This is a genomic window from Thalassobaculum sp., assembly GCF_040219215.1.
In the GTDB taxonomy this organism is placed as follows: domain Bacteria; phylum Pseudomonadota; class Alphaproteobacteria; order Thalassobaculales; family Thalassobaculaceae; genus Thalassobaculum_A.
In genome coordinates this window covers 168,042-222,955 of the sequence record NZ_JAVJSX010000001.1, presented here as the reverse complement: position 1 = coordinate 222,955, position 54,914 = coordinate 168,042, and the positions used below count along the sequence as shown (strand labels likewise).

At 65.4% G+C, this 54,914-nt stretch carries 59 protein-coding genes (2 of these 59 cut by a window edge); 26 read left to right on the top strand and 33 right to left on the bottom strand.

Annotated features, from left to right (window positions below):
• The 9 genes from metZ to RIC54_RS01130 form a co-directional block, all read right to left on the bottom strand.
• Positions 1-1,059, bottom strand: the 5' portion of a protein-coding gene (gene metZ / locus RIC54_RS01170) for an O-succinylhomoserine sulfhydrylase (protein ID WP_350150418.1). 135 nt of this gene lie to the left of the window's left edge; only the first 1,059 of its 1,194 coding nucleotides appear in the window; its start codon is at positions 1,057-1,059; its stop codon lies beyond the left edge, outside the window.
• The gene (locus tag RIC54_RS01165; protein ID WP_350097612.1) at positions 1,056-1,259 is read right to left on the bottom strand and encodes a DUF1737 domain-containing protein; all 204 of its coding nucleotides are present in this window, start codon (positions 1,257-1,259) and stop codon (positions 1,056-1,058) included. Before RIC54_RS01165 ends, metZ begins: the two co-directional genes overlap by 4 nt.
• Before the next feature lie 109 nt (positions 1,260-1,368).
• Complete coding sequence (locus RIC54_RS01160) at positions 1,369-3,072, bottom strand: thiamine pyrophosphate-binding protein (RefSeq protein WP_350097614.1); 1,704 nt, start codon at positions 3,070-3,072, stop codon at positions 1,369-1,371.
• Complete coding sequence (locus RIC54_RS01155; RefSeq protein WP_350097616.1) at positions 3,047-3,712, bottom strand: hypothetical protein; 666 nt, start codon at positions 3,710-3,712, stop codon at positions 3,047-3,049. The genes RIC54_RS01160 and RIC54_RS01155 overlap by 26 nt, the downstream gene beginning before the upstream one ends.
• Positions 3,713-3,766: 54 nt before the next feature.
• Entirely contained in the window at positions 3,767-4,429 is a 663-nt protein-coding gene (locus RIC54_RS01150; RefSeq protein ID WP_350097618.1) for an ABC transporter ATP-binding protein, read from the bottom strand.
• Positions 4,416-5,222, bottom strand: coding sequence for an ABC transporter ATP-binding protein (locus tag RIC54_RS01145; RefSeq protein WP_350097620.1), 807 nt, complete (start codon positions 5,220-5,222; stop codon positions 4,416-4,418). Before RIC54_RS01145 ends, RIC54_RS01150 begins: the two co-directional genes overlap by 14 nt.
• Positions 5,222-6,181 (bottom strand): branched-chain amino acid ABC transporter permease, encoded by a 960-nt coding sequence (locus RIC54_RS01140; protein WP_350097622.1) that lies wholly within the window; start codon positions 6,179-6,181, stop codon positions 5,222-5,224. The genes RIC54_RS01145 and RIC54_RS01140 overlap by 1 nt, the downstream gene beginning before the upstream one ends.
• A gap of 9 nt (positions 6,182-6,190) precedes the next feature.
• Positions 6,191-7,087, bottom strand: coding sequence for a branched-chain amino acid ABC transporter permease (locus RIC54_RS01135; RefSeq protein WP_350097624.1), 897 nt, complete (start codon positions 7,085-7,087; stop codon positions 6,191-6,193).
• Positions 7,088-7,168: 81 nt separating this feature from the next.
• A complete protein-coding gene (locus RIC54_RS01130; RefSeq protein ID WP_350097626.1) occupies positions 7,169-8,470 on the bottom strand; it encodes an ABC transporter substrate-binding protein in 1,302 nt (433 codons plus the stop codon).
• 214 nt (positions 8,471-8,684) lie between these two features.
• Here RIC54_RS01130 and RIC54_RS01125 point away from each other — a divergent pair, with 214 nt between their 5' ends.
• Positions 8,685-10,121 (top strand): aldehyde dehydrogenase family protein, encoded by a 1,437-nt coding sequence (locus tag RIC54_RS01125; protein WP_350097628.1) that lies wholly within the window; start codon positions 8,685-8,687, stop codon positions 10,119-10,121.
• 12 nt (positions 10,122-10,133) lie between these two features.
• Here RIC54_RS01125 and RIC54_RS01120 read toward each other — a convergent pair whose 3' ends face one another.
• Positions 10,134-11,417 carry a pentapeptide repeat-containing protein gene (locus tag RIC54_RS01120; protein WP_350097630.1) on the bottom strand — a complete coding sequence of 428 codons (1,284 nt, stop codon included), beginning with the start codon at positions 11,415-11,417 and terminating at the stop codon, positions 10,134-10,136.
• 62 nt (positions 11,418-11,479) lie between these two features.
• On the bottom strand, positions 11,480-12,247 hold the full coding sequence (gene phnF / locus RIC54_RS01115) for a phosphonate metabolism transcriptional regulator PhnF (protein WP_350097632.1): 768 nt from the start codon (positions 12,245-12,247) through the stop codon (positions 11,480-11,482).
• Between the two features lie 111 nt (positions 12,248-12,358).
• Here phnF and phnG point away from each other — a divergent pair, with 111 nt between their 5' ends.
• The 14 genes from phnG (at position 12,359) to RIC54_RS01045 (ending at position 24,195) form a co-directional block, all read left to right on the top strand.
• Entirely contained in the window at positions 12,359-12,841 is a 483-nt protein-coding gene (gene phnG, locus RIC54_RS01110; RefSeq protein ID WP_350097635.1) for a phosphonate C-P lyase system protein PhnG, read from the top strand.
• A gap of 3 nt (positions 12,842-12,844) precedes the next feature.
• Positions 12,845-13,441 carry a phosphonate C-P lyase system protein PhnH gene (gene phnH / locus RIC54_RS01105; protein WP_350097637.1) on the top strand — a complete coding sequence of 199 codons (597 nt, stop codon included), beginning with the start codon at positions 12,845-12,847 and terminating at the stop codon, positions 13,439-13,441.
• Between the two features lie 3 nt (positions 13,442-13,444).
• Positions 13,445-14,542, top strand: coding sequence for a carbon-phosphorus lyase complex subunit (locus RIC54_RS01100; RefSeq protein ID WP_350097639.1), 1,098 nt, complete (start codon positions 13,445-13,447; stop codon positions 14,540-14,542).
• Between the two features lie 8 nt (positions 14,543-14,550).
• Positions 14,551-15,465: an alpha-D-ribose 1-methylphosphonate 5-phosphate C-P-lyase PhnJ gene (locus RIC54_RS01095; protein ID WP_350097641.1), complete on the top strand. Its 915-nt coding sequence runs from the start codon at positions 14,551-14,553 to the stop codon at positions 15,463-15,465.
• On the top strand, positions 15,462-16,247 hold the full coding sequence (gene phnK / locus RIC54_RS01090) for a phosphonate C-P lyase system protein PhnK (protein ID WP_350097643.1): 786 nt from the start codon (positions 15,462-15,464) through the stop codon (positions 16,245-16,247). The genes RIC54_RS01095 and phnK overlap by 4 nt, the downstream gene beginning before the upstream one ends.
• Positions 16,248-16,251: 4 nt before the next feature.
• Positions 16,252-16,968 carry a phosphonate C-P lyase system protein PhnL gene (gene phnL / locus RIC54_RS01085; protein ID WP_350097645.1) on the top strand — a complete coding sequence of 239 codons (717 nt, stop codon included), beginning with the start codon at positions 16,252-16,254 and terminating at the stop codon, positions 16,966-16,968.
• Entirely contained in the window at positions 16,965-18,110 is a 1,146-nt protein-coding gene (locus RIC54_RS01080) for an alpha-D-ribose 1-methylphosphonate 5-triphosphate diphosphatase (RefSeq protein WP_350097647.1), read from the top strand. Before phnL ends, RIC54_RS01080 begins: the two co-directional genes overlap by 4 nt.
• The gene (locus RIC54_RS01075) at positions 18,110-18,727 is read left to right on the top strand and encodes a DapH/DapD/GlmU-related protein (RefSeq protein ID WP_350097649.1); all 618 of its coding nucleotides are present in this window, start codon (positions 18,110-18,112) and stop codon (positions 18,725-18,727) included. Before RIC54_RS01080 ends, RIC54_RS01075 begins: the two co-directional genes overlap by 1 nt.
• Complete coding sequence (phnN, locus tag RIC54_RS01070; protein WP_350097651.1) at positions 18,720-19,334, top strand: phosphonate metabolism protein/1,5-bisphosphokinase (PRPP-forming) PhnN; 615 nt, start codon at positions 18,720-18,722, stop codon at positions 19,332-19,334. The genes RIC54_RS01075 and phnN overlap by 8 nt, the downstream gene beginning before the upstream one ends.
• 120 nt (positions 19,335-19,454) lie before the next feature.
• A complete protein-coding gene (gene phnC / locus RIC54_RS01065) occupies positions 19,455-20,279 on the top strand; it encodes a phosphonate ABC transporter ATP-binding protein (protein WP_350097653.1) in 825 nt (274 codons plus the stop codon).
• A 45-nt stretch (positions 20,280-20,324) separates the two neighbouring features.
• On the top strand, positions 20,325-21,263 hold the full coding sequence (gene phnD / locus RIC54_RS01060; protein ID WP_350097655.1) for a phosphonate ABC transporter substrate-binding protein: 939 nt from the start codon (positions 20,325-20,327) through the stop codon (positions 21,261-21,263).
• A gap of 70 nt (positions 21,264-21,333) precedes the next feature.
• Positions 21,334-22,251: a phosphonate ABC transporter, permease protein PhnE gene (gene phnE / locus RIC54_RS01055; protein ID WP_350150414.1), complete on the top strand. Its 918-nt coding sequence runs from the start codon at positions 21,334-21,336 to the stop codon at positions 22,249-22,251.
• Positions 22,248-23,111, top strand: a complete 864-nt coding sequence (phnE, locus tag RIC54_RS01050; protein ID WP_350097660.1) for a phosphonate ABC transporter, permease protein PhnE — start codon at positions 22,248-22,250, stop codon at positions 23,109-23,111. The genes phnE (RIC54_RS01055) and phnE (RIC54_RS01050) overlap by 4 nt, the downstream gene beginning before the upstream one ends.
• 55 nt (positions 23,112-23,166) lie before the next feature.
• Positions 23,167-24,195: an MBL fold metallo-hydrolase gene (locus RIC54_RS01045; RefSeq protein WP_350097662.1), complete on the top strand. Its 1,029-nt coding sequence runs from the start codon at positions 23,167-23,169 to the stop codon at positions 24,193-24,195.
• Positions 24,196-24,199: 4 nt separating this feature from the next.
• On the opposite strand, the gene RIC54_RS01040 is transcribed toward RIC54_RS01045, so the two are convergent.
• Complete coding sequence (locus RIC54_RS01040) at positions 24,200-25,234, bottom strand: 5-oxoprolinase subunit C family protein (RefSeq protein ID WP_350097664.1); 1,035 nt, start codon at positions 25,232-25,234, stop codon at positions 24,200-24,202.
• Positions 25,231-25,986, bottom strand: coding sequence for a 5-oxoprolinase subunit PxpB (gene pxpB / locus RIC54_RS01035; RefSeq protein ID WP_350097666.1), 756 nt, complete (start codon positions 25,984-25,986; stop codon positions 25,231-25,233). The genes RIC54_RS01040 and pxpB overlap by 4 nt, the downstream gene beginning before the upstream one ends.
• An 80-nt stretch (positions 25,987-26,066) precedes the next feature.
• Between pxpB and RIC54_RS01030 the strand changes: the two genes are divergently transcribed.
• The 5 genes from RIC54_RS01030 (at position 26,067) to RIC54_RS01010 (ending at position 32,386) form a co-directional block, all read left to right on the top strand.
• Positions 26,067-26,843, top strand: coding sequence for a LamB/YcsF family protein (locus RIC54_RS01030; protein ID WP_350097668.1), 777 nt, complete (start codon positions 26,067-26,069; stop codon positions 26,841-26,843).
• Positions 26,844-26,850: 7 nt separating this feature from the next.
• The gene (locus RIC54_RS01025; protein ID WP_350097670.1) at positions 26,851-28,026 is read left to right on the top strand and encodes a M24 family metallopeptidase; all 1,176 of its coding nucleotides are present in this window, start codon (positions 26,851-26,853) and stop codon (positions 28,024-28,026) included.
• A 29-nt stretch (positions 28,027-28,055) separates the two neighbouring features.
• On the top strand, positions 28,056-29,168 hold the full coding sequence (locus RIC54_RS01020; protein ID WP_350097672.1) for a class I SAM-dependent methyltransferase: 1,113 nt from the start codon (positions 28,056-28,058) through the stop codon (positions 29,166-29,168).
• Positions 29,169-29,261: 93 nt separating this feature from the next.
• Positions 29,262-31,091, top strand: a complete 1,830-nt coding sequence (gene typA / locus RIC54_RS01015; protein ID WP_350097674.1) for a translational GTPase TypA — start codon at positions 29,262-29,264, stop codon at positions 31,089-31,091.
• A 101-nt stretch (positions 31,092-31,192) separates the two neighbouring features.
• Complete coding sequence (locus RIC54_RS01010; protein ID WP_350097676.1) at positions 31,193-32,386, top strand: aromatic ring-hydroxylating oxygenase subunit alpha; 1,194 nt, start codon at positions 31,193-31,195, stop codon at positions 32,384-32,386.
• On the opposite strand, the gene RIC54_RS01005 is transcribed toward RIC54_RS01010, so the two are convergent.
• Both RIC54_RS01005 and RIC54_RS01000 read right to left on the bottom strand, forming a co-directional pair.
• Positions 32,383-32,805, bottom strand: a complete 423-nt coding sequence (locus tag RIC54_RS01005) for a GNAT family N-acetyltransferase (protein ID WP_350097678.1) — start codon at positions 32,803-32,805, stop codon at positions 32,383-32,385. The two genes, RIC54_RS01010 and RIC54_RS01005, sit on opposite strands and share 4 nt — an antisense overlap.
• A gap of 17 nt (positions 32,806-32,822) precedes the next feature.
• Entirely contained in the window at positions 32,823-33,836 is a 1,014-nt protein-coding gene (locus RIC54_RS01000; protein WP_350097680.1) for an aldo/keto reductase, read from the bottom strand.
• A gap of 146 nt (positions 33,837-33,982) precedes the next feature.
• On the opposite strand from RIC54_RS01000, the gene RIC54_RS00995 reads away from it, so the two are divergent.
• The gene (locus RIC54_RS00995) at positions 33,983-34,711 is read left to right on the top strand and encodes a ribonuclease activity regulator RraA (RefSeq protein ID WP_350097682.1); all 729 of its coding nucleotides are present in this window, start codon (positions 33,983-33,985) and stop codon (positions 34,709-34,711) included.
• 15 nt (positions 34,712-34,726) lie between these two features.
• Here the strand turns inward: RIC54_RS00995 and RIC54_RS00990 are convergent, their stop codons facing one another.
• Positions 34,727-35,281 carry a PAS domain-containing protein gene (locus RIC54_RS00990; RefSeq protein WP_350097684.1) on the bottom strand — a complete coding sequence of 185 codons (555 nt, stop codon included), beginning with the start codon at positions 35,279-35,281 and terminating at the stop codon, positions 34,727-34,729.
• Between the two features lie 77 nt (positions 35,282-35,358).
• Here RIC54_RS00990 and RIC54_RS00985 point away from each other — a divergent pair, with 77 nt between their 5' ends.
• Genes RIC54_RS00985 through paaI form a run of 3 tightly spaced genes read left to right on the top strand, consistent with a single transcriptional unit; the run spans position 35,359 to position 37,213 of the window.
• Entirely contained in the window at positions 35,359-35,997 is a 639-nt protein-coding gene (locus RIC54_RS00985) for a class I SAM-dependent methyltransferase (protein WP_350097686.1), read from the top strand.
• Entirely contained in the window at positions 35,994-36,791 is a 798-nt protein-coding gene (locus tag RIC54_RS00980) for an enoyl-CoA hydratase-related protein (protein WP_350097688.1), read from the top strand. The genes RIC54_RS00985 and RIC54_RS00980 overlap by 4 nt, the downstream gene beginning before the upstream one ends.
• Positions 36,788-37,213, top strand: a complete 426-nt coding sequence (gene paaI / locus RIC54_RS00975) for a hydroxyphenylacetyl-CoA thioesterase PaaI (RefSeq protein WP_350097690.1) — start codon at positions 36,788-36,790, stop codon at positions 37,211-37,213. Before RIC54_RS00980 ends, paaI begins: the two co-directional genes overlap by 4 nt.
• Here the strand turns inward: paaI and RIC54_RS00970 are convergent.
• Entirely contained in the window at positions 37,210-37,776 is a 567-nt protein-coding gene (locus tag RIC54_RS00970) for a GNAT family N-acetyltransferase (RefSeq protein WP_350097692.1), read from the bottom strand. The two genes, paaI and RIC54_RS00970, sit on opposite strands and share 4 nt — an antisense overlap.
• 69 nt (positions 37,777-37,845) lie before the next feature.
• On the opposite strand from RIC54_RS00970, the gene arsC reads away from it, so the two are divergent.
• Positions 37,846-38,193, top strand: coding sequence for an arsenate reductase (glutaredoxin) (arsC, locus tag RIC54_RS00965; protein ID WP_350097694.1), 348 nt, complete (start codon positions 37,846-37,848; stop codon positions 38,191-38,193).
• A 17-nt stretch (positions 38,194-38,210) separates the two neighbouring features.
• Here the strand turns inward: arsC and RIC54_RS00960 are convergent, their stop codons facing one another.
• From RIC54_RS00960 to RIC54_RS00905, 12 genes are all read right to left on the bottom strand, one after another.
• Positions 38,211-39,572, bottom strand: coding sequence for an NAD(P)H-dependent oxidoreductase (locus RIC54_RS00960; RefSeq protein ID WP_350097696.1), 1,362 nt, complete (start codon positions 39,570-39,572; stop codon positions 38,211-38,213).
• A 37-nt stretch (positions 39,573-39,609) separates the two neighbouring features.
• Entirely contained in the window at positions 39,610-40,407 is a 798-nt protein-coding gene (locus RIC54_RS00955) for a phytanoyl-CoA dioxygenase family protein (protein WP_350097698.1), read from the bottom strand.
• 35 nt (positions 40,408-40,442) lie between these two features.
• Positions 40,443-41,135, bottom strand: coding sequence for a GntR family transcriptional regulator (locus tag RIC54_RS00950; protein ID WP_350097700.1), 693 nt, complete (start codon positions 41,133-41,135; stop codon positions 40,443-40,445).
• A gap of 136 nt (positions 41,136-41,271) precedes the next feature.
• Positions 41,272-43,473 (bottom strand): catalase/peroxidase HPI, encoded by a 2,202-nt coding sequence (gene katG, locus RIC54_RS00945; protein WP_350150412.1) that lies wholly within the window; start codon positions 43,471-43,473, stop codon positions 41,272-41,274.
• A gap of 426 nt (positions 43,474-43,899) precedes the next feature.
• Positions 43,900-44,619 (bottom strand): SDR family oxidoreductase, encoded by a 720-nt coding sequence (locus RIC54_RS00940; protein ID WP_350097704.1) that lies wholly within the window; start codon positions 44,617-44,619, stop codon positions 43,900-43,902.
• Positions 44,620-44,662: 43 nt separating this feature from the next.
• The gene (locus RIC54_RS00935; RefSeq protein WP_350097706.1) at positions 44,663-45,619 is read right to left on the bottom strand and encodes a D-2-hydroxyacid dehydrogenase family protein; all 957 of its coding nucleotides are present in this window, start codon (positions 45,617-45,619) and stop codon (positions 44,663-44,665) included.
• 43 nt (positions 45,620-45,662) lie between these two features.
• A complete protein-coding gene (locus tag RIC54_RS00930; RefSeq protein ID WP_350097708.1) occupies positions 45,663-46,880 on the bottom strand; it encodes a CaiB/BaiF CoA transferase family protein in 1,218 nt (405 codons plus the stop codon).
• Between the two features lie 76 nt (positions 46,881-46,956).
• On the bottom strand, positions 46,957-47,697 hold the full coding sequence (locus tag RIC54_RS00925) for a CoA-transferase (RefSeq protein ID WP_350097710.1): 741 nt from the start codon (positions 47,695-47,697) through the stop codon (positions 46,957-46,959).
• Positions 47,694-48,515 carry a CoA transferase subunit A gene (locus RIC54_RS00920; protein ID WP_350097712.1) on the bottom strand — a complete coding sequence of 274 codons (822 nt, stop codon included), beginning with the start codon at positions 48,513-48,515 and terminating at the stop codon, positions 47,694-47,696. Before RIC54_RS00920 ends, RIC54_RS00925 begins: the two co-directional genes overlap by 4 nt.
• A 99-nt stretch (positions 48,516-48,614) precedes the next feature.
• The gene (locus RIC54_RS00915; protein WP_350097714.1) at positions 48,615-49,409 is read right to left on the bottom strand and encodes an SDR family NAD(P)-dependent oxidoreductase; all 795 of its coding nucleotides are present in this window, start codon (positions 49,407-49,409) and stop codon (positions 48,615-48,617) included.
• A 108-nt stretch (positions 49,410-49,517) separates the two neighbouring features.
• A complete protein-coding gene (locus tag RIC54_RS00910) occupies positions 49,518-50,687 on the bottom strand; it encodes a CaiB/BaiF CoA transferase family protein (RefSeq protein ID WP_350097716.1) in 1,170 nt (389 codons plus the stop codon).
• Positions 50,688-50,703: 16 nt separating this feature from the next.
• A complete protein-coding gene (locus RIC54_RS00905; RefSeq protein WP_350097718.1) occupies positions 50,704-51,864 on the bottom strand; it encodes an acyl-CoA dehydrogenase family protein in 1,161 nt (386 codons plus the stop codon).
• 128 nt (positions 51,865-51,992) lie between these two features.
• Between RIC54_RS00905 and RIC54_RS00900 the strand changes: the two genes are divergently transcribed.
• The gene (locus RIC54_RS00900) at positions 51,993-52,784 is read left to right on the top strand and encodes a helix-turn-helix domain-containing protein (RefSeq protein ID WP_350097720.1); all 792 of its coding nucleotides are present in this window, start codon (positions 51,993-51,995) and stop codon (positions 52,782-52,784) included.
• A gap of 14 nt (positions 52,785-52,798) precedes the next feature.
• Here the strand turns inward: RIC54_RS00900 and RIC54_RS00895 are convergent, their stop codons facing one another.
• The 4 genes from RIC54_RS00895 to RIC54_RS00880 all read right to left on the bottom strand — a co-directional run.
• Positions 52,799-53,446: a nitroreductase gene (locus RIC54_RS00895; protein WP_350097722.1), complete on the bottom strand. Its 648-nt coding sequence runs from the start codon at positions 53,444-53,446 to the stop codon at positions 52,799-52,801.
• Between the two features lie 130 nt (positions 53,447-53,576).
• Positions 53,577-54,335: a sulfite exporter TauE/SafE family protein gene (locus RIC54_RS00890; protein WP_350097724.1), complete on the bottom strand. Its 759-nt coding sequence runs from the start codon at positions 54,333-54,335 to the stop codon at positions 53,577-53,579.
• A 63-nt stretch (positions 54,336-54,398) separates the two neighbouring features.
• Positions 54,399-54,869 (bottom strand): GNAT family N-acetyltransferase, encoded by a 471-nt coding sequence (locus tag RIC54_RS00885; protein ID WP_350097726.1) that lies wholly within the window; start codon positions 54,867-54,869, stop codon positions 54,399-54,401.
• Positions 54,866-54,914, bottom strand: the 3' end of a protein-coding gene (locus RIC54_RS00880) for a divergent polysaccharide deacetylase family protein (RefSeq protein ID WP_350097728.1). It continues 770 nt past the right edge of the window; only the last 49 of its 819 coding nucleotides appear in the window; the start codon falls outside the window, past its right edge; the stop codon is at positions 54,866-54,868. Before RIC54_RS00880 ends, RIC54_RS00885 begins: the two co-directional genes overlap by 4 nt.

Genomic DNA, 54,914 nt, shown 5'->3' with positions numbered 1-54,914 from the left:
ATGAGTCGTGGTCGACGGATGGCAGACCAGCGACTTGGCGTCGCCGAGGTTGTTCGAGATGTCGATCAACGACAGGGCATCGAGAAACTTGAACGCCGCCGCCTTGCCACCCGGCAGTTCAATCGTCACCAGGCTGCCGAACCCGGACATCTGCCGCTTGGCCAGTTCGTGCTGTGGATGGCTTGCCATTCCGGGGTATCGCACCTGCTTGATGTCGGAACGCGCCTCGAACCAGCCGGCGATCCGTGCCGCGTTCGTGGTCTGCCTCTCGACCCGCAGATCCAGGGTCTCCAGGGCCTTAGCCATGACCCAAGCGTTGAACGGGCTCATCGACGGGCCGGTGTTCCGATAGAACGGCTGGAACACGTCGTCGATGAAGTCCTTGGCGCCCAGCACGGCACCGCCCAGGCAACGCCCCTGCCCGTCGATGTGCTTGGTCGCGGAATAGACGACGACGTCGGCGCCGAGTTCCAACGGGCGCTGGAACAGCGGAGTAGCGAACACATTGTCGATCACCAGCCGGGCACCGGCCCGGTGCGACAACTCGGTGACCGCTGCGATGTCGACGATGTCGAGCATCGGGTTGGACGGACTCTCCAGGAAGGTGACGGTGGTCGGCCGCGACAATGCCTTCTCCCAGGCGTCGAGATCGGTGCCCTTGACGAACTCGACCTCCACGCCCCAGCGCGGCAGCAGCTTGGCTATAATGTAATGGCACGACCCGAACAGTTCTCGCGCCGCCACCACCCGATCGCCCGCCTTGACCTGACACAACAGGGCAGCGAACACCGCCGCCATGCCCGTTGCGGTCGCCCGGCAGGCCGCCGCGCCTTCCAGCGCCGCCAGCCGATCCTCGAACGTTGCGACCGTCGGGTTGCCGTTGCGGGAGTCGATGAAGACGTCGACGTCGCCGTTGAACGCCGCCTCGGCCTGGGCCGCATCGTCGTAGACGAAGCCGGAGTTCAGGAACAGCGCTTCACTGGTCTCGCGAAACTGCGAACGGCGCAGGCCGCCGCGCACCAGCTTGGTCGCGGGACGCCAGTCGGATTGATCGGTCATCGGGATTCCGCCTTCGGAGCTTCGAGGTAATCGGGCAACACCACCGCCTGACCGACGACCATGCCGTCGGGGCCGAGCGTCATCACCGGACCGCCCCACAGCCGATAGCCCTCCTGCAGCGCACCGCTGACCCGCAGGCAGAACTCCGCGGTGTCGGGGCCGGTGAGCAGCCGGTAGGCTTTGCGAGGCGTGTCAGTCATCGGCAGGGTCCGTTGGATGTCGCCGCAGTGGAGCTGCACGGCAGGCGACATCCATTAAAACAGATCCCGTCCGCTATAAAGAACTTTCGACAGGACCCGCCGGAGCCCTTCAGAGGCCGCTGGCGATCGCCGCTTCACGGATCTGGGTCAGGGACCGAACCGGGGTAAGGGCTTCCGGATCGACCCTGATCTCGATCAGCGCCGGCCGGCCGGATGCCTTTGCGCGCTCGAACGCACCGGCGAAGTCCTCCGTGCGGGTCACCACCTCTCCATGGGCCCCGTAAGCCACGGCCAGGGCCGCAAAGTCCGGGTTGCGCAGCTCGGTGGCACTGATGCGGTTCGGATACTCCCGCTCCTGGTGCATACGAATCGTGCCGAACATGCCGTTGTTCACCACGAGAAAAATGGTGTTGACCCCGTACTGGACCGCAGTCGCCAGTTCCTGGCCGTGCATCATGTAGCAGCCGTCGCCGGACACGGAGACGACCGTGCGATCCGGATGCACAAGCTTGGCCGCCACTCCAGCCGGCACGCCATACCCCATCGACCCGCAGGTCGGCGCCAGGCACGTCCGAAATCCTTTGTAGCGGTAGTAGCGATGGACCCAGGTCGCGTAATTGCCGGCACCGTTGGCCACGATCGCATCGTCCGGCAACTGTCGGTCGAGCCAGCCGACCACGTCGGCCATCTGCACCGATCCGGGTGTCGGCAGCGGCTTCAGCAGCGCCTCGTAATCTGCCCGCGCCACCGGCGTCTCCGACGCCCAGGCCGATGAGTCCACCGGTTGCATCTCCGCCACCGCCGCCAGGAAGGCGCGCTGGCTGGCGTGGATCGGCAGGTCGGTCTGGTAGACCCGTCCCAACTCGTCCGCACCGGCGTGGACATGCACCAGCCCCTGGCGTGGGCGCGGGATCTCCAGCAACGAGTAGCCACTGGTGGTCATCTCGCCAAGCCGGGCACCCACGACGATCAGCAGGTCGCTGTCGCGCACCCGGGCGCCGAGCTTGGGGTCGATGCCGATCCCGACATGGCCGACATAATTCGGATGCCGGTTGTCGAGATAATCCTGGCAGCGGAACGACGCTCCGACCGACAGCTTGTTGGCCTCGGCAAAACGGGCCAGGGACGCCGATGTGTCTGCATCCCAGCCTCCGCCGCCGACAATCACCAGCGGCTTCTTAGCAGCAGCAAGCATCTCTCGGAACCGGGCCAGATCGGCCGGACCCGGGTGCGGTTCGCTGCGCTTGTAGGGATCGAAATCCGATACCGGTGCCCGCTCGACGAGCATGTCCTCCGGCAGCGCTAGCACGACTGGTCCGGGCCGGCCGGACACGGCGGTGTGGAACGCCCGGCTGATGTATTCCGGGATGCGTGCCGGATCGTCGATCTGCGCCACCCACTTGGCCATCTGGCCGAACATCCGGCGGTAGTCGATCTCCTGAAACGCCTCGCGGTCCACCATCTCGCGGCCGACCTGGCCGACCAGCAGGATCATCGGCGTGGAATCCTGGAACGCGATGTGCACGCCGGCGCTCGCGTTGGTGGCGCCGGGACCGCGGGTCACCATGCAGATCCCGGGCTTGCCGGTCAGCTTGCCGTACGCCTCCGCCATCATCGCGGCGCCGCCTTCCTGGCGGCACACCACGGTGCGGATTTCCGGCGCGTCTACCAGCCCGTCCAGCACGGCGAGGTAGCTTTCGCCCGGAACGGCGAACGCCAGATCGACGCCATGCGCCCTCAGGCAGTCCACCAGAATATGGCCGCCGATGCGGCCGGTGTTGGTTCGGTCAGTGCTCGATGGGTTCGTCGACATAGCCTGTATACCGTTGGGATTTGGGCTTCTCGTGATCGTCGGGATTGACGTACTGGATGGAGGATTTGCCGCGGAGTTCGGCGGGAAGGACCATTACACGGACGAATTTGGTGCACTCAAGCTCGCTGGCTTGGGCGAAGACGGGATCGGGACCTGGCTCGAACCAAGCCTGACCAGGCAGATAATGGGTCGACCCAGCGGGCGTGTCGATGCGGATCTGCCCCTGGCGCAGGCACCGGATGCCCGGCCCCTGGTGAGTGTGTGTGAGTGCAGCGCCTCCGATCGGGAATTTGACACTGTCGCAGCGCATGATCCACTCCGCAGCCGGATCGGGACCATCAAGCGGCGCCGTCAAATTCTCGGTCGAAGTCACTCCCTCCCCGCTTGCCAGAACCGGTTCTGAATCTTCCGGTGCCAGTTCCCACCGCCACACCACCGCGCCATCCGGTCCGGCGGCAATGGCGACGGCATCCGAGCCATACCATGCGCTGTCTTCGGCGAATGCCACACCGTCGCCGGTCTCGAAACTGCCGCGGTGACAGAACAGCACCCGGTTCAGAGCGGGCAGCGGCTCAGCAAAGCGTGCCCCCGGCTCCAGGCGATCTACCATCTGCCGAAGCAGATAACCGGTAGCGGACATATCAACACCTCCCGTTTCTTCTTTCTCGCTTATGCGATCAGGCTCTGTGGCCTGTCAGGTAACGGCCGCCTCCTCGCGGCGCAGGACGCTGCCGCGCTCGATCACATAGGTCTGGTCAAGCAGGCCGTGCAAATGGGTGTCGTTGGATTCGGCGATCAGAACCGACATCCCCTGGCCCTTTAGGTTCGAGAGGACATCGACGATCCGCCGAGCCAGGATCGGGGCAATCCCCTCGGTCGGTTCGTCCAGCAGGAGCAAGCGTCGACCGACCATCAGCGCCCGGGCCAAGGCCACCAGTTTCTGCTGTCCACCGGACAGGCTCATCGACGGCCGGCTGCGGAACTCCTCGACTTCAGGCATCAGATCGTAGATCCACCGGAGCCTGTCCTGCGGCTGTTCGATCCCGGTCGACCATACCGGCAGCATCACGTTCTCTTCGACGGTCAGCGCCGGAACCAGCTTGCGATCTTCCGGCATGTAGCCGATCCCGATCCTGGCCCGCTCGAAACCATTCATCGCCAGGAGATCGTCGTCGTCGAACCGGATGACCCCGGCATGGGCCTTCAACAGTCCCATCACGCCGCGCATCAGGGTGGTCTTGCCTGCGCCGTTCCGGCCAATCAGCCCGCACATCGCGCCGCTCGGTACCGCCAACTCGACCCCGCGCAGGATCGGGACCGGCCCGATCGAAACCTCAAGTCCTTCAACCGCGAGCATCGGGCGCCTCCTGCAGTGCACCGCCCTTGAGGAGCGTTTGATTGTGCAGATCCTCGCCGATCACGAATTCCTTCACCTTGGGATCGGCCAGAGCGACCAACGGCGGTGCGTCACAGATGATCTCACCCTGATAGAACGCCACGACCCGGCTGACGTATCGGCTGACGATCTCCATGTCGTGCTCGACGAACAGGACCGTGACACCGTCCTCCTTCAGCGCGCTCATCACGACGTCCATGAGCACGAACTTCTCATCGCTGGAGATCCCGCTGGTCGGTTCGTCCAGCAACAGGACCTTTGGCGCCGCCACCATCGCCATCGCGATGTCCAGCAGCTTGCGAACGCCCTGTGGCAGGGTTCCGGCGCTCTGATTGCGATAATCGGCGATCCCGTAGCGGGCCAGCAGCGCGTCGGCCTTGTCCGCCAGGTCCGGGCGGCGCAGTAACCGCAGGGCGGCCAGCCCCTTCGCCTCGGCGATGCCGAGGGCGATCATGAGATTGTCAAACACGCTGGCCGACCCGAATATCTGGGCGACCTGGAATGAGCGACAGATGCCGAGGCGGGTGATTTCGCGCGGTGTCCGGCCGACGATGTCGTGGCCCTCATAGAGGATCCGCCCGGACGTCGGCTTCAGCCACCCGGTGACCATGTTCACGAACGTGGTCTTTCCGGCACCGTTGGCCCCAATGATTCCAACGATCTCGTGCGGAGAAACGGCAATGTCGACGTCACGTGCCGCCGTCACCGCGCCGAAGCTCTTGTTCAGCCCGCGAGCTTCCAGAAGTGCCGACATCACTCGACCTCCCGGCGGCGCAACCGCGCCAACAGCGACCACACTCCGCCCGGCAGGAAGAAGATGATGCTCAGCAACGTTACCCCGACAATCAGCTGCCAGGCGTGCGGCAGCCATTCAAAGGCGTATGTCCGGATCAACTCGTAGATCATCGAGCCTATGAACGGGGCCGCGACGCTGCCCGGGCCCGACAGGATGGTGACGAACACCAACTCGCCGGACACCGTCCAGTTCACCATGGAATCCGGATCAACCTGACCGAGGGCGATGGCCAGCATCCCGCCGCCAAGTCCGGCCAACGCCGCCGACATCACGTACTTGCCGTGGATCGCCTGGGCGACAGAGTATCCGAGGTATTCAACCCGGATTTCGTTGTCGCGGATTGCGGTGGTCAATCGGCCCAGCGTTGACTGCAGGTAGCGATGAACCAGCACAGCCACGGCCCAGCACAGCCCGCACAACACCACGAAGATCGTCCGCAACGTGGTGCCGGCATCATCCGGTGCAAAGCCCAGAAACGTCGGGGTCCGCACGTTGAAGCCATCGGTTGATCCCAGGGCCTCGGTCTTCACCAGAATGCCGTAGAGCACCATGGAGAACGCCAGGCTCAACATCGCGAAAAAGATCTCGCGATACCGCCGTACGATGAAGCCCAGCATCAGCCCGACTGCCGCCGCCACCAGCGTGGCGGCCGGCAGGGTGATCAGCACCTCGGAAATCCCGTCGTCCTTGCCAAGCAGCGCGACGGTGTAGGCACCCAGTCCGAAGTACAGGGCATGCCCGAACGACACGAGGCCGGTCCGCCAGAGCACCATCAACCCGACGACCGCCAGGGCGCGGGCGAACGCAATAACGGTCAGGTTCATCAACCAGTCCGGCAGCAGCCAGAGACCCAGAACCGCGACCGCTGCGAAGCCGATCGTGACACCCGGGATTGTCCAGTCGCGCGTGGTCTCCATCCCGCTCCCTCAGATCTTGCGCGCGCTGGCCGGCGCGAACAGGCCTTCCGGCCGAAACACCAGAACCACGGCCATTACGCCGTAGACGACGAACAACTCGACTTCCGGCAGCTTGTGGACCGCAATCGCCCGGGCGATTCCGACAACGAGAGCACCGATCGCGGCGCCCGGGATGCTGCCCATGCCGCCGATCACGACGACCGCGAACGACAGAACGATCACCTCGACCCCGAAGCCCGGCGCCACCGACACCATCGGCGCCACGTAGGCCCCGCCGAGCGCGCCCAACACGGCCCCCAGCATGAAGGTGAGAACGTAGACTTTGGTGACGTCGATACCCATCGCGATCGACAGCTCGCGATCGTGGATCACCGCCGCCAGCAGTTTGCCCCAACGGGTCCGGGTGAGCCCGATCCACAGTACGATGCCGACCACCGCCGCCAGACCGATCAGGGTGAGCGAGTACACGTCGCGCAGGATGCCGCCGAGTTCGGCCGAACCGAGATAGGCCATCGGCTGGTAGGCGAAGTACGGGTCGACGCCAAACACCAGGAGGATCACGTCCTCCAGGATCAGGAAGGTCGCGAAGGTTGCCAGCACGACGATGACTTCATCGCGCGCATACATGAACTGGATCAGGCCACGTTCAAGCACGAATCCCAGAATGCAGCCAACCACCAGGGCCGCAGCCGCGATCATCAGGAAGGTGCCGGCATCGCCGAACCCGGCTTCCGACCAAACCCCGATCAGGTAGGCCGACGTGTAGGCCCCCCACGCGTACAGGCTGCCGTGGGCCACGTTCAGGATCTTCATAACCCCGAAGATGATCGTCAGCCCGACCGAGACCAGGAACAGGTAAGAGGAGAACACCAGCCCGTCCAATAGGATGGTGACGGCCGTTTCCATGGACAACGCTCCTGGAGGGTCGAACCGAGGATGCAGAGTGACCGGCGGGCGTCGGAACCGGCCGACGCCCGCCGTGCCCGATCAGCACTTGGCGCCGGGCATGCCCTTCTCGATCCACTCGACGCTGGTCACGCCGTCAGGCGGCATGATGCATTCGGCGGGGTAGAACTTGACGTCCGTCACACCCGGCTCGGCCGCATCGGCATTCCACTTGGTGATGCCGTAGACGTTCTCGGTCAAGGCCTGATGGCCGCCGGCGAGCGCCATCTTGACGTTCGTCGAGAAGCTCTCGAACTCGAGGCCCTTGAACGAAGCGATCACCTGCTCCTTGCTCGGGAAGCCACCCGCCGCCGCCGCTGCCTTGTCGTAGGCGATCTTGGTCGCCAGGACCGCCTGGCCATACTGGTAGGCGGGGCCGGACGGGTAGGTGCCGTAGCGGTCGAAGTAGGTCTTGATGAACCAGTCGTTCAACGCCGTCTTCCGGTCGCGCACCAGAATCCCGTACGGTCCACGGGCGCCGAGGATCAGACCGTCGGGCATCTTCTTGCCGAGGCGATAGGCCGCCGTGCCGCCAACCGTGAAGATGACCTTCTTCTTTTCGAACAGACCGCGCGGTGCGGCCTGGAAGATGAAGCCTTCGAGGTCACCGTCCCAGAACGACGAATGGACCAGTTCGGCATCGTCAAGCGACAGCGCCGAGATCTCGGATCCGTACTGGCCGGCGAAGATCTTCGGGAACTGCACCTTGTCGGACTGCTTTGCCGCCGGCATCAGGACCTTCATCGCCAGTTCGAAGTCGCGCCAACTGTCCTGCCCCCAGGCGTAGTTCTGATTGATACCGGTGTAGGTCTTGACGCCCGGGAACATGTCCTTGACGTAGTGCGCCGCGGCGACGTTATCGGCGGTCGCGTGGCTCATGGTACGGAAGATGTACTCGCGAGCACCGTCCTCGAACACCCGTGGTGTACCGCAGACGGCGAACACGGTCAGGGTCTTCAGTTCCTCGACCACTGGCGCAAGTGCGGCACAAGACCCCGACGAGATGTAACCGATGACGGCGTCCACCTCGCGTTTCTGCACCAGGTTCCGATACTCGGCGACCTGCTTGGTGTTGCCGCCGCTCTCGTCGATGTAATCGGCCACCACCGAGGCACCGGCGAAGCCCTTGCTGTCGTAGGGTGCCGGGAGCTTTCCCGCGTTGATCGCGTCGATCACCATCTCGGCGCCGTTGCGCGCCGGAACGCCGAACGGTCCCGCTGCCGGACCGGACAAGAATGCCGGGACGGCAATCGTCACAGAGTCCTTCGCGACCGCAGGCACGGTCATGATCAATGAGGCCGCGACCGAAACGCCGATCGCCCCCATCAATGAATTGGTTGTCATCTCCATCCCCTTTTTCGCCGGTGCTCCAGCCACGCAATCCCAGTCCCTGTTCGCGCGGACAGTTTCGCCCGTCCGTCATGCCCGCTTGGTCGCGGGGAGCGAAATGGAACCATGTGCGCCGCCAACATGCAACGCGGGGGACCGCTTGCCAGCGCCGCGGGCGGGGGTTACTCAGTTTCCAAACTCACATGAATTAACACCAGGGAGACGCCTCATGGGTGTGCAGCAGAATTTCATCGGCGGCGAGTGGGTCGATGGCGCGACCGCGCGCGACAACATCAACCCGTCCGACCTCTCCGATATCGTCGGCACCTACGCCCAGGCCGACGCCGCCGGCGTGACCCGTGCCGTCGACGCGGCGAAGTCGGCCGCCCATGGCTGGAACCGGTCGACCCCGCAGCAGCGCTATGACGTGCTGGAGTTCGTGGGCAACGAGATCATGGCACGCCGCGACGAACTCGGCCGCCTGCTGGCCCGCGAAGAGGGCAAGACCCTGCCGGAAGGGATCGGCGAAGCGACCCGGGCCGCCCAGATTTTCAAGTTCTTTGCCGGAGAGGCGCTCCGCATCCAAGGCGAGAAAGTCCAGAGCGTGCGGCCGGGGGTCGATGTCGAGATCACCCGTGAGCCCGTCGGCATTGTCGGCATCATCACGCCGTGGAATTTTCCGATCGCCATTCCTGCGTGGAAGATTGCGCCAGCGCTTGCCTACGGCAACTGCGTCGTTTTCAAGCCGGCCGACCTGGTGCCGGGTTGCGCCTGGGCCATCGCCGAGATCCTGTCACGTTCCGGCCTGCCCAAGGGTGCATTCAACCTGGTGATGGGGCGCGGCTCCGTGGTTGGCGAAGCGATCCTCAACAACGACGCCATCGGTGCAGTGTCCTTCACGGGGTCGGTGGATACCGGAAAGCATGTCGCCGCCACCTGCACCGCCCGTTTTGCCAAGGTTCAGCTGGAAATGGGCGGCAAGAACCCGATGGTGGTTCTGGACGATGCCGACCTGGACACCGCCGTCGGTGCCGTGGTCAACGGCGCGTTCTTCTCGACCGGCCAGCGCTGCACGGCATCGTCCCGCCTGGTGGTGACCGAAGGCATCCACGACCGGTTCGTCAACGCGGTCGTGGAGAAGATCAAGACGCTGAAGGTCGACGACGCCTTAACCGCCGGCACCGACATCGGCCCGGTCGTCGACGAGTCCCAGTTGTCCCAGGACATGAAGTACCTGGAGATCGGCCAGGGCGAAGGCGCCAAGCTGGCGTTTGGCGGCGAGCGTCTCAACCGTTCGAAGGAAGGCTTCTACCTGCAGCCGGCGCTGTTCACCGAGACCACCAACGCCATGCGGATCAACCGTGAGGAGATCTTCGGTCCGGTCGCGTCGGTCATTCGCGTGAAGGACTACGACGAGGCCCTGGCGGTCGCCAACGACACCCAGTTTGGCCTGTCAGCCGGCATCTGCACCACGTCGCTGAAGCACGCAAGCCACTTCAAGCGGAACTCCGAGGCCGGAATGGTGATGGTCAACTTGCCGACCGCGGGCGTCGACTACCATGTGCCGTTTGGAGGCCGTAAGGGTTCAAGCTACGGCCCGCGCGAACAGGGCCGTTACGCCGCCGAGTTCTACACCACGGTGAAGACCGCCTACACCCTGCCCTGAGACCAGGACCGACTAGGCCGCCTCCCCGTTGTTCGACAGACCTTCGGGGAGGCGGGCATTGTCCATCTTTGCACCGGTGAAGCTCGCCCGTGCGATCGCGCAGCCAACCAGTTGGGCATAGCTCAGGTCGGCTCCGTCGAACACCGCGTCTGTCAGGTTCGCTCCGGACATGTCGACCCGGCTGAAACTAGCGCCCTCAGCGTGAACGCCCGACAGATCCGTTGGCCACTCACCCTTCTTTTCACCACTGCGCGGGTCGACCAGCGGCATCGCCACGAGCGAACTGCTCTGCAGATCGGCGTTGTCCAGGATCGCTCCCCTGAAACTCACGCCGCGAAGGTCGGAGCGGTTCAACTGGACCGACGTCAGGTTGGCGCCGCCAAACTTGGCGAACCGGAACGAACACCGCTTCAGGTTGGCGCCGGACAGGTTGGCACCCGAGAAGTCCGCCGCCGACAGATCCGCTCCCGACAGATTGACGCCGCTCAGGTCGCGCTCCGCGAAGCTGGCCGGGTTTCCCTTGCGGCCGCCGGAACTGATCCAGGCGAAGTGCTCGATGACCAGCGCCCTGACGTCGTCGTCAAGTTCGTCCATGCCCGATGCGATGACGCAGTCAGTCAGGTCGGCGCCCGACATATCGGCACCGTCAAGATGGCAGGAACGAAGGTCAGCGCCGGTCAGGTCGGTGTTGGACAGCGTCGCGTCGGCAAAGTTCACCTCCTGGAGATTGGCGCCGCGCAGGCTGGAACTGACAAACGTCGCGTGCTGAAGGTTGGCGCCCTTGAAGTTCGCCCGATCCAGCGACGCCCCGTCGAAATGCGCTCCGCGTGCCGTGGCGCCCATCAGGCTCGCCCGGGTCAGGTTGGTGCGCACTGCCTTGACGTGATCCAGATCGGCGCCGTCGAGCTTGGTCGCGATGTCGCTGCCGGCCGGAGCGCCGATCGTGGTGGCCCTGAAGTCAGCGTCGGTGATGTCAGACGATGTCAGCTTGGCCTGTTCCAGGTCGGCACCACGGAAATCAGTCTTCACCAGCTTGGCACCGCTCAGATCCGCGACCCTGAGTTGGGATCCGGCCAGAGTCGCCTCGGAGAGGTTGGCGCCGACGAACTGTGCACCACGGAAATCCGCCGCCGACATCATGGCCCGCCGCAGATCCACGCCGTTCAGTTGTGCTCCGTTGTGCCGGCCGCCGCGCATGTCGGCACGCTGACCGCCCGGGTAGTTGTTCAGGAAGTGCCCATGCTTGCGAATCAGCTCGGCCGTTTTCCAGTCAACATTGTTCGGGTCGAAACTCACTTCACCAGTCCTTCCCGGTCGATTTTCACAACCGACGATTACCTAGCATACCATACCAGATTTCAGTGCTCTTCCTCAAAGGCCGCGCCGGTAACCGACCGTGTCTCGAATACCATCTGGAATCGATCCGCCGCATATCGGACATGAGACGCCTGAACCGGCTGGCCATCGACCGTCACGTTCAACGACTCGACATAGAGAATCGGGCGCGTGCGCGGCTGCTTCAGCAGGTCCGCCTCGGCAGCGTCCGGCATCCGTGCCGTCACCTTGGTTACTGCTCGTTCGTAGTCGCCGAAGCCATGCTCTTCCATCACCTGGGTGATCGAGCCGGATCCGGTTGCGCGATAGGTTTCCTCGAATCGTGGGAACAGCTTGGCGGCGAACCAGTGCGATCCGTACGAGACCGGCCGGCCATCGACCTCGCCGACGGTCTCGAGGTGAACGACTTGCGCTCCGGCACGGATTCCCAGAACGCCTGCAATCTCGCGGTCGACCCGTTGGCGACTCAGAGAGATTGCATGACCGCCGGGTGAGCGGTTGACGCGTTTCACGTTCTCCGTGAATCGGGTCCGCCGCCCAATCAGGTACTCCAGCACGTTCTCGCGCACGAAGATCCCGCGCCCCTGCTCGACCCGGACCAGCCCGCGATCGGCCAACCCGCCGACGGCGCGGCGCACGGTGTGGCGGTTCACCCGAAACCGCTCCGACAACTCGCCCTCGGTCGGCAGCCGCGAGCCCTCGCCCCACTGCCCGGCACGAATCTCCTCGGACAGGGTCTGCTCGATCTGGCGCCAGACAGAGACGCCGGAGTCCCGATCGATCACCGTCACGGCTTGTTCCCCGTCATCAAAACTTCATTCGGACGCGCTTTACAGCGCTGGTCTTCGGCAGCATAGTGTCGAAAATTCATATGGATGTCTAGACAACATTGGAAGTCGTCCATGCCGACAAGACACACGTCTACCGCAACTCCGGAACAATCCGCCGAACGCCGGGCCCGCCAACGCTGGATGTCGATCTTGGCGAAGGCGGAGTTCGGCGATCTCGACACTCTCTGGAACAACCTGCCGTCCAAGCCGGCCTGGACCGTCGTGCGCCCATCTGAAATCGGGATGGTCATGGCCCGTGGCCGGGCCGGTGGAACCGGCCAGCGCTTCAATCTCGGCGAAGTCGCGGTCACGCGCTGCGCGGTCCAGCTGGAGTACGGCGCGGTCGGCTTCGGCTACGTGATGGGCCGAAACCGGCGCCACGCCGAGTTGGCCGCTGCGGTCGACGCCATGCTGCAGACCCCGTCCCGACGCGACGCCCTCGAGCGGGCGATCATCGCCCCGCTGACCTTGCGGCTGGACGAGAAGCGCCTGAACCGCAGCCGCAAGGCCGCTGCCACCAAGGTCGAGTTCTTCACGATGGTTCGGGGAAGCTGAGTCATGGCCGATACGATCGATCTTCGCCCCGGCTTTGCCGACCCGGTCATTGATGCACAGCACGTGTTCCGGCTGGCGCTGGATTCGATGGCGCGCCCCGGGCGCATTGCAGCGATCCCCGAAGGCCTGAACCCGCCGGCTCCGTTGAGCGTCGGCGCCGCTGCAATCTGCCTGGCCCTGGCCGATCACGACACGCCGATCTGGCTGGCTCCCGAAATCAGGACACCCGCGGCGATCGCGTTCCTGAAGTTCCACTGCGGCTGTCCGGTCGTCGACACGCCGGCCAATGCCGCGTTCGCCGTTGCTGATGGCGCCACCGTGCCGGCGCTGGACCAGTTCGCAATCGGCGATGACGCCTGGCCCGAAACCTCGACCACCGTGATCGTACAGGTTGACGATCTGGCGGCGGGGAGCGGGCTGGTTCTATCCGGTCCGGGCATCGAGACAACCCACACGCTGAACGCACATGGCCTGCGCCCTGACCTCTGGACGGAATGGCGTGCCAACCAGGGGCTGTTCCCGTGCGGCGTCGATCTCATTCTGGTCGCGGGCAATCGGATCGCCGCCCTGCCCCGCACCACCTCAGTCTCGGAGAACTGAGCCATGTATGTTGCCGTCAAAGGTGGCGACCGGGCCATCGAGAATTCCCAGAAGCTTCTGGACGAAGAGCGCCGGGGCGATCCCCGGGTGCCGGAGCTGTCGCTCGAGCAGATCCGCGAGCAGATGTCCCTGGCCGTCGACCGGGTGATGACCGAGGGCTCGCTTTACGATCCGGAGCTGGCGGCGCTTGCGATCAAGCAGGCCCGCGGTGATCTGGTCGAGGCGATCTTCCTGCTGCGCGCCTACCGCACGACCCTGCCGCGTTTCGGGGTCGGCGAGCCGATCGACACCGCCAGGATGGCAGTCCGCCGTCGCATCTCCGCCACCTACAAGGACCTGCCGGGCGGGCAGTTGCTCGGCGCCAGTTTCGACTACACCCATCGGCTTCTCGACTTCGCCCTGGCCGCAGGCGATGAGCGGCCGGTTGCCGAAATAGCGCCTGAAGGCGTGGAAGCGGGAATGCAGCATGTCGCCGACATCCTCGACCACGAGGGGCTGATCGAGCGCGAGGAGCCGGACGACGACAGTCAGCCGGTGTTCGACCTGACGCGCGAGTCGCCGCGCTATCCGGCCGACCGGGCGGCCCGGCTGCAGAACCTCGCCCGCGGCGATGAAGGTTGGCTGCTTGCGCTCGGCTATTCGACGCAGCGCGGCTACGGCAACAACCATCCGTTCGCCGGAGAGATCCGGGTCGGCGAAGTAGCGGTCGAGTTTGCGCCTGAGGAACTCGGCTTTCCGATCGAGATTGGCGAAATCACCGTCACCGAGTGCGAGATGGTCAACCAGTTCAAGGGGTCGGCCCAGGTGCCGCCGCAGTTCACCCGCGGCTACGGCCTGACCTTCGGGCACTGCGAACGCAAGGCAATGGGGATGGCACTGGTCGATCGCGCCCTTCGGGCCCGCGATTTCGGCGAGGCCACCGAAGCCCCGGCCCAGGACGAGGAGTTCGTCATGGCGCACTCCGATAACGTCGAGGCCTCGGGCTTTGTCCAGCACCTGAAGCTGCCGCATTACGTCGACTTCCAGGCCGAACTGGTCACGGTTCGGGCGCTGCGCCGTAAGGCCGAGGCGGCCCGCGCTATCGCCGACGCCGCAGAGTGAGGACCCCGATGACCAGCGTGATCCCGCACCCGAACGCAAGCGTCGCCACCTCGGCGGCGCCCGTCCGGCTCGCCGGCTACAACTTCGCCTACCTGGACGAGCAGACCAAGCGGATGATCCGCCGGGCGCTGCTGAAAGCCGTCGCCATTCCTGGGTATCAGGTGCCGTTCGGCTCCCGCGAGATGCCACTGCCGTATGGCTGGGGTACCGGCGGCATCCAGGTGACCGCCGCCGTCATCGGGCCCGACGATGTCCTGAAGGTGATCGACCAAGGGGCCGACGACACCACCAACGCGGTCAGCATCCGGCGGTTCTTCGCAAAGACCGCCGGGGTCGCCACTACCGACCGGACGGTCGACGCTACCGTCATCCAGACCCGGCACCGGATACCGGAAGTGCCGCTGACCGAAAACCAGATCCTGGTCTACCAGGTGCCGATCCCGGAGCCGCTGCGCCAGTTGGAGCCGCGCGAAGCCGAGACCCGAAAGATGCATGCCCTGGAAGAGTACGGGGTGATGCATGTCAGCCTGTACGAGGACATCGCCAAGTTCGGCCGCATCACCAGATCCTACAACTATCCGGTCCGGGTGAACGGCCGCTACGTCATGGCGCCGAGCCCGATCCCGAAGTTCGACAACCCGAAGATGGATCGGATGCCCGCTCTGCAGCTGTTCGGCGCCGGCCGCGAGAAGCGGATCTACGCCGTTCCGCCCTACACCGACGTCAAGTCGCTCGACTTCGAGGACCATCCCTTCGAGATCGAGACGTGGGAGGAGGACTGCTCGCTGTGCGGGGCGGAGGACAGCTATCTCGACGAGGTCATCGTCGATGACAAGGGAACCAAGATGTACGTCTGCTCCGACAGCGACTATTGCCGCGAACGCAGGGAAGCCGGCCACCAGGGCGATGGAGGTCCGAAATGACCGGCAGCGTTCGCGACCCGCTGCTGCAGGTCCGCGACCTGACGCACCACTACGGCCGTCAACTGGGCTGCCGAGACGTGTCGTTCGATCTGCACCCGGGCGAAGTCCTCGGAATCGTCGGTGAGTCCGGGTCAGGCAAGACCACCCTGCTGAAATGCGTGTCAGGCCAGTTGCAACCGACCGACGGATCGGTCTCCTATCGGACCCGCGATCTCGGGCCGGTCGACGTCTACGGCATGTCGGAGGCGCGGCGACGGCTGCTGATGCGCACCGACTGGGGCATCGTCTACCAGAACGCCCGCGACGGGCTGCGCATGAAGGTATCCGCCGGTGCCAACGTCGGCGAACGGCTGATGGCGATCGGCGACCGGCATTACGGTCACATTCGCTCCGAAGCCGTCGATTGGCTGGAGCGGGTCGAGATGGACATGGGCCGGATCGACGACATGCCCGGCACGTTCTCCGGCGGCATGCAGCAGCGCCTGCAGATTGCACGCAATCTCGTCACCAAGCCGCGGCTGGTGTTCATGGACGAGCCGACCAGCGGCCTTGATGTGTCGGTCCAGGCCCGGCTGCTCGACCTGATCCGCGGGCTGGTCAGGTCGCTCGGCATCGCCTGCATCGTGGTGACCCACGACCTCGGCGTGGTGCGGCTGCTGTCGCACCGGCTGATGGTGATGAAAGGCGGGCAGGTGGTTGAGCACGGCCTGACCGACCAGGTGCTGGACGACCCCCAGCACCCGTACACCCAGCTCCTTGTTTCCTCGATCCTGCCGGTGTGATGCGATGACCCCGACACTCGACGCCGACGTGATGCTGCGGGCTGAACGGCTCGCCAAGTCCTTCGTCCTGCACAATCAGGGCGGGGTGACGATCGATGTGTTCGACGGGCTGGAACTGGAGGTTCGCCGCGGTGAATGCCTGATCCTCGCCGGCCCGTCCGGCGCAGGGAAATCAAGCCTTCTGCGCTCGCTGTACGCCAACTACAAGCCGCAGTCCGGGTCGGTGCTGGTCCGCCATGAGGATCGGGTGGTCGATCTGTGCGCAGCCGAGCCCTACGAGGTCCTGGAGGTGCGCCGCCGAACCCTGGGGTATGTCAGCCAGTTCCTGCGGGTGATCCCGCGGGTGCCGACGATCGATCTTGTGACCGAGCCGTTGACCACCCGTGGCGTCGACCCGTCCGAGGCACAGGAACGCGCCGGCACCCTGCTCACCCGGCTGCGCATCCCGGAAGCGCTGTGGCGCCTGCCTCCGGCAACATTCTCCGGCGGCGAACAGCAGCGCGTGAACATTGCCATGACCTTCGTGCAGGACTATCCGATCCTGCTGCTGGATGAACCGACCGCCTCGCTCGACGTCGATAACCGCCGGACGGTGACCGACCTGATCACTGAAGCGCACGAAGCCGGTGCCGCGATCGTCGGCATCTTCCACGATGCCGAGGTGCGTGCCGCCGTCGGTACCCGCTCCTATGACCTCTCCGCCAAAAGGCAGGCCGCATGACCGCAGAGATGATCCTGAGCAACGCCCGCCTGGTGTTGGCCGACGAGGTGGTGCACGGCACCGTGCGGGTCTCAGTTGGCCGGATTGCTTCTTTCGACTCGGGCAGCACCGCGGTAGCCGGAGCCGAGGATCTCGACGGCGACTACCTGATGCCGGGGTTGATAGAGCTGCACACCGACAATCTGGAACGACACATCCAGCCGCGCCCAAAGGTAAACTGGCCGACCTCATCGGCGCTGCTGGCGCACGACGCCCAGGTGGCGGCCGCCGGCATCACCACCGTGCTTGATGCGATCGCCGTCGGCGGGACGCTCACTGAAGACATTCGCGACCGGATCGTCCGGGAATCGGCGGAGGCGATCCGCAGCTTCCGCGAGGCCGACCTGCTACGCGCCGACCATCATCTGCACATGCGCTGCGAGGTGGCGCACAAGGACGTGCTGCGGCTGTTCGAGCCGTTCAAGGACGACCCGCTGGTCCGGCTGGTCTCGCTGATGGACCACACGCCGGGGCAGCGGCAGTTCGTCAATCTCGACAAGCTCAGGGTCTACTATCAGGGCAAGCACGCGATGAGCGATGCGGAATTCGAACGCATGATCGTCGACCGCAAGGCCGCGCAGGAGCTCTACTCCGACCGGCACCGCCGCACCCTGGTCGAGATGGCGCTAAGTGCAGGACACACCATTGCCAGCCATGACGATGCAACCCAGGAGCATATCGACGAGGCAGCCGAACTTGGCCTGACCATCAGCGAATTCCCGACGACCATGGCCGCGGCGCACGCCGCCCACGCCAAGGGCCTGACGACGATCATGGGCGGCCCGAACGTGGTGCGTGGCGGGTCGCACTCCGGCAACGTCTCGGCCGGTGATCTGGCAGAAGCCGGAGTGCTCGACGCACTGTCCTCGGACTACGTCCCCTCAAGCCTGCTGCACGGCGCCCTCATGCTGCACGAGCGGCACGGCATGACCCTCCCCGGCGCAATCGCGACCGTAACCCGCAACCCGGCCGACATGATTGGCCTGGACGACCGCGGCCGGATCGCTGCCGGCACCCGGGCCGACCTGATCCGGGTCAAACGGCTGGACGACGGCGTGCCGGTGGTGCGCCGTACCTGGCGCGAAGGCCGGCAGGTGCTGTGATGGCCGGCAAGAAGCTGTCGCCCGACGGCCCGTGGATCCATCCGGAAGCCCATGTGGTCGGATCGACATTCGGCGCCTGGACCGAAGTCGGCGCCCGCACCTCGGTGGTTGAAACGACCATGGGCGACTACAGCTACGTGGTCAGCGACAGCCAGATCATCTACGCATCCATCGGAAAGTTCGCGAACATCGCGGCGCATACCCGCATCAATCCCGGCAACCATCCGCACTGGAGGGCCTGCCTGCACCATTTCATGTATCGGTCCGACGACTACGATCTCGGCGAGCGCGACGACGCCTTCTTCGACTGGCGCCGATCGACCCCGGTAGTCATCGGCCACGACGTCTGGATCGGCCACGGTGCCCTTGTCATGCCGGGTGTGACTGTCGGCACAGGCGCGATCATCGGTGCCGGTGCTGTCGTCACCAAGGACGTCGAGCCCTACACGATCGTCGCCGGTGTTCCGGCCAAGCCGATCCGGCGCCGGGTGTCGGAGGCGACCGAAGCCAAGCTGATGGCAATCGCCTGGTGGGACTGGACCCACGACATGCTGCGCGAGCGGATGGCGGATTTCCGCTCGCTCGACGCCGACGCGTTCGCTGTCCGATATGCCTGACCGCGAGACGCCGCGCGGCCTTCTGGTCCTGGTGGTCGGACCGTCGGGCGTCGGCAAGGACACCCTCATCGACGCGGCACACCGGGCACTGGCAGATGATCAGTCCGTGGTGTTTCCCCGCCGCGAGATCACCCGCCCCGCCGACGCCGGCGGCGAAGATCATGTTCCGATCGATGTCCAGACGTTCCGGGCGCGCAGAGCCGCCGGCGCCTATGCCTTGGCCTGGGAGGCGCATGGGCTCGGGTATGGTGTCCCGATAGCCGTCACCGCAGACCTCGCCGCGGGTCGGCGCGTCGTGGTGAACGTCTCGCGCGGCGTGTTGGATGAGGCACGCCGACACTACGGACCGGTTCGCGTGCTGAGCCTGAACGTGCCGGCCGCCGTGCTGCGCCAACGCCTTTCGGCGCGCGGCCGCGAGGATCCCGAGGAGATTGAACGCCGGGTCGGCCGTGCCGGCGCCTTCATCGTCGAAGGACCCGACGTGGTGACGGTCGTCAACGACGGCGCGATTGACGATGCCGCCCTGCGTTTCGTGGAGGCGGTTCGCGCGCCGGCACATCCGCAGGCCGAGTCATCAAACCGCAACGCTTCGGACGCCGAAATTTAACCGCACCGTCACCGTCGCGTTGCCAAATCCGGGTACCCACCGCACAGCAAAACGCGTGCGACCACCGGCCCTCCGAGCCGGCCCATATTCAGTCGCGCGCCCAGCATGCGGGACGTGCCGATGCTTGAGATCACAAACCTTGAGAAGCGCTTCGGCGCCGTGGCTGCCGTCGATCGGGTATCGCTGACGATCCCCGATGGCCAGATGGTCGGCGTCATCGGCCGGTCCGGCGCTGGCAAGTCGACACTGCTGCGTCTGATCAACCGGCTGGCCGAGCCGACTGGCGGGCAGATCCTGTTCGATGGAACGGATGTCTCTGCGCTGAAGGGCCGCCCGCTCATGGCGTGGCGCGCCCACTGCGCCATGATCTTCCAGCAGTTCAACCTGGTGAACCGGCTCGACGTGATGACCAACGTCCTGCTCGGCCGGCTGAACTACCATGGCTTCGTTGCCTCCATGCTGAAGCGCTTCACACCGGCGGAGCGCGCCTTCGCGATCCGTGCGCTCGACCGGCTGGACATGGCCCAGACCGCCTTGCAGCGGGCCGACACCCTGTCCGGCGGCCAACAGCAGCGCGTTGCCATTGCCCGAGCCTTGATGCAGGAGCCGAAAATCCTGCTGGCCGACGAACCGATCGCCTCCCTCGATCCGCGCAACGCCACCATCGTCATGGACGCGCTGCGCACGATCAACCGTGAGGAAGGCATCACGGTGGTCTGCAACCTGCATACCCTCGACACCGCCCGCGCCTACTGCGACCGCATCGTCGGCATGTTCAAGGGGGCCGTGGTGTTCGACGGGTCTCCGTCCGAGCTGACGGTCGACGCGGCACGCGCGATCTACGGGGTCGACGGCATCGACGAAGCGCTGGCCGAAAGCGTCACGTCCACATCGATCGGACCGGCCACGGGGGCGGCCGTTCCGTCTCGCCTTGCGGTCGCCTGAGCGCGCCGCAGTCCCCCTCGCCTTCTTTTCAGGGAGTACTTCTCGATGATCGCACGTCGCACTCTGGGCGTCGCACTCGCCGGCCTCGCGACTCTCGCCGCCCTCACCTCGGTCGCCCAGGCGGCCGATGACTGGCGCAAGCACGTCCCGGTGTTCCGCGTCGGCATCCTCGGCGGTGAGAACGAGGCCGACCGGCTGAAGGACAACACCTGCTTCAAGGAGCTGCTCGAGACCCGTCTCGGGATACCGGTCGAGCTCTATCCGGCCTCCGACTACGCCGGCGTGATGCAGGGGCTGATCTCCAAGAACCTGGAGTATGCCGGCCTCGGCTCGGCAGCCTACGCTGGCATACACATCCAGGACCCGGAAGCGGTCGAGCCGCTCGTCACCACCGAGCAGATCGACGGGTCCCTGGGTTACTACTCGGTGCTCTATGTCCGCGCCGACAGTCCCTACAAGACGCTCGGCGACCTCAAGGGCAAGACCCTCGCCTTCGCCGATCCCAACTCGACCTCCGGCTACCTGGTCCCGGCCCATGAGCTCAAGGCCCAAGGCTACGACCCGAAGACGTTCTTCTCGCAGACCGGCTTCGGCGGCGGCCATGAGCAGGCTGTGGTCGCAGTGCTGAACAAGCAGTACGACGCCGGCGTCACCTGGACCTCCGGTGTCGGCGAGTACGCGGAAGGCTACTCTCGCGGCAACCTGCGCAAAATGGTCGACAAGGGTGCCCTCGACATGAGCGACATCCGGGTCGTCTGGAAGTCCGAGCTGATCACCAACGGCCCGCGGGTGATCCGCAAGGACGTCCCTCAGGAGCTCAAGGACCTGGTCCGCGGCATCCTGGTGAACATGCCGGTGGAGAACCGGCAGTGCGCGGAGGCTATCGCCGGCGGCGAGTTCAATTCGTTCCAGCCGATCAACCACCAGTTCTACAAGACCATCATCGATATGCGTCGCGAGCTTCTAAAGGCACGCCGCGGCTGATCCGAACGGCGGCGGCAAGGCGCCCTGCCGACCCGTCGCCATTCTTCCCGACATACACCCGGAGGATCGCGTGAGCAGCCAGACAATGGCGACCGCCGACGGTGGCGCAGCCATCTCGCCGGTGGACCAATTCGAGCGCCATCGGGCCGAGCTGCGGCGCGTCCGGCGGCACGCGACCCTCCTCTACGGCGCGCTGTTCCTGGCGGCGCTGGCCGGTTCGATCTACATCAGCAACTTCTTCCCGGACCGACTGGCGGCCGGGGCGCCGAAGGTGGGGGACTACCTCTACGACATCCTGCCGGTGTTGAGCGCCGAGCACCTGTTCTCCGGCACCAGGACCGAAGGCTCGATCGCTTACTGGTACTTCAACCTGCCGAAATACCTGCAGCTGCTGCTCGAGACCGTGAACATGGCGCTGTTCGCGACGCTGCTGGGGACCGTCGGCGGCTTCGTGCTGTGCTTCGCGGCCAGCCGCAACCTGATGCCCAACAGCTTGATCTACTTCGCCTTCCGCCGGGTCATGGAGTTCTGCCGTGCAGTCCCCGAGGTGATCTTCGCGATCATGTTCGTATGGGCGGTCGGAATCGGGCCACTGGCGGGCGTCGCCGCCATCGCCATCCACTCTACCGGGGCCCTCGGCAAGCTGTTCTCGGAGGTCAACGAGAACGTCGACCATAAGCCGATGGATGGCATCCGCGCTTCAGGCGGGTCCTGGTTCGACGAGATTCGCTACGGCGTGGTGCCGCAGGTCTTGCCGAACTTCGTCAGCTACGCCCTGCTGCGCTTCGAGATCAACATCCGGGCATCGTCGATCATCGGTTTCGTCGGCGCCGGGGGCATCGGCCAGGAACTATACTACGTCATCAACTTCAACTTCTACGAGGAGGTCAGCGCGCTGGTGCTGCTGATCGTCGCCACGGTGACCTGCGTCGACCTCCTGTCCGCCCGCATCCGCCACCGCTTCATCGGCTGGGAGCAACTGGCATGAGCACGACCGTCGCTTCCCTGTCCGAAGCCGAGATTTCGTCCTTGCGGGCCCGCTTCCCGGATGCTCTTAAGCATGACGTGCGGCGCCTGTGGATGCAGCGAACCGTCGTCGTGGGCGTCTTCGGCTATCTCGCACTGTGCTGCTGGGTGTTCGAGATCACCTTCGCGCGGCTGTTCGGCGGCCTCGACAAGATGTGGGTGGTGATCCGCTCGATGGTCATCTGGAAGGACATGGAGACCTGGGATTACGCCGGCATCTTCCAGGGGCTGGCCGAGACCTTGGGGATGGCGTTCCTCGGCACCTTCGTGGCGACGCTGCTGGCGATGGTGCTGGGCTTCGTTGCCGCCCGGAATGTGGTCTCAAACCGGATCATCCACCATCTGGTGCGCCGATTCCTGGACCTGCTGCGTGGCGTCGACACCCTGATCTGGGCCCTGGTGTTCGTCCGGGCCGTGGGATTGGGTCCATTGGCCGGCGTGCTGTCGATCATGGTCAGCGACACCGGAACCCTATCCAAGCTGTACTCGGAAGCCGTCGAGAACGTAGATCAGCGTCCGATCGAGGGCGTGCGGTCGACCGGGGCCAGCGCGCTGAAGGTTTACCGGTTCGGCTACCTGCCACAGGTCCTGCCGGTGTTCCTGTCGACGTCGCTGTACTGGTTCGAAAGCAACACCCGATCGGCGACCATCCTCGGCATCGTCGGGGCCGGTGGAATCGGCATGCAATTGTCGGAACGCATGAAGGTTCAGTACTGGGACCAAGCCTGCTTCATCATCCTGCTCATCCTGATCACGGTGGGGATCATCGACATGATCTCGAAGTGGATCCGCATGAACCTGATCGGCAAGCGGGAGCTTTGAAGCGGCGTTTCGCGGAGGCTTGCACCGGCGATCGAACCCGTTAAGGTCGCCGGCCATGAGCAAACCGATCGACTACGTCTTTGGAGACGCGCTGCCGGAGCCGGGCACGGCGATGACGGTGGCAGACGGCGTGCGCTGGGTGCGAATGCCCCTGCCCTTCGCCCTCAACCATGTGAACCTGTACCTGATCGACGACGGTGACGGCTGGGTGCTGGTCGACTGCGGAATCGCCGACGACCGGACCCGCGATCTCTGGACCAGCATCCTGGAGAGCCAGCTCGACGGCCGGCCAATCACCCAGATCGTCGTCACCCACTACCATCCGGACCACATGGGCAGTGCCGGCTGGCTGCTGGAGCGCACCCCGGCACAGCTGTGGATGACCCGGTCGGAGTGGCTCTCGGCCCGGGCGATCCGGCTCGACGACACCGAGGAACTGCTGGACGGAATCGTCGGGTTCTACCGCCGCACCGGTCTCGGCGACGCCGAGGTTTCGGACATGCGGGCGCTCGGCAACTCGTACCGCCGGATGGTGTCGCCGATCCCTCTGACCTTCAACCGGCTGGCGCCGGACACCGTACTGGAGATCGGCGGCCGGCGTTGGGTGGTCGTGATCGCATCCGGCCATTCGCCGGAGCACGCCTGCCTGTACTGCCCCGAAGCCGGACTGATGCTCGGCGGCGACTTCCTGCTGCCGCGGATCTCGCCGAACATCTCGGTGTGGTGGAACGAGCCGGACGGCAATCCGCTGCAGGACTATCTGCGGTTCCTCGATTCCCTCGACCCGATCGCCGACGACACCCTGGTGCTGCCGTCGCACGACCGGCCGTTCCGTGGGCTGAAACCCCGCGCGGTCGATCTTTCGATGCATCACGACCAACGTCTCGATCTGGCGGCCCGGGTCTGCCAGACTCCGTCGACCGCCATCGACGTCATGAACGCCATGTTCCAGCGTAAGATGGATCCTCACCAAACCCGTTTTGCGGTTGGTGAGTCACTGGCGCACCTGAACTTCCTGATCGATCAGGGGCGGGTCAGCCGCCGGCTGGACGACGATGGTGCCTGGCGCTACCTCGCGACGTAGCCGGTCAGAGGACGGATTCGGTCGACCCGACGATCCCGCTGACCAGATTTCGGCCGTACAGCGCGTCCTCGTCCAGCCAGGGTTCCGCTGAGCCGAACCGCTCGATCACCCGGGCGGTTCGATCCTCCAGCGCGCGCCGGGCCGCTTCGGCCTGCTCGACGGAGACTGCGGCGAACCGCAAGGCGTCGCCCGGCTTCATGCGGCCGAGGCGCGGCACGTCGGCCGAGATGACCGCACCGAGCTTTGGATATCCACCGGTGGTCTGGTGGTCCGCCAGCAGGACGATCGGCCGACCGTTGCCGGGAACCTGGATTGCGCCGGTCACGATGCCGTCGGACACGATGTCATGACCGCGCGAATGCTGGAGAATCGGCCCGTCCAGGCGCATACCCATGCGATCGGCCTCGCGCGTCACCGTGTACTCGCCGCTGAAGAACGCCTCCAGGCTGTCGGTCGTAAAATAATCGTCCTGGGGTCCCGGGATCACCCGGATCGGTCCGTTCTCGCGTCGCCAGGACTGATCCGCGCAGCGGCGTTCCGCACGCTCTTCCGCCTGCTCGAGACGTAGGGGCAGCGCATCGCCGTCGCGCAAAGCCCTGCCCTCCACCCCGCCGATGCGGGCGCGAACGTATGTCGACAGGCTGTCGTAGACCGGTTCAATCGCAAAGCCGCCTTCAATGGCCAGATACGCCACACCGGTGTCCGACAGACCACCGATCCGGAACCGCCGCCCGCGCGTCAGCCGGATCGACTGGTGCGGCGGCGCCTCCACCCGGCGCTCGCCCAGGATCTCGAGGGCCGCGGAGGTCCCAACCAATGCAACCCGCACCGCGTCGGACGCGACCTCCAGGGTCGGTCCCATCACTCGCAGTTCGATCGTCGCGGTGTCGGACGGGTTGCCGACCAGCGCATTGGCGATCCTGAGGGCGGTAGCGTCGAGGGCACCGGAGGGCGGCACACCCAGGTTCTGCACCTGCGGTCGGCCGAAATCCTGAAGTGTCGGGGCGAACCCGGCCGAAACGACCCGCAACACACTCATGCCATTGCTCCCGCTTCGACCGGATGGAATGACGTGTCCCCGGTCCTGACCCGTTCGGCGAGTTCGTCGTAGACGTCTTTCGCCACCGATCGGAAGCGCACTCGGTCTCCAGCCGCCAGCAGGATCGGCGGATCACGGTGCAGGTCGAACAGCCGCACCGGCGTCCGGCCCAACAGGTGCCAGCCACCCGGCGATTCATCGGAGTAGACGTTGGTCAGGTTGATGGCGATCGAGACCGAGCCCGCGGGCACACGAACCCGCGGTTCTGAGCGGCGCGGCAGTTCCAGCTCCTTCGGGATGATGCCGAGATATGCCAGCCCCGGCATGAAGCCCATCATGTAGACCTTGTACTCGGTGCCGGCATGCAGTTCGACCACCCGCTCCGGCGTCAATCCGGTGCGCTTGGCGACCTCCTCGAGGTCCGGTCCGAACTCGTTGCCGTACAGCGTCGGGAACTCCCAAAGACGCCCTTCCCGCACCTCTGAATCACTGTCGCTCAACAACCCGCGCAGGCTTGCCTCGACCGTTGCGCGCGACGTGACCAGTGGGTCGTAATGAATCAGAAGCGACCGGAAGGTCGGAACAAGATCGACCAGTCCGGGGATCCCGGCGGCACGCGCCGCCTCGCCAAGTTGCATTACCCGGCGATTCACCACCGGGTCGACCGTCTCGCCGAACTCGACCACGAACGCTGTGTCACCGGCTGACAGGAAGCGGGGGAGCACGTGCGGTGCAGTGGTGGTCTCGGTCATGGACCTCGGCCGTTGGTTGGGTGTTAACTGACCCGGCCGCGACGCGGCTTCGGCTCCACGATCCCTAGGCTGAGTGACGCATGGCACGCAAGGTCAATCTCAACGCGGACATGGGCGAAGGCTTCGGCGCCTACGACATCGGCAACGATACCGCCCTTCTCGACATCATAACCTCGGCCAACGTCGCCTGCGGGTTCCACGCCGGTGATCCGAACGTCATGGACCGGGTGTGCAAGCAGGCCAGGGCCAAGGGCGTCTCGATCGGCGCTCATCCGGGCTTCAACGACCTCTGGGGCTTCGGCCGGCGCATGATCTCCATGCCCGCCGGCGACGTCGAACGCATGGTGATCTATCAGATCGGCGCTCTGCAGGGCATCGCCGCCGCCAATGGCATGGCCGTCACGCACGTGAAGATCCACGGTGCGCTGAACAACATGGCCGCGCTCGACCTCGATCTGGCGATGGCCATCGCCCGTGGGATCAAGGCACTCGACCCCAGCCTGATCTTCCTGGTCCCGACCGGCTCCGAGTTGATCACCGCGGCTCGGAAGACCGGCCTGCCCTACGCGTCGGAGGTGTTCGCCGACCGAACCTATACAGACGAGGGCGACCTGACGCCGCGCAGCCGTCCCAACGCGATGGTGCACGACCCCGACGAAGCGGTTGCGCGCGTGCTGCACATGATCGAGCATCAGGAAGTCGTGTCGACCAGCGGCAAACACGTCCCGGCCCAGGTGCACTCGATCTGCGTCCACGGCGATGGACGGACTGCCGTCCAGGTCTCGACCGCGGTCCGCCGCGGGCTGGAGGCTGCCGGCGTGTCCGTGGTTCCGCTCCCCGAACTCACGCTGACTTGAGGATCTCATGAAACCAGCGTTCGCGAAGGCCGAGTATCAGGCTCGAGTCACCGCCGCCAAGTCCCGCATGGTCGCGGCTGGAATCGATGTTCTTGTCGTCACCGAGCCCTCGAACATGGGCTGGCTGACCGGGTACGACGGCTGGTCGTTCTACACACCGCAATGCCTGCTGGTGGCACAGACGCTCGACGAACCGGTGCTGATCGTGCGCGGCATGGACGCCAACGCCGGCAAGGTCACAACCTATCTCGACCACGGCAATATCCTCGGCTACCCGGACCATTACGTGCAGCAGCCCGACCGCCACCCGATGGACTGGGTCGCCGAGGAGATGGCGCGCCGCGGCATCGCCGCCGGTTCAATCGGCTTGGAGATGGACAGCTACTACTTCTCGCCGATGGCCTACGAGCACCTGAAGGCCGCGCTGCCGAACTGCCGGATTGCCAACGCCAACAACCTCGTGAACTGGTGCCGAAGCATCAAGTCACCTGCCGAGATCGCCTACATCCGCGAGGCGGCCCGGATCGTCGAACACACCATGGCCGTCGGCATCGAGCATGTGACCGCCGGAACCCGACAATGCGACGCCGTGGCGGCGATCTATGACGCCCAGATCCGCGGTGCCGGGGGAACCGGCGGCGACTACCCGGCGATCGTGCCGATGCTGCCGACCGGGATCGGCGCGTCGACCCCGCACCTGACGTGGTCCGACGATGTGTTCAAGACCGGCGAAGCGACCATCCTGGAACTGGCCGGAACCCGACGACGCTACCACTGCCCGATGGCCCGTACCGTCTCGCTCGGCCGGCCGCCGCAGAAACTGGCCGATGCCAGTGCGGTGATCTGCGACGGCATTGCCGCCGCCCTTGAAGCCGCCAAACCGGGCGCGACCTGCGAGGAGGTCGAGCAGGCTTGGAGACGCGAGTTGGCGAAGTCCGGTTTCATCAAGGACAGCCGCATCGGCTACTCGGTCGGGCTGAACTATCCCCCCGACTGGGGCGAGCACACCATGAGCTTGCGCGCCGGCGACCGGACCGTCATCCAGCCGAACATGACCTTCCACATGATCCCGGGCCTGATGCTGGACGACTGCGGAATCGAGATCTCGGAATGCTTCCTGATCACCGAGACCGGGTCGGAGTGCTTCTGCGACTTTCCACGCCCGCTGGTGATCAAGGACTGATGCCGCTCTAACCGGGATGATCCTCGAGCATGGATATAAGAACGTACGATGAAGCCGAAAGGCGCGGCCGAGAGTCCATTGCGAATTGGCAGATCGCGCGCCTGTTCAGCCCGGTCACGTTCGATAAGAACCAGTTTCCGACCCGTATCCGAACCATCCATGGATTGTATCCCCTGCTGGACTCCATGCATGCGGGACGGTTGGCTGATTTCATCCGGGAGCGTGGCGGACTTAGCCAGGATGATATGGATTCACTGGCGTCAGCGTTTGCCAACTTTGTCTGCTTTCACAAACGGGCGCTTGGTGGAAACAACACTTTGCTTCCGATCGCGTCGATGCTTTCCCAGTACCTGATCTATGTAAAACTCCGCGGCATCCCCAATCGTCGTCGTGTCCTGGAGATCGGGTCGGGGTGCGGGTATCTGTCATTCTTCATGGCAAACGATCCTGAAGTGGTGCGCTACGACAAGATCGAGATCACCCAGAGCTTGTACATCCTCCAATCGATGATCGACGCGTACTGCTATGGCGATGATTTCGAGAACCGTGCCCTGTCTCCTTCAGAGCACGCCCATGTCGGGCTGTTGCCCCTGGAATCAGGCCGGCTATACGATCAGATCAACACCATCACGATCGACGAAGCGGTCCCACGCAGCGTGCTGCACCCCTGGTGGCGCATTGATGATGCACTGACTAGGCCCTACGACGTCGTCACGTCGAACGCCAATCTGGCCGAGATGACCTACCCTGCCCTTACCTATTACCTTACCGCGGTGAAGCGGTGCCTGGTCAGTGACGGGATTCTTCTGATCCAGTGCCTGGGAAGCCAATCCGGCGAGATAACCAGGCGCACCGTGCTCAAAGCCCTGATGGATCTAGGTTTTCGTCCGCTCGTGATCGTGGTGGGCCCATATGGTGACCGGTACTTTCCGCTTGGCAACCTCCTGCTGATCGGGCCGGGCCACCCGGACTACGACGCCGTACCGACGTCGTTCGGCGCTCCGGTTTTCCTGAGCGATCATCCGGTCGTACGCTCGGTGTACGGCCTGGACCAGCCGCCGGGTAGCAAGGTCTCGCGCGACGACTTGGTCAATGAGACGCTCAAACACGTCCAGCTGAAGTATCCGGCCGCGAGGCTCTGATCCATCCGCAGAAGGGGATCTTTCACGACTCATCTTGCATTGCAGCAAAACGAGAGTACATTCCGCGCGAAATTTCAGCTCGGACAATCAGCAATGCAACTGCGCAACGTCGCGATCATCGCGCACGTCGACCACGGCAAGACGACCCTGGTCGACGTCCTCCTCCGCCAGTCGGGTACTTTCCGCGCCAACCAGAAGGTGGCGGAGCGCGCGATGGATTCCAACGACATCGAGCGCGAACGCGGGATTACGATCCTGGCGAAGTGCACCTCGGTGCTCTGGAAGGACACGCGGGTCAACATTGTCGACACGCCGGGCCACGCCGATTTCGGGGGTGAGGTCGAGCGCATCCTGTCGATGGTCGATGGCGCCCTGTTGCTGGTCGATGCGTCGGAAGGTCCGATGCCACAAACCAAGTTCGTGCTTGGCAAGGCGCTGGCCCTCGGCCTGCGCCCGATCGTGGTGATCAACAAGGTCGATAAGCCCGAGCAGCGCGCCTACGAAGTGCAGAACGAGGTGTTCGACCTGTTCAGCGCGCTCGGTGCCGACGATCAGCAGCTGGATTTCCCGACGATTTTCGCGTCGGCCAAGCAGGGCTGGGCCTCGGAGACGCCGGACGAGACCGGTACCGACATGGCGGTGCTGTTCGAGCGCATCGTCGCACACACCCCGGCGCCGACCGTCGAAGCGAACAAGCCCTTCCGCATGCTGGCGACCACGCTGGAAGCCGACCCCTATCTGGGCCGCCTGCTGACCGGACGCATCCTGAGCGGGTCGATCAAGCCGGGCACCAGCCTCAAGGCGCTGAACCGCGACGGCAAGGAGATCGAGCGCGGTCGCGTCTCCAAACTGCTGGCCTATCGCGGCCTCGAGCGGACTCCGTTGGACGAGGCTCATGCGGGCGATATCGTCGCGATCGCCGGATTCTCCGAAGCCACGGTCGCCGATACCCTGTGCGCACCGGAAGCGATGGAAGCGATCGCCTCTTCTCCGATCGACCCGTCGACCATCGCCGTCACCTTCTCGGTGAACGACAGCCCGCTGGCGGGCCGCGAGGGTGACAAGGTCACCTCCCGCATGATCCACGACCGGCTGTTCCGCGAAGCCGAGGGCAATGTCGCCGTGCGGGTCCGCGAGACCGACGACAAGGACGCCTACGAGGTTGCCGGGCGCGGCGAGTTGCAGTTGGCGGTGCTGATCGAGCAGATGCGGCGCGAAGGCTTCGAGATGTCGATCAGCCGCCCGCGGGTGTTGATGCGCTCGGATCCGGAGACCGGGCAGCGCCAGGAACCGATCGACGAAGTCGTGGTCGACGTCGATGACGAGTACACCGGTCCGGTGATCGAGGCGGTCACCCAGCGCAAGGGCGAGTTGCTGGAGATGAAGCCGGCGGGGGCGGGCAAGACCCGTCTGGTGTTCCACGCCCCGGCGCGCGGCTTGATCGGCTATCACGGTGAATTCCTGACCGCGACCCGCGGCACCGGCATCATGAACCGGGTGTTCCACACCTACGCTCCGTACAAGGGGACGATCCCGGGCCGGCGTGTCGGCGTTTTGATCTCCACCGAGCAGGGCGAAGCGCAGGCCTACGCACTGATCAACCTCGAAGACCGCGGCCCGCTGATGGTCGGCCCCGGCGAAAAGGTCTACTCGGGGATGATCCTGGGCGAGCACAACAAGGGCAACGACCTCGACGTCAATCCGCTGAAAGCCAAGCAGCTCACCAACTTCCGGGCTGCCGGCAAGGACGAGAACGTGGTCCTGACGCCGCCGATGCGCATGACGCTGGAAAAGGCGATCCCGTATATCGAGGATGACGAACTCGTCGAGGTCACGCCGAAGTCGATCCGGCTGCGCAAGCGCTACCTCGATCCGCACGAGCGCAAGCGCTACGCCAAGCGCTCGGCCGCCGAAAGCGCCTGACCGCTATCCCCTAGCCGTCGCCCGGCTGGTCGCCGGCACGACAGCAACCCAATACAGAACCACTCACCCTGACGGTGCCTCGTACCGTCAGGGTGATGTGCATGCTGGATGATCGATCGCTCGCGCATGCCATGGCGCCGGTGTTCGCGCCGACTGAGCGGTCGCGCGGCCTGCCCAATCTCTGCTACGTCGATCCATCCTACCACCGCCTGGAGGCCGAGCGGCTGCTGGCCCGTGACTGGCTGTGCGTCGGCGTGGGTGCCGACATCCCGTTGCGCGGAGACGCGATGGCGATTGACGCCGCAGGGCAGCCGATCCTGCTGGTGCGCGATCGCGACGGCGGCATCAGGGCTTTCCACAACGTCTGCCGGCACCGGGGCAGCCTCCTGGTCGAGGACCGGCATTCCGGCCCGGTGCTGGTCTGTCCATACCATTCCTGGAGCTACGCCCTGGACGGTCGGTTGGTCCGCACGCCCGAAGTCGGCGGACCGGGCGTACACGCTTGCCCCAGCGTCGACAAAGAGTCGCTCGGCCTGCTGCCGGTCCGGGTGGACGTCTGGCTCGATTTCCTCTTCGTGAACCTCTCGGGCGACGCACCACCGCTCGACCGTGTGGTGGCACCGATGGCCGAGCGGTGGGGCGACTACGCCACCGAGATGCTAGTGCACGCGGCCTCCGACACCTATGAACTGCGGGCGAACTGGAAGCTCGCGATCGAAAACTACCTGGAGTGCTATCACCTGCCCTGGGTGCATCCGGGACTGAACAGCTACTCACCGCTCGACGCCCATGAATACAGGGTGCTCGCCGACCGGTTCTTCGGCCCGGTCACCAACATCTACCGGGCCTCAGTCGCACCGGAAAAGACCCTGCCCTGCTTCCCCGGTTTGCCGGAAGCGCGGCGACTGGTCGGTGAGTACCCGATCGCCCTCCCGAACCTGCTGCTCGGAATCCAGCGCGACCATCTGTTCGGAATCATCATCGACCCGCTGGCCGTCGACCACACGCGCGAGCGGTTGCACATCTATCTGGTGGACGACGGGGTGACACGCTCCGAAGCCGAAATTGCGCGCATCGCGGCCGCCAAGACCGACCTGGTCGCCGGCTGGCGCGAAGTGTTCACCGAGGACATCGGTATTGTCGAGCGCATGCAGCGCGGTCGAGCCAGCGGCGCGTTCGACGGCGGCAAGCTCACGGCTTTCCACGACGGCTGCACCCAGCGCTTCATGCAGCATGTGGCGCGGATGGTTGCACCGTCCTCGGAACCTCGCGACCGGGAACGGGTGTCCGCCTAGAGCGCCTTGGCCAAGAGCCGTTCACCGGAGACGGACATCCCGGCATCGACCCAGCCGCGCCTGCGATAGAACTCATCGGCACGGGTCCCCGGGCCGGTCGACAGGCGGGACTCGGTCCAGCCCGATGCGCGAAGATCGTCCAGGGCGCAGGACAGCAGTTCCCCGCCGATCCCGAGCCCCTCGGCGGCCGGATCCACGAACAATGCCCAGATCGTCCCATCTGTGGTATCGGCAGCGCTGAATCCCAGCACCGAACCGTCCTCGTCCCACAGCCAGATGCCCGGACCGTCGATGAAGGTCCGATAGGCGGCAGCCGGCACCTTTGCCGGATCCGACAATCGGTTTTCCCGCACACCCGAGCGGATGCGCATCAGCGCTGGAATGTCCTCGACCTCCGCCCTTCTGACCGTACCCGCCACGTTTGCCTCACGAACGTTCAACCGCCTACCCACGGGACGCGCCCTTCGATGGGATACTGCGGGTCGTTGTAGCCCGGCGTTGACGGATGCCCGGTTGCGACCAACCGATCGATCAGAGCCTCGTCGTCGGCAGCGAACGGATAGTCCAGAGCCTTTGCGTAGGCCTGCCACTGTTCCATGGTGCGTGGGCCCGCGATCGTCGCGGTGATCCGTTTGTTGTTGAGCACCCATTGCACTGCCAGGTCGATCGGTGTCGCGCCCTTGGCCTCGGCGTGTGCCTTGATCTGCCGGGCAATCTCCAGGCTTTCGTGCCGCCACTCGGTCTGCATCATGCGCTTGTCCTGGCGGGCCGCCCGCGTGCCTTCCGCCGGTGCAACGTTCGGGGCGTACTTGCCGGTCAGCACGCCGCGGGCCAACGGGCTGTACGGCACCACGCCAAGGCCGTAGTAGTCGCAGGCCGGCAGATGCTCGACCTCAGGCATCCGGTTCATGGCGTTGTAGTACGGCTGGCTGACGATCGGCCGGTCGATCCCCAGGCGGTCGCACAGGTTGCAGATCTCCGCCACCCGCCAGGACCGGTAGTTCGACACTCCGAAATACCGGATCTTGCCGGCCCGCATCAGGTCGCCCAGCGCCATGACCGTCTCGGACAGAGCCGTCGAGTGGTCTTCCTTGTGCAGGTAGTAGACGTCGATCACGTCAGTCCCGAGCCGCTGCAGGCTGGCGTCGCACGCCATATGGATCCAGCGCCGCGACAGTCCGCCGGAATTCGGGTCGTCGCCCAGCTTGTTGGCGAGCTTGGTGGCCAGCACCCAGCGGTCTCGGTCGGCGGCGATTGCCCGGCCGACTACGCGTTCGGATTCACCGCCGTTGTAGGCGTCGGCCGTGTCGATGAAGTTGATGCCAAGGTCGCGCGCCGCGGCGGTGATCTCCCGACTGTCGGCTTCGGAGGTCGGACCGCCGAACATCATCGTGCCGAGGCACAGCGGCGATACTTTCAAGCCTGAACGGCCAAGCGTGCGGTAGTTCATCGGTGAAGTCTCCTGCGACCATTCAAGCGCGACCGGGATCATCAGGTGGCCAGGCTGGTATGACAAACGCTCTTCGCCCCTTGTATCGTGCCGGGCGTCGTGCTCGGATCGAAGTCATCATACAAGTCCGCGAGAGAACGACCACCATGACCGAGCCACTTTCCGCCGAAACCCGCGACAAGCTCGCCGCCGTCAGCACGGCGACGCTGACCACCCAGATGTTCAAGCGCGGTCTGCGCAACGTCTACATCCAGGGTGTGAGCCGGCTGACCGCGTCGCACGACCAGTCGATGGTCGGACCGGCGTTCACGCTGCGCTATATCCCGGCGCGCGAGGACATCGACACCCTGGACGTGTTCCAGGACTACGATCATCCGCAACGCAAGGCGATCGAGACCTGTCCCGAGGGATCGGTCCTGGTGATGGACTGCCGCGGCGATGCCAGCGTGGCGTCGGCCGGCTCGATCCTGGTCACCCGCCTGATGACCCGCGGCGCCGCCGGCCTGGTGACGGACGGCGGCCTGCGTGATTCCCCGGAGATCGGCGAGTTCGACATTCCGACGTACATCGGTGCGCCGTCGGCGCCGACCAACCTGATCAAGCACCACGCGGTCGAGACCCTGAACGAGCCGATCGGTTGCGGCGGTGTCCCTGTCTATCCGGGCGACATCGTGGTCGGCGACCTGGAAGGCGTGGTGATCATTCCCCGCCACATGGCCGACGAGGTTGCCCGCGATGCCTTCGAGCAGGAGCGGCACGAGGAATTCATCATCGAAGAAGTACGGGCCGGCAAGCCGCTGCGTGGCACCTACCCGCCTAACGCCGAAGCCAAGGCGCGCTATGCGGAGTGGCGCAAGGCAAAGGACGGCGGCTGAACGCCGCCCGGTACTCTACAGCCAGTTCTCGCACCAGGACGGACGGCCGTCGACCGGGGTGAACGTCCGGACCTGTCTGATCGGCACGTCCCCCGGACCGATGCCCCGGGATTCCCAGGAATGCACGGTGGCACCGAGAATCCGGACAATCCGGCCGGTCTGTGGATCGGCGAACGGCAGGATCAGCCGTTCGCCCCGCGCCGGCCGTACCTCCTCGGTGTAGATCCGGCCCACGATGTGCACGACGGTCGGCCCGTCGACCACTTGATCGAAGTAGCCCAATACCCGTTTCGCGACCTCCGTATCGGTCAGTTCGGCCAGGGTCCGGCCGACCAATGGGACTGAGTAGGCAGCCCGGATATGATCGCCGACGAGGCGGTAGCGGTAGGCTCTTGGATTCTCTTCCACATCGCACAACCACACCTGCTCCAGAAGATGGCGGAACTGCGCTGGATCGATCGCCTCGATGCTAGGAACAGGCCGGCCCGACCGTGCCGCAAGCCAGTACGAGACAAGATGTCGGAACCGGTCATCCTCGACGTGCGCAAAGTCTGCTTCGTTGATGGCCATGGCCCCTACTTCAGCTAACCTACTGTCCCCGTGAGCAGATCTAGCACGGAACGTATCGCTATCGAAAGGATCACGGCATGGCCGGGCCGACCGTTGACGACGCCATTGCCGCCTACGACCGGCTGTCCGGCGATCTGGCGCCACGGTACGCGGCTGGCGGCGGCGAGCGGTTTCTTAAACGCCACGCAGAGCTGCTGCCGCCGCTGCCGGGCCCGGTGCTGGACATCGGTGCCGGCAGTGGCGTGCACGCCGACGCCCTCGCTGGCCGCGGATACCGTGTGGTCGCGGTCGAACCCTCATCCGGAATGCGGGCCGAGGCGGCCCGTCTGTTCCCCGGTTCGCCGGTCGAATGGATCGATGACCGGCTGCCCACGCTCGAACGCGTTCGGCAACGGGACGAGTTGTTCGCGTTCATCCTGATCAACGCGGTGTGGATGCACGTGCCGCCGCCTGACCGCACCTCGGCCTGCGCGGCGTTGGCGTCGCTTGCCGCACCGGGGGCAGTGCTCTCCCTTGCCCTACGGCAGGGGCCGTCGCCCGCCGACCGGCCGATGCACGACTGCGATCCCGACGCCATTGCCGCCGAGTTCGCAGGCCACGGCTTCGCCGAGATCCAGCGCAGCGTTAACGACGGCAGCGATTCCGGGGCGGGCGTTACATTTGTCCGTCTGAATTTTCGGCGAGCCGCAATCGACCCTACCGGGAGGCCAGAATGAGCTACGAGACGATCACGTTCGAGCGGATCGGGGAGATCGTACGGATCGCCCTGAACCGGCCGGAGAAGCGGAACGCCGTCAACGATACCGTCCATACGGACCTGCGCGACGCGCTGTCGTCGATTGAGCGCGACCGTTCGGCCAAGGCATTGATCCTGACCGGCACCGGCGACCGGGCGTTCTGCTCGGGCCAGGACCTGTCGGCCCGCACGCCGCCGAAAGAGGGCCGGCCGGTGCGCGACCTCGGTGCCGGGCTGGAGAAGAGCTACAACGCGCTGATCCGCCGCCTGCGTGACCTGCCGATGCCGGTCGTCACCGCTCTAAATGGCGTTGCCGCTGGCGCCGGTGCCGGGCTCGCGCTAGCCGGCGATGTCATGGTTGCGGCCCGGAACGCGTCAATGGTGATCTCGTTCGCCCGTATCGGTCTGGTCCCGGACGCCGGCGTCACCCACCACCTACCCCGCCTGATCGGCGAAGGCCGCGCCCTGGCCGCGGCCCTCACCATGGATCCGATCGACGCTGAACGCCTGCTGGCGTGGGGGATCGCCTGGCAGGTTGTTGACGGGCCCGACCTGCCGGCTGCCAGCCTGGCCTTGGCCGAACGATTGGCGGCCTTGCCACCGAAGGCGGTGCTGGGCACCCGCCGCCTGATGCGCTCGGCCATCGGCAACGACCTCAATACCCAGTTGGCGATGGAGCGCGACCTGCAGCGGGAGTGCGGCTTCTCCCATGACTACGGCGAGGGCGTGAACGCGTTCCTCGAGAAGCGCAAGCCGAGGTTCACCGGCCAATGACCCGCAACCACATCCACCCGGTCGCCCGGCATCTCGCTGAGCACGACACCGCGGCCCGTGAACTCGGGATCGAGGTGCTGGAAGCCCGTCCCGGCTACGCCCGCTGCAGCCTGACGATCGCGGCTCGCCATACCAACCCGCACGGCATGTGCCACGGCGGCGTGCTGTTCATATTCGCCGACAGCACGTTTGGGTACGCCTGCAACTCGTACAATCAGATGACCGTCGCCCAGGGCGCCGACATCGATTTCATACGCCCCGGCAAGCTTGGCGACCGATTGACCGCAGTGGCTGAAGAACGCGCGCGGGCCGGACGCAGCGGGATCTACGACATCGCCGTGACGACCGAATCCGGCGAGACGGTTGCGCTGATGCGCGGCCGCTCGCGGGTCGTCGGCGGCACAATAGTAGCGGACAGCTAGCGCGCCACCGCCCGCCAGTCCGATGCGGCCAGCCGATACAGCACGTGCCGGCGCATGGGATGTCCTTCCTCGATCGACGGGTGGTCGAAGTCGTCCGCCGGGTCGTGGATCATGCCGAGCCGTTCCATCACCGCACGCGAGCGGGCGTTGGCGACTACCGTGAACGACACGATCTCGGTCAGGTTCAGGGTCTCGAAGCCAAACGCCAGGGCGGCGCGTGCCGCTTCCGTGGCGTAGCCCTTGCCCCACGCCGAGCGAGCCAGCCGCCAACCAATCTCGACGCACGGGCCGCAGGGGATCTCGTATGACGGGACGTTCAGCCCGACGAAGCCGATGAACGGCTCGCCGCCCTTGACCTCGGCCGCGTACCATCCCCAGCCATGCTCTGCCATGCGGCTGACGATCCGGTCGGCCACCTCGTCGCTTTCGGCGCGCGTCAGCAGCCAGGGAAAGTGCCGCATCACCTCCGGATCGGCGTTCAACGCCGCGAACGGGGCGTAGTCGGAATCCCGCCAGGCACGCAGGATCAGCCGCTCGGTCTCAATCGAGTTGATATCGGTCATGACGGCGCGACCATAAGCCGGTCATTATTCCCACGCCAGATTGAGTTTGATCCACCCGGAGAGCCGATGATGTCCGTCCGAATCTATCACAACCCGCGCTGTTCGAAGTCCCGCCAGACCCTGCAGCTGCTGCGCGACCGCGGGATCGAGCCGGAAATCGTGGAGTACCTCAAGCACCCGCCGTCAGCGGTCGAACTGGACGCCCTGATCCGCGCGCTCGGCATACAGCCGCGCGACCTGATGCGCCGCAAGGAAGCCCCATACGCCGACCTGAACCTGGACGATCCGGCGATGGCGCGCGGCGACCTCCTGATGGCGATGGTCGAGAACCCGGTGCTGATCGAACGGCCGATCGTGGTCAACGGCGACAAGGTCGCGATCGGCCGCCCGCCGGAAGCCGTCCTTGCGATCCTGTAGCGCCCCGATCAGTGCCGCTACTCGGCTGCCCGGGCGTTCGGACGGCCGAAACGGGCCTCCATCTCCCGGCGCACCTTGAAGATCTGACTGGTCTCGTCGACGTCGACGTCGGCCCAGGCCAGCCGCTCACCCAGCTTCACGTCACGCTTCAGTCTGACGTTGTGGGCGAGACCGAGTGGCAGGTACCCATTCTCCAGCGACGCATCCGCCGGGGTCTGCTTGCCCCAAACGCAGTAGCCACCCTCGCCGTCCAGGGTCTCGCCGGCCTTCAGGTCACGCTTGGCCGTCGCCACCACGTCTGAGAAGAAGCCGATCGGGCTGCCAGTCGGCTCGTTGCGCAGCGCGGCCGACGCCACCGACACCCCGAGTTCCAGGCCGATCATGTGGGTCGGTCGGTACAAGGCGGCATACTTGAACGAGCTGTCGTGGAGCATCTTGTACTCCTCGAAGCAGTAGGTGGCGTAGTCGGTCTCTGCCTCGACCACCACATAGGTGCCGAACTGCAGGTTCACCGGCACGTCCGTGCCGTCGCGATACAGCGACGACACCACCTCGGTCGTGCCGTCGAAATCGACCTGCCCACCGGCCGATTTCGGCTTGCACACTTCGGCCAGTTCCAACCGCGACGACGGCGGGAAGTGCAGCCCGTCGGCCTGCGGGCGCAAGCCGGTGGCGTTGCAGACTGCCGACATCTCGATGCCGGATTTGGTGCCGTCGATGAAGCTGTTGAACATCTTCGGGTTCAGCCGGCCGCGCTTAACCATCTCCAAATCGAAGCCGAAATTCTCCCAGACCGTGTCCGGCGTCGACGCGTGGTGGCGCGGCAGGTATCGGGTGCCCTTGCCGGCGCAGACCACCTTGAAGCCGATCGACCTTGCCCAGTCGACGTGCTCACTGATCAACGCCGGCTGATCGCCCCAGGCGAGGGTATAGACCAGCCCGGCCGCCTCGGCTCTGGCCGCCAGCAGCGGGCCCGCGACCACATCGGCCTCGACGTTGACCATGACGATGTGACGACCATGGTCGATCGCCATCAGGCAGTGCTTGATGCCGATCGCCGGATCGCCGGTCGCGTCGATCAACACCTCCAGCCCGTCAGCCTTGATCAGCGCCTCGGCGTTGTCGGTAACGAACGTCGTACCATGCTTGAGCGCATCGTCGAAGCTGGACGCGGCGTACCGCTCGGCTTCCCATTCTATGTGCCGCAACTGGTCCTTGGCGCGCGGCACGTCGAGGTCGGCAATGCCGAGGATGTGCGTCCCCTTGGTCAGTCGGGCCTGCGACAGGTACATCGCGCCGAACTTGCCGGCGCCGATGATCCCGACCCGGACCGGGCGTCCTTCTTCGGCCCGCTTGGCCAGCATGCGAGAGAGGTTCATCGAGTTCTCCAGTTCACGACTATCCGGCGGCGCGCGATCAGGCTGCGTGACGCTCCTGTGCCGCCAGTTCGGCCAAGCAGTCGTCGGACAACGGCTCGATTGGCGTGAAGTCGCGGTGCGCAATCCACTCCGCGCGCTTGAAAGCGCGGATGTGGTTGTCGACGTGGCACAGGCTCAGATAGACGATGGTGCGCGGGAACGGGCTGATGTTCGGCGGGCTGGCGTGCACCAGGTTGCCGTGGAACACGATGATCGATCCGGCCGGCCCGGTCGGCGCCACACACCCGCCCTCCTTCGCCAAACGGCTGACCTCGTCGCGCGACAGTGTCCACAGCGGGTAGCTGGTGGTCTCCAGGTCATGGCCGGCCTCCAAGGTCCCCGCCTTGTGGCTGCCCGGAATGAACATCAGCGGACCGTTGACCGCCGACACGTCGTCCAGGAACAGTGCGATGTTCATGGCCCGTGGCTCCGGCATCTCGTCGTCGCGGTGCCACGTTCCGAAATCCTGGTGCCACTGCCAGACATCGCCATCGAATGCGGCTTTGGCGTTGATCTTGAACTGGTGCATGTAGACCGGTCCGTCGAGCAGCTGCATCACCGGCTCGACCAGCCGTGGGTGCGCGCCGAGCCGCCGGAAACCGTCGTCATAGGTGTGGGCAGCGAACGCGGTGCGGGCAACACCCGTGCTCTCGCGCCATACCTCCTCGCGGTCGAGCTTGAAGATCGACTGGGCCCGGCGGTGCAGCACGCTGGTCTCTTCCGGGGTGAATGCGCTCGGCAGGAACAGATAGCCTTCCTTGTCGAACTGCTCGAGTTGGTTCTTGTCCAGTTTCATGGCGTTTCCTTTCGCAGTCAGGCCCGCTACGAGTCTCAGGCCGTGTTGGCGCTCCGCGCCTTGCTGATCAGTCGCCGCCGGGTTTCCTCGCCGGCCCGTGCAGCGTGCTCGCGGGCCAGGGTTTCGGCGGTTGCAGCATCGCCGCCTCGGATGGCATCGGCGATCGCGGTGTGTTCATCCCAGATGCGGGTGGCCAACGACCGGTCATTCTTGACCACAGCCATCACCCGACGGATCTGCGGGCGCTGCCCATCCGACACCTCGGTCAGCACGGGATTGCCCGACAGCGCGTTGATCGCCGAGTGGAACGACAGGTCCCAGTCAACGGCCGCCGGAATGTCGCCCGCCTGTTCGGCGGCGGCGCCCTTGGCCAGCGCCTCGCCCAGGGCGGACAGATCAAGCGTCGGGTCGGCAGCCACCCGCTGCGCCGCCAGACGAGCCGACAGGCCCTCCATCACCGCGCGGACTTCGTAGAGGTGGTACAGGCGCTCCGGGTCGATCGGCGCCACGACCAGCCCGCGCACCCCCTGCTCGACCGCCAGGCCCGAGCTCTTGAGCATGGCCAGCGCATGACTGACCGGCTGCCGCGAGACACCGAGGTCGGCGGCCAGCTTTTCCTGTCGCAGACGTTGTCCAGGCGGCAGCGATCCGATGGAAATTGCATCGACCAGTCGCTCATAGACCTGATCGATCAGTACGGGACGGGACTCGAGTGTGCGAAGTTCCACCGAACGCTCCTTTGAATTCTGAATTCAATAACGTGGATCCGGCGATGTCAACGCATCAGTGTAACGCAAATGCAAAGAGCCGCCCCATGGGACGGCCCTCCACACACTTATGCCAAAACGTCACCCCATGAGCGGATCAGGCGAGGTCGAAGCGATCCGCGTTCATTACCTTGGTCCAGGCGGCCGCAAAGTCACGCACGAACCTCTCCTTGGAGTCCTCGCATGCATAGACCTCCGCGATGGCCCGGAGCTGCGAGTTCGAGCCGAAGATCAGGTCTACACGTGTGCCGGTCCATTTCAGTTCGCCCGTCGTCCGATCGCGCCCCTCGAACACCTTCTCGTCACCCGAGACCGCTTTCCATGTCGTGGCCATGTCGAGCAGGTTCACGAAGAAGTCGTTGGTGAGCGTCTCGGGCCGCTTGGTGAAGACGCCATGCGCGGACTGCCCGACATTGGCGTTCAGCACCCGCATTCCACCGACCAGGACTGCCATTTCGGGAGCGGTCAGCGTCATCAGCTGGGCGCGGTCAACCAGCAGTTCCTCCGCCGATACGGCGTAGTCGGCCTTGAGGTAGTTGCGGAAGCCGTCGGCGACCGGCTCCAGCACGGCGAACGCGTCCACGTCGGTCTGTTCCTGCGACGCGTCAGTGCGTCCAGGCGTGAAAGCAACCTCCACGCTCTGCCCGGCGTTCTTGGCTGCCTTCTCGACGGCGGCACAGCCACTAAGAACGATCAGGTCGGCGAGCGAGACCTTCTTTCCGCCGGACTGCGCGCCGTTGAACTCGCTCTGGATACCTTCAAGGACCTTCAAGACAGTTGCCAGTTGGGCAGGCTGGTTAACCTCCCAGTCCTTCTGCGGGGCCAACCGTATACGCGCGCCGTTGGCACCGCCGCGCTTGTCGGAACCTCGGAAGGTGGCCGCCGACGCCCAGGCGGTCGAAACCAGTTGGGAAATCGACAGACCCGACGCCAGGATCTTGGCCTTGAGCGTGGCAATGTCCGCTGCATCGATCAGCTGGTGATCCACTGCGGGGACCGGATCCTGCCACAGCAATTCCTCGGCCGGCACGAGCGAGCCCAGGTAGCGCGAGCGCGGCCCCATGTCGCGGTGTGTCAGCTTGTACCAAGCGCGGGCGAAAGCGTCGGCGAACTCCGCCGGGTTCTTGTGGAATCGCCGCGAGATCGGCTCGTAGGTCGGATCCATTCGCAACGCCATGTCCGCAGTGGACATCATGGGCGCGTGACTCTTGGACGGGTCGTGGGCATCCGGAACGGCATTCGCGGCCGATGGATCCGTCGGCTTCCACTGCCATGCCCCGGCGGGACTCTTCGCGAGTTCCCAGTCGTAGCCGAACAGGGTGTCGAAGAAGCCATTGTCCCACTTCACCGGATTGGGGGTCCAGGCACCCTCCAAGCCGCTGGTGGTCGTGTCGCCGCCCTTGCCGGTTCCGAAGCTGTTCTTCCAGCCGAAACCCTGCTCTTCGATGCCGGCACCCTCGGGTTCACGGCCGACGAGCGCCGGATCACCGGCCCCGTGGGTCTTCCCGAAGGTGTGCCCGCCGGCAATCAGGGCGACCGTCTCCTCGTCGTCCATCGCCATGCGCGCGAACGTGTCGCGAATGTCCCTGGCGGACGCGAGCGGATCCGGTTTGCCGTTCGGCCCTTCCGGATTCACGTAGATCAGGCCCATCTGCACGGCGGCTAGAGGGTTCTCAAGCTCCCGGTCCCCGCTGTAGCGCTTGTCGCCGAGCCACTCGGTCTCCGTACCCCAATCGATGTCCTCTTCGGGCTCCCAGACATCGGCTCGACCGCCGGCGAAACCGAAGGTCTTGAACCCCATGGACTCCAGGGCGCAGTTGCCGGCGAGAATCATCAGATCGGCCCAAGAGATCTTGCTGCCGTACTTCTGCTTGATCGGCCCGAGCAGTCGGCGCGCCTTGTCGAGGTTCCCGTTGTCGGGCCAGCTGTTGAGGGGCGCGAAGCGTTGCGTGCCGGACGATGCACCGCCACGGCCGTCGCCGATCCGGTAGGTCCCCGCACTGTGCCACGCCATGCGGATGAAGAGCGGCCCATAGTGGCCATAATCGGCCGGCCACCAGTCCTGCGAGTCGGTCATCAGCGCGAAGAGATCCTTCTTCAACGCTTCCAGGTCGACCTTGTTGAACTCCTCGGCGTAGTTGAACGCCCAACCCATCGGATCGGACAGCGAGGAATTCTGGTGAAGGACCTTCAGATTGAGCTGATTTGGCCACCAGTTGCGGTTGGACGCACCCTCAGAGGCGCTTCGTGCGTGCATAACCGGGCATTTGCCGGCGCTCTGTTTGCCATCACCGTCCATGTCTACCTCCCAATGCGGCTGAATGAGTTGAGCTGTCCGGCAGGCCTTCGACCATTCTCCGTTGGGAATGCCGAACAATCGTAAGACTTCAGGCTGTTCCAACCGATCGATATGGCATGGCTATCAATCACCGTGGCGAACCGCTGAAACGGATGCGATGCGCCCTCGCCGACGCCATAGCGTCGTCGATCCGTCTGCAGAGATCACGGCGTGCCAACCTTCCGTACCGGGCGATGGGCGCCCTTTGTCGGCTAGGCGTTGTAGAGCGCCGCCATCAGGACGTACTGAAAACGCGGCGTGCTTCTGGCGCTGGACCATGGTTGCCTCCATCGACAACGGTTCGAACGAGCCGAACACGATGACCATAGTGGCAGACTCACCATTTTAGAATGAGTCCAATCTACCAATGGCAGCGATAGCCGAAGCCTATACTCCGGCGCTTCCCACGGTGAAGCCGCCGCAGACATACAGGATCTGACCGGTTACGAAGCTCGATCGACCGTCCAGGAAGAACGCCACCGCGTTGGCGATATCGGCTGGGACACCGATCCGGCCCACCGGGATCGAGTCCAGGATCTTCTGGGTACGTGGGTCCTGGGAGGGGTTGGCGGCGCGCCACAGCGGGGTCTCTATGCTGCCCGGCGCCACCGAGTTGACGGTGATCCCATCGCGCGCCAGTTCCAGCGCCCAGGTCTTCACCAGACCGTGCAGTGCCGATTTGGAGGCGGCATAGCTGGTCCGCAACTCCTTGCCCAAGGCGGCGCGCGATGAAATCGTCACGATCCGTCCGGACTGCGCCGTCTTCATGCCCGGCAGCAGGGCCTGGGTGATACGGATCGCGGGCCGCACATTGAGTGCCATGACGGCGTCGAAATCCTCCAGCCTGGTGTCCTCAAGCAGGTTCGGGCGGACGTGGCCGACGTTATGGACCACACGGGTGATCGGGCCGTCCGACAGGGCCTCGCGCATAGCCGCGTCGGTGGCATCGCCGTCCATAAGGTCGACCTCGATCCATCGAGCGGCGGTCGCGGGTTCGGGGCAAACCCGATCGAGGATCGTCACCTCGTAGCCATCGTCCAGCAGCCGGTCGACAATGCCGCGCCCGATCGACTGGGAACCGCCCGTCACCAGAACCCGCTCCGCCATTGCACCCTCCCCCATCCTGTCGGCCTCCAGCTGGACCGCCGCGTTACCCGTCGATCGTTCGGATCGGCGCGCCACCGGCCCAGGCGGCGATATCCTCTACCATCTGGCCGTAGAACAGCCGGTAGGTGTCCTCGCTCGAGTAGCCGATGTGCGGGGTCAGCACCACGTTGTCGAGCTTGCGGATCGGGTCGTCAGCCGGCAACGGCTCCTTGGAGAACACGTCGATCGCCGCCGCTCGAATGCGCTTGGCCCTCAGCGTTTCCAGGAGCGCCGCCTCGTCGACGATCGGGCCGCGGGAGGTGTTGACCAGGATCGCCGACGGCTTCATCCGGCCGAGATCCTCGGCAGCAATCAGCCCGGTGGTCCGATCAGACAGCAACAGGTGGATGGTGACCACGTCCGAGCGCGCGAACAGCTCGTCCTTCGACACCAGCTCGGCGCCGACCTCGGCACAGCGCTCGGCGGTGAGGTTCTCGCTCCATGCGATGACATTCATGCCGAACGCCGACGCCCCGATCTTCGCGACGGCCGAACCGAGCCGGCCGAGCCCGACGCATCCCAAGGTCTTGCCGGCGAGGTCGAAGCCCATGCGGGTCTGCCAACCGCCCTGGTGCATGACCTGTACATCGTGCGGAACGTGCCGGGCGGTGGCCAGGATCAGGGCCCAGGTGTGCTCTGTGGTGCTGGTGCCCGACGTCGCGGTGCCGCAACAGACCACGCCCCGCTTGATCGCCGCCGCGAAATCGACCGACTTGTTACGCATGCCGCTGGTGATGAACAGCTTCAGGTTCGGCAGGCGCTCGAACACCGCCGCCGGAAACGGCGTGCGCTCGCGCATCGCACAGACGACTTCAAAGTCGGCCAGCCGGTCCACCAGGGCATCGTGCTCAACGAGGTTGTCATTGAACACGACCGTCTCGAATCCAGCCGGCAGGCTGTTCCAGTCGGCAAGATCGAGGGCGGCGTTCGCGTAGTCGTCCAGGATCGCAATCTTGGGCATTCAGTCCTCCACCGTCAGATCAATTTCGACCTATACAACATTGTTATTTTGACGTTCTTCTCTGTCGAACGACCGTACCGTCGGCCGTCAGTCCGTCGATCTCTGCCTGCGAGAAGCCGTGGTCGGCCAAGATGTCCTGGCTGTGTTCGGCAAAGCGCGGCGGCCGGCTCTTGATCGCACCCGGCGTTCGCCGAAACTTGATCGGGATGCCCCAGGACCGGTACCCGTCCTTCTCGATCGCCATCTCGCGATGGATGGTGTGCGGGTGCGTCATCACCTCCTCGGTGTTGCGTACCGGCCCGATCGGCAGACCGGCCGCAAGCAAACGGTCGGTCAACTCGTTGCCGTCGACGTCGGCCAGCAGCACCTCGAGTTCGGCCCGCAGTTCGTCGCGGTTGACCAGCCGGTCGCCGTTGGATTTGAACCGCGGGTCCTCGCCCAGTTCGGGCTTGCCGAGCTCGGCGCAGAGCCGCTTGAACGCCCGGTCGTTGCCGCCGGCGACGAACACGTCCACCGTCCTGGTCGGAAACAGGTCGTAGGGGCTGATGTTCGGATGCTGGTTGCCGGTCTGCTTCGGGATCTTGCCGTTCAGCGAGTAGTTCGCGACGTGTGGATGCATCAACGCCAAGCCGCAATCGTACAGCGTCATGTCGATGTACTGGCCCTGCCCCGAACGCTGGCGTTCGTACAGCGCCATCATGATGGCGTTGCAGGAGAACAGGCCGGTGCCGATGTCGACCATGGCAAGGCCGAGCCGTGTCGGCCCGCTGTCCGGGGCGCCGTTGACCGAAAAATGCCCGACCATCGCCTGGATGATCCCGTCATAGCCGGGATAGCCACCGTACGGCCCATCCTCGCCGAAGCCGGAGATCCGGCAATGGATCAGCTTCGGGAAGCGTTCGCGCAAGACCGCCTCGTAGCCGAGCCCCCACCGTTCCATCGAGCCCGGCTTGTAGTTCTCGATCAGCACGTCGGCGCCGTCCAGCAGGCGCAACAGAACCTCCTTGCCCTTGTCGGTCGACAGGTCCAGGCCGAGCGACCGCTTGTTGCGGTTCACCCCGAGGAAGTAGCTGGCGTCGCCGCCCTCGTCGAACGGCGGGCCCCAATCGCGAACCTCGTCGCCCTGAGGCGGTTCGATCTTCACGATGTCGGCGCCGTGGTCACCCAGCAACTGTGTGCAGTACGGTCCGCCGAGCACACGGGTGCAATCGATGACCTTGAGACCGGCGAGCGTGCCGCCGGACGAAGTGGCGTCGGCCACGGGTTCCTCCTTGGGGATTGGCAATCGGGTCGAACGGATGCGGATCGTCGCGCGGGGCGGGCGGCGGAGCACGCCGCTACGCCGCCTTCGCGGTTCCAAACACGGAGGCGGCGAAGGCCGGGTAGACCTCGGCGATCTGTTCGGCGACCGGCCCGCGGATCAAGGCCAGCGTCGCGGCGTCCGGCACCGGCGTCTGAGGCACCGCGTCCGACGCGTCGTAGGCGAAGCCCGTGTTCTCGGCGACCTCCCCGGTCGTGTGACCGGGGTGGACGCTCTCCAGCGTGAACCGGGCGCGGGACCTGTCGAACGCGAACACGCAGCGGTCGGTGATCATCTTGTACGGTCCGCCGGGACGATAGACGTTGGGATCGGACGCGCCGGGCGCGGAGATGAAGTCCACCGTGTCCACCAGGGTGCGTACCGTATGCTCCATGCGGAACAGGATCACCCTCGGCACCACGTAATACAGGTAGGCCGACCCGAACGAGCCGGGGAACCGCGCCTTCGGCCGGTCCGGGTCGCCGATCGAGACCAGGTTGATATTGGCCTTGCCGTCGATCTGCGCCCCGCTCAGGAAGAACGCATCGATCCGCCCCTGCCCGGCGCAGTCAAACAGCTCCTTGCCACCGTCGGTGAAGAAATTGTGCTCGCGAGAACCGAGCACCGACACCCGCAGGCCGCCGCCGGAACGCGCGCGCGCCAGCAGCGCGGCCGCCCCCGGTACCGGCGACGAGGCGCCGACCGCGACATGGCGCAAGCCTGCCAGCATGTCGGCGATGCTGCCGATCAGGATCTCTTCGGGACGGATGTCGGTCATTCGGCGGCCTCCCGCCCGACCACGGTTTCCGACAGGTAGCGCGCGAAGCCGTCCTCGGTCCTTGCCATCTCGGCATAGCGTGCCAGATGCGCCTGATCGGCGTCGTAATGCCCGGGCAGTGCCTGCGGCCAGGCGCCCTGCTTGGCTTCGGCCATCGCCGTGACATACAGCGCCGGAATGGTGCCCGCGGCCATGGACGGATCGGCGGTCAGGTCGCCGTCGACGAACTCCTCCACCGTCACCAGGGTGTCGCGGGCGGCGTGGGCCATCAGCATGCATTCGCGCCGGACCCCGATCCATACATTGCCGTGGCGGTCGGCCTTCGGTGCGTGGAACACCGCAAAATCCGGACGCAGGGCCGGGATTGCCACCACCGGGTCGTTCGCACCGAACGGGTTGTCGATCACCCGCCAGTCCGGCCGACGGACCAGGATGTCGGAGCCGATGAGGCCGCGCATCGCGCTGAACGGCGCCCCCCGCTCGGCCGCCTGCAACCCGGCGTGGATCGCCGGACAGGTGGCATCCAGGGTTCGCAACCGGCCTTCCTTGACCGCCGCTGTGAAGCGCGGCGCCAGGCCGTTCTCGCCCAGCGTCACCGCCGAGGTCTCGACCGTCGCCACGCAGCCGGCGCCGATCAGCACGTCACCGTGATATCCGAACACCGGGACGCCGATGAGGTGGAGGTTCTTCACCCCCTTGCGGATCGCCGCCCGCCACAGGGCATTGGCGCAGTATGAATAGTCGGGCGGCACCGCAATCCGGGCACCATCCGGAATTTGGGCTGCCAACGCCTCAACGCTCGGCAACAGGTCGGTCATGGGAGCGTCCTCCTGAAAGTCAGCGGAATTCTGCGCGCCGCCACGCCATGCCGCAACCGCACCGGTCGTCGCGACACCGTTCGCCGGATCGACGGGCGCTTACTGCCCGAACCCTTCGATTGCCGCCGGATAGCCGTTGTAGGCCTGCGCGACGGTCCAGCCGGCATCGATCGGCAAGGTGACGCCGGTGATCGCCGCCGCCTGCTCCGACAGCAGGAAGACAATGCCATCGGCGATGTGCCTTGGTCGAACAAGCATCTTCAACGCTCCGGAATCCTTGATCTTTTCCGGATCGCGATGACCGCTGTCGATGCGCGCCTGGATTGCCGGGGTGATGGTGTAGGTTGGTGCCACGGCGTTCACCCGGATGCCGTGGATGCCGTACTCGCAGGCCAGGATCTCGGTCAGGTGCCGCACCGCCACCTTGCTGATGTTGTACGCCGGGATCGGCATCACCGCGAAGCTGTTGATCGACGCCAGATTCACGATCGCACCGGCCTGGCGCGCCTTCATGCGCCGGGCCGCGGCCACGTTCACCGACCAGGTCCCGCGGTAGTTCACGTCCATGACCCGATCGGCCTCGGCACGGTCGGTGCGCTCGGTGGTCATGGCGTTCTGCAGGATGCCGGCGGAGTGGACCACCGCGCCGACCGGACCGACCGACGTTTCGATGTCGTCGAACAGATCCTCGACCGCCTTGTCGTCGGCGACGTCGACAGTCCGGACGTGAACCATGGCGCCGGTCTTGCGCAGGCTCTCAGCGACGGCTTCCGCCGCTTCGCCATTGCGGTCAGCGAGCACCAGGATCTCGCCGTTGGCCGCCAACAGCTCGGCGGTCGCCTGCCCGATGCCGCTGCCGCCACCGGTCACGACGGCGATCCGACCCTTGCTCATGCGTTCTCTCCCGATGTGTTGGTTAGTCTTCCGCCTGCCCGGCGGTCCGGTCGGATTTTGGCCCGGCACGGGAAGTCGAAGATACCCGGCACCGGTGAAAGGGTGCGGCTACAGAACCGCATCGATCTCGGTCTCCGAAAGCCCGGCCTCGCGCAGAACTTCGCGGCTCTGCTCGCCAAGTTTCGGCTGATGGTGGCGGATCGGCAGCGACTGCCGGTCGAACCGGAACGCCGCGTCCGGCACTTCAATGGCGCCTTCGCTGGGATGCTGAAATGGTCGGAAGAACCCGGTCGCCACCAGCTGAGGGTCGGTTTCCAGGTCGGCGAAGCTGTTGACCGGACCGCACGGGATCTCGGCGGCGCGCAGCGCCTCCAGCCACTCGGCGGTGCTGCGCTTGCCGATCTCGGCGCCGGCTATCGCGTACAGGTCGTCGATGTTCAACGCCCGTCGGGCGATGCTCTCGAAGCGCGGCTCCAGTGAGCGCTCGGGCGTGCCGATCATCTCCCAGAACCGCTGCCACTGCTTGTTGGTGTAGGGCAGCATGCAGATGTAGCCGTCGCTGGTGGCGTGCGGCTTGCGCTGTTTCGACAAAGCCCGCGCGTAGCCCGCCGGCCCCTCGGGCGGCCGAAAGGTCGCGCCGTACTGGTGCTCGAGCAGGGTGTAGCCGACCATGCTCTCGAACATGGCGACCTCGACGTAGACACCTTTGCCGGTGCGCAGGCGCTGGACGACGGCGGCAACCAGCCCCGTGGCCGCCAGCAGTGCCGCACTCTTGTCGGCGACGATCGACGGCGTCAGCATCGGCGCGCCATCGCGGACCGTGAAGGCGTTGGCAAAGCCGGACTCGCCCTGGATCACGTCGTCATAGGCCGGGCGGTCGCCGTATGGCCCGTCCTCGCGATACCCGTGCAAGCCGCCGTAGACGATCTTCGGGTTGCGGGCCATCACCGCGTCCGGGTCAAAACCAAGGGCCTGCATCTTGCGGGGCCGCATGTTGTGGACCAGCACGTCGGCACCATCGACCAGCCGCCACAACGCTTCCTTGGCGGCCGGCTTCTTCAGGTCGATGGACAGGCTGCGTTTGTTGCGGTTGCTGCCCAGGAACACCGCCCCCATGCCGGGACTGCGCGACGGGCCCAGGTTGCGGGTTGCATCGCCTTCGGGCGGTTCGATCTTGATCACGTCGGCGCCCAGGTCGCCGAGGATCTGGGTGGTGTAGGGCCCGTAGATGATCGACGTGATGTCGAGCACCCGGATTCCGGACAGCGGCAGGAACACCGGGCTCTCCCCCTAATCAGCGGCGCTGGTCAAACCGACGGCCGACCAGGGCGGCGGCGATGTTGATCTTTTGGATGTCGATGGCGCCGCCGGCAATACCCCAGCCCCAGCCATCACGAAGCTTCTGCTCCATACCGTATTCCTTGGCGTAGCCGTATGCACCCATGACCTGCAGGGCGGCTCCGGCAACATCGCGGACCATCTCGTTGGCGAAGCACTTGGCGAGTGAGCTGTCCAGCACGCTCGGCAGGCCGTCCTCGGCGTTCTTCGCGGCCCGCCAGATCAGCAACCGCGACGCCTCGACCCGCATCGCCATCTCGGCCAGCTTCATCTGCACCGCCTGGAACTCGACCAGTTCCTTGCCGAATGCCTTGCGCTCCTGGACATAGGCCAGAACCTGGTCCAGCGCCGACTGGGCGATCGCGAGGCACATGGTGGCGTTGCCGCAGCGCTCCAGGTCAAACGCCTCCATCAGCTGGCGGAAACCGCCCGCCGGCACGATCAGGTTGGCCTTGGGCACCCGGACGTCGTCGAAGAAGATGTCGGCAGAGGGAATGCCACGAAAGCCCATCAAGCGCTCGCGCTCGCCGAACGAGACGCCCGGCATGTCCTTCTCGACGTAGAGTGCGCCGATTCCCTTGGCACCCGGTGCGTCGGACAGCTTGGTGTAGACCACATAGGCATCGGCGTGACCGCCGCCCGAGCACCAGCGCTTCTGGCCATTCAGCACAAAATCATCGCCGTCCTCGACCGCGCGGGTTTTCAGATCGGTCAGCGCGGTGCCGGCGTCCGGTTCGGACATGGCGACGGCGCACACCAGGTCGCCGGAACAAACCTTCGGCACCACCTGGCTGGCCAAGGCGGACCCTGCGAAATGCTCAACCGCGCGCACCGGGCCAACCGAACTTTCGAAGATCGGGAACGCCACCGCCGGCGAAACCTTGGCGAATTCCTCCAGCACGATCAGCGCTTCCAGATTGCCGAGACCGAGCCCACCGAACTCCTCGGCGACGTTGATTCCGAGGAAACCCATCTCGGCGTAGCGCTTGATCCATTCCTTGGGCAGCGCCTCGTCCTCGGTCTCGAGCCGGCGTGCGACCTCGGTCATCTCGCCGGTGGCGAACGCCCGCGCGGTGTCGCGCAGCTTCTGCTGGTCGTCGGTCAGCCTGAAATCCACGCCCGTTCCTCCTGCTCCGGAAATCGCGCAAAACATGACCGGGCGCCGGATCGATGTAAATGAACGCTTTTATCATCTGATGAAACTTACTAAGGAATCCAGCTAGGCACTGAATGGAAACGACAGCGATGGCCTCCTACCAGCCGGTTACCGCGGTGCTGCGCGGCCTGGACGTCCTGGCCGCCACCAGCCGGCTCGGCGGCCGGGCGACCCTGGCCGAAATCCACCGGCTGACCGGCCTGGACAAGTCGACCATCCTCCGGATGCTGGAAACCCTGGAGCACGCCGGCTTCGTGGTGCGGAATGACGAGCGACGCAGCTACCAGGTCACCGGCAAGACCCTGCAACTCAGTGCCGGCTACGATCGCCATCAGGCAGTCGGCACCATCGTCGCACCGGCCCTGACCGCCTTCCGCACGGCGGTCGGCTGGCCGTCGGACGTGGCGCTGTTCGACCACGACTCCATGCTGGTGGTCGAGACCTCGCGCGAGCCCGGGCCGATGTTCCTGAACCGCCGGCCCGGCTACCGTGCGCCGGTCCTCGGCACCAGCCTCGGTCTTGCCTATGTGGCGCATTGCAGTGAGGGCGAGCGCGGCGCCGTCCTTTCGACGGCGGCGGCCGATCCGGCGCCGTGGAACGATCTCGCCCGTGACCGCGACGCGGCAGAACGCATGTTCGAGACCATCCGCCACCAGGGCTACGCGACCATGAGCCCCGGCTACGGCCGGCAGGAGTATGATGGGCTGATCGGCAGCCTCGGCGTGCCGATCATGCGGGACGGCCGGATCTACGCCGCGATCAACACACTGTTCCTGTTGAACGCCCTGACGGTCGAACGCGCGGTTGCGACGTTGCTCGTACCGCTTCAGTTGACCGCCACACGGCTCGCCGCCGATTTGGCCCGGCACGCCGCCGACTGACGCTCAAGTATATTTCAATCGCGGAAACTGACGAAGTCATCGAGCGGTACCCGCTCGGTGATCAACTGGTTCTCCACCGACGACCAGTCGGCATAGCCGAGCGACAGGCCGCACACGACCACCGTCTCCTCGTCGAGGCCGAGTTGCGCGCGGATCACCTTGTGGAACCCGGCGAACGCCGCCTGCGGGCAGCTTTCCAGCCCATGCGACCGGGCCAGCACCATGATGTTCTGGATGAACATGCCGTAGTCGAGCCAGGAGCCGATCTCAAGGTGGCGGTCGATGGTGAACATCATACCGACCGGCGCATCGAAGAACTTGAAGTTGCGACCATGCTGGGCGTGCATGCGTTCGTTCTCGCCGCGGGCGATGCCGAGCAGGCCATACAAATCCCAGCCGACCTTCCGGCGGCGCGACAGGTAAGGCTCACGAAACTCCTTCGGGTAGTAGGCCCACTCGTTGGTGTGCTTCTCGGGACCATCGAACGCGGCCAGGACCGCCTCGCTGAATCGGTCCTTGGCGGCGCCGGTCAGCACATGCACCCTCCAGGGCTGCATGTTGGTGCCCGACGGTGCGCGCGCCGCCAGCGCCAGGATCCGCTCGACGGTTTCGCGAGGCACCGGCGTGTCCAGGAATGCGCGAGCCGATCGACGCTGCGACACCGCCTCCTCCACCGGATTGGCGGGAGCGATCGGCAACGGAATACGGGGTGCGGTCGGCGGGGGTGAAGCATCCATGGCCGCGGAGGCTACCCCTTCACCCGCGCGTCGCCAAGCTGATGCTGCAGTGCGGTCAGATCCAGGGCTTCAGCACGATCCACAGGCCGAGCAGCAGCAATGCCCAGAACAGTACCTGACGGAACCGCTGCTCCGACAGCCGGCTGCGCACCCGTCGGCCGATCTCCATCCCGACCAGAGCCGGCACAACCGAAATTGCGGACAGCATGATCAGTTCGTCCGGCAGCAGGCCGCGTCCACCCAGCCCGATCGCAAGCGCCAGGGTGGCCACCAGGAAGGTCACCCCCATCGACTGCACCAGTCGGTCGCGGGGCAAGCCGAGCGCCTGAAGGTACGGCACCGCCGGCATCACGAACGACCCGGTCATGCCGGTCAGGATGCCGGTCGCCAGTCCCATCACCGGCGACAGCGGGCCTTCCCACCTGCCCGGCCTCGGCCAGGGAGGCGTCGTCAGTCCGATCGTGCCGTAAAGAACGATGGAGACGCCCAACAGCGCCGTCAGCGTCGACGTCGCAATCACCGCGCTGGCCCCGCTGGCCGCCAGCACACCGATTGTCAGCGCCAGCAGAAACGCCCAGAGCCGCCGCAGCACCTCGCCCAGGGCGCCACCCACGACCGCCTGCCAGACATTTGTGATCAGCGACGGCAGCAGCATGACCGCGATCGCTGCCTCCAGGCCGATCGTCGCGGTCAGCAGCGCCAGGGTCACTGTGGGCAGGCCCAGCCCGACGACGCCCTTCACCGCACCAGCCAGCAGCAGGATGGCGGTGATCAGCGCCAGGGTGGCGGGGTCGGTCGCGAGGAACTCGGTCATGGCGGTGATCCTATCGACCGCACCATCGCAACGCTTCGGTCACAGCCGAAGTATTGTCGGCGATCATCGGTCCTTCAGCATCTCGTAGTGCGGGATGCCGTCCTCGTCGTACGGCCCGTATACCGCACGATAGCCGAGGCTCTCGTAGAACTCCTTCAGGTAGGCCTGCCCGTTCAACCGCACGCTGGGCGAGCCGAACTGCTTCTGCGCGAACCGATGGCACTCCGCCATGATCGCCCGACCGAGGCCACGACCGCGTCCGGCCGCCGTCGTCAGGATTCGGCCGATCGCGGTCTCGGCGTAGTAGTCGCCGGGCGCGAACATCCGGGCCGAGGCCAGCAGCGGCGCATCCGGCGCATCACCGTCGTACCCGAACAGGTGCCAGGCGACCGCGTCCTTGCCGTCGATGTCCGGATACGGGCATGTCTGCTCGACGACGAACACGTCCTGGCGCGCTCTGAGCAGCGCGTAGAGCCGGTCGCGGTCCAGGTCGTCCCAGCGGTACCAGCGCCATAGAACGGCATTGGCGGTCACGGTCGCGCCGCCTGCTGGACGCCACTTCCCGTGCGGGCCTGCAGA

Coding starts and splice junctions, on each gene's coding strand:
- RIC54_RS01165 (WP_350097612.1), bottom strand. CDS start 1,259: ATGACTGACACGCCTCGCAAAGCCTACCGGCTGCTCACCGGCCCCGAC.
- RIC54_RS01160 (WP_350097614.1), bottom strand. CDS start 3,072: ATGTCGACGAACCCATCGAGCACTGACCGAACCAACACCGGCCGCATC.
- RIC54_RS01155 (WP_350097616.1), bottom strand. CDS start 3,712: ATGTCCGCTACCGGTTATCTGCTTCGGCAGATGGTAGATCGCCTGGAG.
- RIC54_RS01150 (WP_350097618.1), bottom strand. CDS start 4,429: ATGCTCGCGGTTGAAGGACTTGAGGTTTCGATCGGGCCGGTCCCGATC.
- RIC54_RS01145 (WP_350097620.1), bottom strand. CDS start 5,222: ATGTCGGCACTTCTGGAAGCTCGCGGGCTGAACAAGAGCTTCGGCGCG.
- RIC54_RS01140 (WP_350097622.1), bottom strand. CDS start 6,181: ATGGAGACCACGCGCGACTGGACAATCCCGGGTGTCACGATCGGCTTC.
- RIC54_RS01135 (WP_350097624.1), bottom strand. CDS start 7,087: ATGGAAACGGCCGTCACCATCCTATTGGACGGGCTGGTGTTCTCCTCT.
- RIC54_RS01130 (WP_350097626.1), bottom strand. CDS start 8,470: ATGACAACCAATTCATTGATGGGGGCGATCGGCGTTTCGGTCGCGGCC.
- RIC54_RS01125 (WP_350097628.1), top strand. CDS start 8,685: ATGGGTGTGCAGCAGAATTTCATCGGCGGCGAGTGGGTCGATGGCGCG.
- phnG (WP_350097635.1), top strand. CDS start 12,359: ATGCCGACAAGACACACGTCTACCGCAACTCCGGAACAATCCGCCGAA.
- phnH (WP_350097637.1), top strand. CDS start 12,845: ATGGCCGATACGATCGATCTTCGCCCCGGCTTTGCCGACCCGGTCATT.
- RIC54_RS01100 (WP_350097639.1), top strand. CDS start 13,445: ATGTATGTTGCCGTCAAAGGTGGCGACCGGGCCATCGAGAATTCCCAG.
- RIC54_RS01095 (WP_350097641.1), top strand. CDS start 14,551: ATGACCAGCGTGATCCCGCACCCGAACGCAAGCGTCGCCACCTCGGCG.
- phnK (WP_350097643.1), top strand. CDS start 15,462: ATGACCGGCAGCGTTCGCGACCCGCTGCTGCAGGTCCGCGACCTGACG.
- phnL (WP_350097645.1), top strand. CDS start 16,252: ATGACCCCGACACTCGACGCCGACGTGATGCTGCGGGCTGAACGGCTC.
- RIC54_RS01080 (WP_350097647.1), top strand. CDS start 16,965: ATGACCGCAGAGATGATCCTGAGCAACGCCCGCCTGGTGTTGGCCGAC.
- RIC54_RS01075 (WP_350097649.1), top strand. CDS start 18,110: ATGGCCGGCAAGAAGCTGTCGCCCGACGGCCCGTGGATCCATCCGGAA.
- phnN (WP_350097651.1), top strand. CDS start 18,720: ATGCCTGACCGCGAGACGCCGCGCGGCCTTCTGGTCCTGGTGGTCGGA.
- phnC (WP_350097653.1), top strand. CDS start 19,455: ATGCTTGAGATCACAAACCTTGAGAAGCGCTTCGGCGCCGTGGCTGCC.
- phnD (WP_350097655.1), top strand. CDS start 20,325: ATGATCGCACGTCGCACTCTGGGCGTCGCACTCGCCGGCCTCGCGACT.
- phnE (WP_350097660.1), top strand. CDS start 22,248: ATGAGCACGACCGTCGCTTCCCTGTCCGAAGCCGAGATTTCGTCCTTG.
- RIC54_RS01045 (WP_350097662.1), top strand. CDS start 23,167: ATGAGCAAACCGATCGACTACGTCTTTGGAGACGCGCTGCCGGAGCCG.
- RIC54_RS01040 (WP_350097664.1), bottom strand. CDS start 25,234: ATGAGTGTGTTGCGGGTCGTTTCGGCCGGGTTCGCCCCGACACTTCAG.
- pxpB (WP_350097666.1), bottom strand. CDS start 25,986: ATGACCGAGACCACCACTGCACCGCACGTGCTCCCCCGCTTCCTGTCA.
- RIC54_RS01030 (WP_350097668.1), top strand. CDS start 26,067: ATGGCACGCAAGGTCAATCTCAACGCGGACATGGGCGAAGGCTTCGGC.
- RIC54_RS01025 (WP_350097670.1), top strand. CDS start 26,851: ATGAAACCAGCGTTCGCGAAGGCCGAGTATCAGGCTCGAGTCACCGCC.
- RIC54_RS01020 (WP_350097672.1), top strand. CDS start 28,056: ATGGATATAAGAACGTACGATGAAGCCGAAAGGCGCGGCCGAGAGTCC.
- typA (WP_350097674.1), top strand. CDS start 29,262: ATGCAACTGCGCAACGTCGCGATCATCGCGCACGTCGACCACGGCAAG.
- RIC54_RS01010 (WP_350097676.1), top strand. CDS start 31,193: ATGCTGGATGATCGATCGCTCGCGCATGCCATGGCGCCGGTGTTCGCG.
- RIC54_RS01000 (WP_350097680.1), bottom strand. CDS start 33,836: ATGAACTACCGCACGCTTGGCCGTTCAGGCTTGAAAGTATCGCCGCTG.
- RIC54_RS00995 (WP_350097682.1), top strand. CDS start 33,983: ATGACCGAGCCACTTTCCGCCGAAACCCGCGACAAGCTCGCCGCCGTC.
- RIC54_RS00990 (WP_350097684.1), bottom strand. CDS start 35,281: ATGGCCATCAACGAAGCAGACTTTGCGCACGTCGAGGATGACCGGTTC.
- RIC54_RS00985 (WP_350097686.1), top strand. CDS start 35,359: ATGGCCGGGCCGACCGTTGACGACGCCATTGCCGCCTACGACCGGCTG.
- RIC54_RS00980 (WP_350097688.1), top strand. CDS start 35,994: ATGAGCTACGAGACGATCACGTTCGAGCGGATCGGGGAGATCGTACGG.
- paaI (WP_350097690.1), top strand. CDS start 36,788: ATGACCCGCAACCACATCCACCCGGTCGCCCGGCATCTCGCTGAGCAC.
- RIC54_RS00970 (WP_350097692.1), bottom strand. CDS start 37,776: ATGACCGATATCAACTCGATTGAGACCGAGCGGCTGATCCTGCGTGCC.
- arsC (WP_350097694.1), top strand. CDS start 37,846: ATGTCCGTCCGAATCTATCACAACCCGCGCTGTTCGAAGTCCCGCCAG.
- RIC54_RS00960 (WP_350097696.1), bottom strand. CDS start 39,572: ATGAACCTCTCTCGCATGCTGGCCAAGCGGGCCGAAGAAGGACGCCCG.
- RIC54_RS00955 (WP_350097698.1), bottom strand. CDS start 40,407: ATGAAACTGGACAAGAACCAACTCGAGCAGTTCGACAAGGAAGGCTAT.
- katG (WP_350150412.1), bottom strand. CDS start 43,473: ATGGACGGTGATGGCAAACAGAGCGCCGGCAAATGCCCGGTTATGCAC.
- RIC54_RS00940 (WP_350097704.1), bottom strand. CDS start 44,619: ATGGCGGAGCGGGTTCTGGTGACGGGCGGTTCCCAGTCGATCGGGCGC.
- RIC54_RS00935 (WP_350097706.1), bottom strand. CDS start 45,619: ATGCCCAAGATTGCGATCCTGGACGACTACGCGAACGCCGCCCTCGAT.
- RIC54_RS00925 (WP_350097710.1), bottom strand. CDS start 47,697: ATGACCGACATCCGTCCCGAAGAGATCCTGATCGGCAGCATCGCCGAC.
- RIC54_RS00920 (WP_350097712.1), bottom strand. CDS start 48,515: ATGACCGACCTGTTGCCGAGCGTTGAGGCGTTGGCAGCCCAAATTCCG.
- RIC54_RS00915 (WP_350097714.1), bottom strand. CDS start 49,409: ATGAGCAAGGGTCGGATCGCCGTCGTGACCGGTGGCGGCAGCGGCATC.
- RIC54_RS00900 (WP_350097720.1), top strand. CDS start 51,993: ATGGCCTCCTACCAGCCGGTTACCGCGGTGCTGCGCGGCCTGGACGTC.
- RIC54_RS00890 (WP_350097724.1), bottom strand. CDS start 54,335: ATGACCGAGTTCCTCGCGACCGACCCCGCCACCCTGGCGCTGATCACC.